Genomic DNA, 50,600 nt, shown 5'->3' on the forward strand with positions numbered 1-50,600 from the left:
CGGTGGAGGTGCGCAGCGACGCGTAGAAGTCGGCGCCCTGCTGCAGGTGCACGCGCCGGCGGATGCCGGCCGTGTCGACGAAGCGCCACACCTTCCCGCCGAGCTCGACCTGCTCGTCGACCGGGTCGCGGGTGGTGCCGGCGAGTTCGTTGACGACGACCCGCTCCTCCCCCGCGGCCTTGTTGAGCAGCGACGACTTGCCCACGTTCGGTCGTCCGACGATCGCCACCCGGCGCGGGCCGCCGACCTCCTGCTTCGCGACGGCCGAGACCTCCGGAAGCGCCTTCAGGATCTGGTCGAGGAGGTCGGCCACGCCGCGGCCGTGCAGCGCCGAGACCGGCCACGGCTCGCCCAGGCCCAGCGACCACAGTTCGGTGGCGTACGGCTCCTGGCGGGCGTCGTCCACCTTGTTGGCGGCCAGGAACACCGGCTTCTTCGTCTTGCGCAGCAGCCGCACGACGTGCTCGTCGGTGGAGGTCGCCCCCACCGTCGCGTCCACCACGAACAGCACGGCGTCGGCCAGGTCGATGGCGACTTCCGCCTGCGCGGCGACGGACGCGTCGATGCCGCGGGCGTCGGGCTCCCAGCCGCCGGTGTCCACCACGGTGAACCGGCGACCGTTCCACTCCGCCTGGTACGAGACGCGGTCGCGCGTCACCCCGGGGGTGTCCTCCACGACGGCTTCACGGCGGCCGAGGATGCGGTTGACCAGCGCCGACTTGCCCACGTTCGGGCGGCCGACGATGGCCAGCACCGGCAGGGCCGGCAGATAGGTGATCTCGTCCGGGTTCTCGGTGGCCGTGCCGAGGAGGTCGAGGTCGGTGTCGTCGAGCTCGTACTCCTCCAGGCCGCTGCGGAGCGCCGCGGCACGCTGCACCGCGAGGGTGTCGTCCAGTCCGGCGAGGCGCTCGACGAGGTCGTCGGCGCCGGTCGGCTCGTTGTCGATGTCAGACATGGGTCTCTTTCTGTACGACCGCGATGACCGCGTCGACGGTCTGGTCGAAGTCGAGGTCGGTGGAGTCGACGGTGGTCACGCCGTCAGCGGCGTTCATGAAGTCCACGACCCGGGAGTCGGCCGCGTCACGCCTGCGCAACGCCTCGCCGACGTGTGAGGCGGAATGGTCGGCGAGTTCCGCCGAACGCCTGGCTATTCTAACGTCCTCGTCGGCGGTGAGCAGGATCCGCACCGGCGCATCAGGGCAGACCACGGTGGTGATGTCGCGGCCCTCGACGACGATCCCGGGCTTCTGCGTGCGCGCAACGATCGACCGGAACAGGCCGGTGAGGAACGAGCGCACCTCCGGAACCCGTGCGATGGCGCTGACGACAGCGGTCACCTCGGGCTCGCGGATCGCATCGGTCACGTCGTGGTCGCCGACGTACACGTGATACGTGTCGGGGTCGGTGCCGATGCGGTAATCGAAGTCGGGCAGCGAGTCGATGACGGCCTCCGAGTCGGTCGCGTCGAGACGGCGCTGCACGACGTACCAGCTGAGCGCCCGGTAGGCGGCTCCGGTGTCCAGGTACGCCCAGCCGAGACGGCGGGCAGTCGCCTTCGACACCGACGACTTGCCGCTTCCGGCGGGGCCGTCGACGGCGACGACCACGGGGGCGCCTGCGTCGGTTCGGCCGTGCGGGTCGGTCGAGTGGGTCGGGTCGGTCATCCTGCGAGCCTCCAGCCGCGGTCGGTCAGGTCGGTCACGGTGCGCTGCCACACCTCGGGGAGCACGGCGATCTCGGCGAGGCCGAAGGGCGCTCCCGGCGAGTGCTCCAGGCGGAGGTCCTCCAGGTTGACGTCGAGTTCGCCGAGCTCGGCGAGCAGCCGGGCGAGTTCGCCCGGGCGGTCGTCGACCATGACGATCATGCTCCGGAAGCGCTTGTCCTGACCGTGCTTGCCCGGCAACCGAGCGACGCCGACGTTTCCGGCGGCGATCTCCTCGGCGATCGCCCGGCGGGAACCCGCCGCGTCGACGTCGTCGAGGGCGGCGAGCACCTGGTCGAGGTCGTCGCGGTACGCGTGGAGTATCCGTGTGATCGCCGGCGCGTTGGCGCCGAGGATCTGCACCCACAGCTCCGGCTCGCTCGCCGCGATACGGGTCACATCGCGCACGCCCTGGCCGGCGAGGCCCAGCGCGGCGTCGGTGGAGTCGGCGAGCCGCTTGGCCATCAGCGACGACACGATCTGGGGTGCGTGCGAGACCAGCGCCACGGCGGCGTCGTGGTCGGCGGCTGCCATCTCGATCGGCGTCGCGCCGAGGTCGAGGATGAGCGCCTCGACGAGGCTGACGGCCGCGCGCGGGTTCTCCGGGCGGGCGGAGACCACCCACGGACGCCCGATGAACAGGTCGGCTCGTGCCGCGCTCGGGCCGCCGCGCTCACGGCCGGCGAGCGGGTGCGAGCCCACGTAGCGGGAGAGGTCGAGGCCGGCCTCCTGCAGCTCGGCGAGCGGTGCACCCTTGACGCTGGCGACGTCGGTGACCACGGCGGCAGGATGCGCGGCGAGCTCCTCCGCGACGACTCGCGACACCAGGTCCGGCGGCACCGCGACCACGATCAGCGCAGGCTCCGCCGTACCGTCGTCGGCTCGCCCCGCGCCATAGTCGACGGCGAGCCGCAAGTGTGCGGGCGACGCGTCGGCGAGCAGCACGTCGACACCGCGGGCGCGCAGCCCGAGCCCGACGGATGCGCCGAGGAGCCCGGCGCCGACGACACGCACCGGTCCGGCGAGGCGCGAGGCGGAATCAGTCACGGATCCACCTTAGTCAGTGACCGCCTGCCCTCTCGGCGTCGCCCGCCCGAGTTCTCCTGCCGGACGCGGCCGCAGCTACTGCCGCGAGATCGTCAGCAGCGCGCCGAGTTCGTCCTTCGTCAGGTCGCGCATGGCGCCGACCTTGAGCGTGCCGAGGTGCAGCGGCCCGAACTGCCGCCGCACGAGCTCGATCACGGGATGCCCGACCTCCGCCATCATCCGGCGGACGATCCGGTTGCGGCCCGAGTGCAGCGTCAGTTCGACGAGGCTGTCACCGCCGCTCGACCGCGATTGCAGCAGCCGCGCCCGGTCGGCGGCGATCGGGCCGTCCTCCAGCTCGACGCCCTTCGTCAGCCGCCCGATGGTCTGCGGAGTCACGGTTCCGCGCACGCGCGCGATGTAGGTCTTGGTCACCCCGAAGCTGGGATGCGCGAGCACATGGGCCAGCTCCCCGTCGTTGGTGAGGATCAGCAGCCCGGAGGTCTCGGCGTCCAGGCGCCCGACGTTGAAGAGCCGCTCGGGATAGCCGGCTGTGAACCGCGAGAGGTCGGGCCGGCCCTGCTCGTCGCGCATCGAGCTCACGACCCCGACCGGCTTGTTCAGCATCACGTAGCGGCGAGAGGTGTCGAGCTGCACGGCGGTGCCGTCGACGGCGACCCGGTCCGTCGCCGGGTCGACCCGCCGGCCGAGCTCGGTGACCACCTGGCCGTTCACGGTCACGCGGCCGGCCACGATCATGTCCTCCGACACGCGCCGCGAGGCCACGCCGGCCGCCGCCATCACCTTCTGCAGGCGCTCGCCCTGTGCGGCGTCGCCTCCCGCGTTACCGGACATCGTCGAACCCGTCTGAGCCGTCGGCGAGCAGCGGGGAGATCTTCGGCAGCTCGTCGATCGAGTTGATGCCGAGCTGGGTGAGCAGCAGGTCGGTCGTCCCGTAGTTGATCGCGCCGGTCTCGCTGTCCGTGAAGAGCTCCGTGATCAGGCCGCGGCCGAGCAGCGTGCGCACCACCGAGTCCACGTTGACCGCGCGGATGGAGGCGATGGCGCCGCGGCTGATCGGCTGCTTGTACGCGATCACCGCGAGCGTCTCCAGGGCCGCCTGCGACAGCCGGGTCGGGTTCTGCTGCAGCACGTAGCCCGAGACGACCGCGTCGTACTCGGGACGCACGTAGATGCGCCAGCCTCCGCCGACCTCGCGCAGCTCGAAGCCGCGACGGACGCCCGGCCGACCCTCGGCGCCCGGTGCGCCGTCGTAGTCGGCGACGAGCGCGTCGATGGCGGCGCGGACGCGCTTGACAGGCGCGCCGACCGCTGTGGCCAGCGTCACGACGCTCATCGGTTCGTCGGCGACCATGAGGATGCCCTCGAGTGCGCGTTCGACGTGCGCGTCGTCCACGGCGACCTGCGCCGCCTCCGCCTCCGTCTCCGCCTCCAGCTCGGTTCCGTCAACCGTCATAGTCCGCTCCCAGGTTCGACAGGTTCTCCTCCGACCAGTGCTCCGCCGTCCAGCGCAGCGTCAACTCGCCGAGCGGCTCCAGCTGTTCGAACGCGATGGCCGCGTGCCGGTACAGCTCGAGCACCGCGAGGAATCGTGCGATCACGACGCCCTTCTGCTCGGCGCCCGCGACCAGCTGCCGGAATGACAGCTGGTCGCCGCTGCGGAGCATCCCCACCACCACGGCGGCCTGCTCCCGGATACTCACGAGAGGCGCGTGCAGGTGGTCGAGCCCCACGACGGGGATCTCGCGCGGCGCCATCGCCAGCGCGGCCAAGGCTGCGAAATCGTCCGCGGTGAGCGTCCAGACCAGTTCGGGCGTGCGCTGCCGGTACTTGTCCTCGAGCCGCACCGTGCGGGCATGTCGGGTGGCCTCGGTGTCGAGCTGCGCCGAGAACCAGGCCGACGCCTCCTTGAACGCGCGGTACTGCAGCAGGCGCGCGAACAGCAGGTCGCGGGCCTCCAGCAGGGCGACGTCCTCCGCGTCGACGAGCTCGCCCTGCGGCAGCAGCCCCGCGATCTTGAGGTCGAGGAGGGTCGCTGCAACCAGCAGGAACTCGCTGGCCTCGTCGAGGGTCTGGTCGGCGTCGAGCTGCCGGAGGTAGGCGATGAATTCGTCGGTGACGCGGCTCAGCGAGATCTCGGTGATGTCGAGCTCGTGCTTGGTGATCAGCGACAGCAGGAGGTCGAACGGCCCCTCGAACTGCCCCACAGCAACACGGAACCCGCGCTGATCCTCCCCCGACGCGCCTTCCTCCCCCGCGCCCTCCTCCTCCGAGAGCAGCTCCTGCCCCGCGAGGGGCACGCCGTTGTCGCTTTCGGCGCGCAAAGACGACAACGACGTGCCCTTCGGGGTCGCGACGCGTGCAGCGGAGGAGTCGTCAGGCGACGGCGCCACGGAAGATCAGTTCCCTCGCCAGCTGGCGGTACGCCTCCGCCGCCTGGTGCTCCGGTGCGAACTGCGTGATCGGGGTGGCGGCGACCGAGGCATCCGGGAATTTCACCGTGCGCGAGATCACCGTCTCGAGCACGCGGTCGCCGAACGCGTCGACCACGCGCTCCAGCACCTCGCGGGAGTGCAGCGTGCGCGAGTCGTACATCGTGGCCAGGATGCCGTCGAGCTCGATCGCCGGGTTGAGCCGCTCCCGCACCTTGTCGATGGTCTCGATCAGGAGCGCGACGCCGCGCAGCGCGAAGTACTCGCACTCCAGCGGGATGAGCACCCCGTGACTGGCCGTCAGCGCATTGACGGTCAGGATGCCGAGCGACGGCTGGCAGTCGATCAGGATGACGTCGTAGTCTCCGGAGACCTTGCGGAGCACCCCGGCGAGGATCTGCTCGCGGGCGACCTCGTTGACGAGGTGCACCTCCGCTGCGGAGAGGTCGATGTTGGCCGGGATGATGTCGAGCCCGGGCACGCCCGTCGACTGGATCGCCTCCTGCACGTCGGCGTGGCGGTTCAGCAGCAGGTCGTAGATCGTGGTGACGTCGTGGGTCTGCGCGCCGAGCCCGGCCGACAGGGCGCCCTGCGGGTCGAAGTCGATCGCGAGCACGCGTCGGCCGTACTCGGCCAGGGACGCGCCGAGGTTGATGGAGGTCGTGGTCTTGCCGACCCCGCCCTTCTGGTTGCAGAGCGCGACGATCTTGGCGGGCCCGTGCTGGCTCAGCTCGGCGGGAGCGGGGAACGTGCGCAGGGGCCGGCCGGTGGGTCCGAGCGGTGCGGCGAGGGCTGCGGCGTCCATGCCGGGAAGCTCCGTCCTGACCTCGTCGTTGCGCGTCACCTGGCTGTTCCTCGTCCTTGTCGATCGGCGGCCGTTCACGGCCTGTTCACGAGGTCCATCCTATCCGCGTGCTCAGGCCTGCGGCGGCGTGACGGCGGCGGGTCCCCAGCGAGCGAGCAGAGCGGCGTACGCTGAGCGCGTGCCGCCGATGCCACCCGAGATCACCACCGATCGCCTGCGCCTGCGACTCCGCGACGGCGGCGACGCCGAATGGAGCCTTCGGCTGATCGCGGAGGACCCGTCGCAGGAGGGGCGCCCGCTCGATGAGGAACGCGAACGCTTGGACGCCGAACGGCGCCGGGCCGACGAAACGGGATCGGGCATCTACGCGATCGAGCGGGCGGACACCGGAGAACCGATCGGCTATTGCGGCCTCGTCACCACGCGCGGGACGGCCGCCCAGCCCGAGCTCGTGTACGAACTGCTCCGTCGCCACGTCGGCGGCGGTTACGCGACCGAGGCCGCCGCCGCCGTGGCCGACGCCGCGTTCGAGAGCGGCATCCCGGTGCTGTGGGCGGCGGTCGAGCGCTGGAACGCGCCGTCGTTCCGCGTGCTCGAGAAGCTGGGCTTCACGCCCGCTCGCGTGACGGGCGAGGACGGGAAGGTGCTGGTCTGGCTGTACCGGAAGGCGCCGCGAGGCCGTCACCGCGCCCGCGGGTGAGCCGACACGTACACATCCCGCAACGCGTCGGCCGTGACGAGCGTATAGATCTGGGTGGTCGCCACCGACGAGTGGCCCAGCAGCTCCTGCACCACGCGCACGTCGGCGCCTCCCGCCAGCAGGTGGGTGGCGAACGAGTGGCGGAGGGTGTGCGGCGAGATCTCGACGCCCAGGTTCGAGCGTTCCGCGGCCGCCCGGATGATCAGCCACACGTTCTGGCGCGACAGCCGCGCGCCGCGCATCCCGAGGAACAGCGCGGGCGTCGCCCTGCCCCGTGATGAGAGCACCGGGCGGGCACGCACGAGGTAGGCGGAGACGGCGGCCTGGGCGAACGAGCCGAGCGGCACGATGCGCTGCTTGGCACCCTTGCCCGTGAGGCGAACGACATCGGTGTCGATCACGTCGTCCACGTTGAGGCCGACGGCCTCGCTCACGCGGGCACCGGTGGCGTACATCAGCTCCAGCAGCGCCTTGTCGCGGAGGTTGTCGAGCTCGTCGCCGTCGGTCGCCGCCAGCAGCGCGGCGACCTGTTCGACGCTGATCGCCTTCGGCAGGCTGCTCGGCAGCTTCGGCGGCCGCACGTCGCGGGCGGCGTCGACCTCCACCCGGCCCTCCTCGAGCAGGAAGCGGTGGAACCCCCGCACCGTCGACAGCATCCGGGCCAGGGAGGTCGGGGTCAGGGGCGATTCCTCGCGCGACCCGAGGTGCGCGAGGTAGCCCGACACGGTGGCGCCGGAGACCCCGCGCACATCGCGGATGCCCTGCTCGTCGAGCCACGCCGCGTACACCGCGAGGTCGCGGCGGTACGCCGCGACCGTGTTCGCCGAGAGGCCGCGCTCGATGGCGACGTGCCTCAGGTACGCGTCGACATCGGCCGCGAGGGTCATCCCTCTGCGCTCAGCGCGCTCAGCTTCGGGTTGCTCGGCCAGGGGGCGTCGGCGTCGCCGAGGGTCGCCCAGCCGCGCTCGCGGGCGGCCAGCGCTCCGAGCACGGCGATGCTGAGCGGCGCGTTGTGGGCACGTCGCTCGAGGACGGCGTCGACCGCCTCCTCCAGCGGAACCCACGCCACCTCGATATCGGCCTCCTCGGCCTCCCGCGCGAACGCCTCCCCGGTGGGGTGCACTTGCCTGGCGAGGTAGATGCGGATCGCCTCGTCGTTGCCGCCCGGGCTCGTGAAGACGTCGGCGAGCACATTCCACCGGTCGGCCCGCAGGTCGGCCTCCTCGGCGAGTTCCCGCTGAGCGGCGGCGAGCGGCGCCTCCCCGTGCATGTCGAGCAGCCCGGCCGGGATCTCCCAGTCACGGTGCCGCACCGGGTGCCGGTACTGCCGGATCAGCAGCACGCGGCCCTCGTCGTCGAGCGCCAGCACGGCGACGGCGCCGGTGTGGTCGACGTACTCACGCGTGATGTCCTCGCCGTTGTAGCGGAAGGTGTCCCGGCGCACGTCCCAGATCTTCCCGGCGAACACCTTCTCGGACGACAGGATCTCCGGGTGGAACGGCTCATCGCCGATCGCGCCCGCCTCCGTCGCCATCAGACCTCCGCCACCAGCTCGTCGGCGTCCTCCGCCGCGACCTCGAACAGGAGGCTGGCCTTCTGACGATCGAGCGCCGCTCCGACGAGGCCGGCGAACAGCGGGTGCGCACGGTTCGGCCGCGAGCGCAGCTCGGGGTGCGCCTGGGTGCCGACGTAGAACGGGTGCACGTCGCGCGGCAGCTCCACGTACTCGACCAGATGGCCGTCGGGCGACGTGCCCGAGAACCACAGGCCGGCGTCGGCGATCTGCTCGCGGTAGTTGTTGTTCACCTCGTAGCGGTGACGGTGGCGCTCGCTGGCCTCCGGTGCGCCGTACAGCTCGGAGACGAGGGATCCTTCGGCGAGCGTCGCCGGGTAGAGGCCGAGGCGCATGGTGCCGCCCAGGTCGCCGCCCGCGATGATCTCGACCTGCTCGGCCATCGTCGCGATCACCGGGAACTCCGTCTCCGGGTCGAACTCGGAGGACGACGCGCCCGCCAGGCCCGCCTCATGACGCGCGTACTCGATGACCATGCACTGCAGGCCCAGGCACAGGCCGAGCGCGGGGATGCCGTTCTCGCGGGCGAACTTCAGCGCTCCGACCTTGCCCTCGATGCCGCGCACGCCGAAACCGCCCGGCACACAGATGCCGTCGACGTCGCCGAGCTGCAGCGCCGCACCCTCGGGGGTCTGGCACTCGTCGGAGGGGATCCACTTGAGCGTGACCTTCGTGCGGTGGGCGAAGCCTCCCGCACGCAGCGCCTCGGTGACCGACAGGTAGGCGTCGGGGAGGTCGATGTACTTGCCGACCAGCCCGATCGTCACCTCGTGCTTGGGGTCGTGCACGGCCTCCAGGAGGCGCGCCCAGCCGTGCCAGTCGACGTCGGTGGCCTTGTCGAGCCCGAGCTGGTCGATGATGTAGGCGTCGAGACCCTGCTCGTGCAGCATCGTGGGGATGTCGTAGATGCTCGGCACGTCGACCGCGTTCACGACGGCCTGCTCGTCGACGTCGCACATCAGGGCGATCTTGCGCTTGTTCGACTCCGACACCGGGCGGTCGCTCCGGAGGACGAGCGCGTCGGGCTGGATGCCGATGGAGCGCAGCGCCGCGACCGAGTGCTGGGTGGGCTTGGTCTTCTGCTCGCCCGACGCGTTCATGAACGGCACCAGCGAGACGTGCACGAAGAAGCAGTTCTTGCGGCCGAGCTCGTGGCGCACCTGCCGGGCGGACTCGATGAACGGCTGCGACTCGATGTCGCCGACGGTGCCGCCGATCTCGGTGATGATGACGTCGGGGGCGGGCTCGCCGTCGGGCCCGGGCTGCGCCTGCAGCCGCATCCGGCGCTTGATCTCGTCCGTGATGTGCGGGATGACCTGCACGGTGTCGCCGAGGTACTCGCCGCGGCGCTCCTTCGCGATGACGTTCGAGTAGATCTGACCGGTGGTGACGTTCGCGGACTGGCCCAGGTTGATGTCGAGGAAGCGCTCGTAGTGGCCGATGTCGAGGTCGGTCTCCGCCCCGTCGTCGGTCACGAACACCTCCCCGTGCTGGAACGGGTTCATCGTTCCCGGGTCGACGTTGAGGTAGGGGTCGAGCTTTTGCATGACCACGCGCAGCCCGCGCGCCGTCAGGAGATTGCCCAGGGAAGCCGCCGTAAGGCCCTTCCCCAACGAAGAAACGACACCACCTGTCACGAAGATGTGCTTGGTAGTGCCGTTGGTTTTGCTGTTGTTCTGGCCCGCGTCTGAATAATCCACCACGGGCTTATAGCTTATCACCTGCCGGCGCCCCGGCCGCGCGCCACGACGTGGCGAGCGCCACGCACTCAGCGCGCCGCAGCAGCCATCTCGACGAGCTCGCGCGCATGGGCGAGCCCGCTCTCGGAGTCGGGCAGGCCCGAGAGCAGCCGAGCCATCTCGGCGATGCGTTCGTCGCCGTCGAGGCGCCGCACGCTCGACTCGGTGACCGCGCCGTCACTGCCTTTGACCACGGTGAGGTGGTTGGTGGCGAAGGCGGCCACCTGCGCGAGGTGGGTCACGACGATCACCTGGGAGTTCTCGGCCAGGCGGGCGAGCCGGCGGCCGATCTCGATCGCCGAAGCCCCGCCGACGCCGGAGTCGATCTCGTCGAAGATGAACGTGGGCACCGGGTCGGTACCGGCGATGACCACCTCGATGGCCAGCATCACGCGCGACAGCTCGCCTCCGGAGGCGCCCTTGCCGAGCGGGCGCGGTTCGGCGCCCGGATGCGGCCGCAGCAGGATGGCGACCTGGTCGCGCCCACTGGACGTGAACTCGTCGCGCTCGGCGACCTCCACGACGATCCGGGCATCGGGCATGGCGAGAGCGGCGAGTTCGTCGGAGACCGCTTCCGCCAGCCGCGCTGCGGCCTCACGACGGCGCGCGCCCAGGTCGGCGGCCAGTTCGGCGACGAGCGCTCCGTCGGCCTCGACCTCGCGCGCGAGCTCCTGGATGCGGTCGGCGTCGCCGTCGAGCTCGAGCAGGCGCAGACTCCCGGTCTCGAGCGTCGCGATGACGTCGTCGAGCGCCGGGCCGTACTTGCGGACGAGCGCGGCCAGCTCCGCGCGGCGCTCCTGAACGACCTCCAGCTCGCGGGCGCCGTCGGTGTCGAGCGTCGCGAGGTAGGTCGAAAGCTGCGCGGCGATGTCCGTGACGAGATAGGTGGCGTTGGCTACGGCCTCGGCGAGCGGTCTCAGCTCGGAGTCGTGCGGCGCCACACGCTCCAGCTGACGGCGGGCGTTGTCGAGCAGGCCGAGGGCGTCGGCGCCCTCCGACTCTTCGGCGGAGAGCAGTTCGCGCGCCCCGGCGGCAGCCAGACGCAGCTCTTCGAGGTTGGTCAGGCGCTCGGCGCGTTCGGCGAGCTCGTCGTCCTCGCCCGGTTGCGGGGCGACGGTCTCGATCTCGGCCATCGCCGCGCGCAGGTCGTCGGCCTCGCGGGCCCGGCGCTCCTGGTCGGCGACCAGCTCGTCGAGCTCGGCGCGGTTGTCGCGCCAGCGGTGGAAGACCTGGGCGTAGGTGTCGACGCGCTCGGCGAAGTCCGGGCCGGCGAACCGGTCGAGCGCCTCGCGCTGGGCGACGGCCGACCGCAGCCGGACCTGGTCGGACTGGCCGTGGACGACGACGAGCTGGCCGCCGAGCTCGGTCAGCACGCTGACGGGGGCACCGCGGCCGCCGACGACGGCGCGTGAGCGCCCTTCGGCCGACACGGATCGGCTGAGCACGAGCTCGGCCTCTCCGCCGCCGAGCTCGTCCACGTCGCCTCCGGCGTCACGGACGCGCTCGACCACATCGCCTGCGCCGGCGATGCGCCAGCGGCCCTCCACCCAGGCCTGCGGACTGCCGACGCGTACCGCCCCGGTGTCGGCCCGTTCGCCCAGCAGCAGGCCGAGCGCCGAGACCACCATGGTCTTGCCCGCGCCGGTCTCGCCCGTGATCGCGGTGAATCCCGCCCCCAACGGGAGGGATGCATCGGCGATGACGCCCAGATCGCGGATCGAGATCTCTTCGATGCCTCCACGCACGTCAGTCACGGCCGGCCGGCCCCCGCCACCCGGTCACGGGAAGGTCGAATTTGTGTACGAGCCGATCGGTGAACGGCCCCTGGTGCAGCCGGGCCAGCCGCACAGGGATCGGCGAGCGGCGAACCACGACGCGCGCGCCGCGCGGCAGATCGAACGCCCGCCTGCCGTCGCACCAGAGGATGCCCTCGCCGCCCGCGCGGTCGAGCAGTTCGACCGCGAGCGACGAGTCGGCGTCGACCACGAGCGGCCTCGAGAACAGGGCGTGCGGGCTGAGCGGCACCAGCAGGAGGGCGGCGACGCCCGGCCACACGACCGGACCTCCCGCCGAGAACGAGTACGCCGTGGAGCCGGTCGGCGTCGACATCACGACGCCGTCGCAGCCGAAGCTCGACATCGGCCGGCCGTCGACCTCGATGACCACCTCGAGCATGCGCTCGCGGCTGGCCTTCTCGACCGTGGCCTCGTTGAGGGCCCAGCTCTCGTAGACGACCTCTTTGCCGACCTTCACCCGGGCGGAGAGCGTCATGCGCTCCTCGACCTCGTAGTCTTTGGCCAGCCCGCGCGCGACCGCGATCTCGAGGTCGTCGCGCTCGCTCTCGGCGAGGAAGCCGACGTGCCCGAGGTTGACGCCCAGCAGCGGAGCCGTGCAGCCGCGGACCAGTTCGGCCGCTCGCAGGATGGTGCCGTCGCCTCCGAGAACGATCACGAGCTCGAGCTCGCTCGCGCTGACCTCGTCACCGAGCACGGCGACGGAGTCGAGGTCGGGCGCCGCGCGCAGCAGGTCGCGCCGCTCGTCCTCGCTCAGCACGGGCACGACGCCGGCGGAGACCAACTGGCGGCAGACCTGCACACCCGCGTCGAGGGAGTCCTGACGGCCGGTGTGCGCGACGACGAGGATGTATCGCTGCGCGTCACCCGATGCCGTCACGTCGCCTCCTCACGAGCTCGTCGATTCCTTTTGGCTGCGTCCCTCCATTCTGTCGGTTTTCGAGCGGCGAATGTGCCGGGGCGCCGGAATTGTGGAGAACGTTCATTCGGGCGCGGGTGTGGAGGCCTCCCGGATCCGCACGCTGCTGGTCCATCGGCCCGAGCGGATCAGCTCGCGCCGTCGGGCGCGGATCGCCCAGAGCTGCACGAGGATGACCGCGATCTCGGCGAGCAGCTGCCCCGCCAGCGCGCCTGTGCCCTCCCACAGAAACGCGCCGACGAAGATCGCCGGCAGACCGATGGCGGCCCCGACAGCCGCGGAGCGCGCGATCGCGCCTACGCGGCCCAGCGTGACGAGCAGGACGGCACCCGTGGCCATGCTCACGCAGACCACCGCCAGGTTCGCCCCCGCGATCGCGGCCGCGAGAGGAGGGATGGCGACCGTTCCCGAGAAGACGAAGCCCGCGGCGGCCGGGGCCGCGAAGCCGAAGGCGGCGCCGCAGAGCACGCCGACCACCGCCGTCACGAGCGTGGCCCTGATGGCACGAGCGACCCGCTGCGCCGGGTCGACCTCCCGTCCGACCCATCCTTTGAGCACATATTGCTGCGTCAGGACCACCTGCTGGACCATGCGCTTCAGCCGGTCGACGGATGCGTAGAGCAGAGTGGCGTTCACGGAGCCGAGGGTCGCGACGGTCGTGCCGAGTGAGAGGTAGATCGACGAGAAGACGTTCGTGCTCAAGGCGTGGCCCTGCATCCGGATGACGGCGGCGAGCCGCCGGGGTCCGAGCGCCCGCAGATCGGCCGGACGCGTGCCCAGTACGAGCGCAGCCGTCACGGGTGGCGAGAGGGAGGCGAGCAGGAGCGCCACCGGGTAGAGCACCAGCGGAAGACCGCTCGAGATCGCGAACGCGGACGCCGCCACCAAGACGGTCCGCGGCAGCACCTCGGTGACGAGGAACAGTCGGGGCCGCATCATCCCGACGAAGATCCAGCCTGCGCCGAGAGCCGCGAGCCCGCTCGCCAGAGCGATCAGCGCTGCGATCACGCCGAAGTCCGGCGTGAGCATGAACGCGGTCGGCACCGCCACGGCCAGTACCGGGACGGCGACGACGAGTTTCGTGACGAGGGAGATCGCGAAGACCCTCCCCCGGTTGCGCGCCGACATCCGCGCCACACGCTGGCTTCCGCTCAACCCCCAACCGAGCTCGATGATGACGCCGGCGGTGCCGCCGAGCGACTGTCCGATCGCGATCGCGGACCAAGCCGCTCCTCCGTGGGTCGCGGTGATGGCCGGAAGCGCGATGAGCGGCGACACTGCGTTGAGCACGGGCACCGCGAGGTAACCGACGAGAACGGAGAGCAGTGCGCGCACCCGGCCGAGGATAACTCCGGCCCGGGCCGCCGAGGTCGTCCAGGCCCCGAAGACGGCGAATGATCGCCCGCGGATTCACCGGGAGCGCCTCCGGATCGCCCTGTGGCACGCCCGGGCCGTCCCACCGCTATTCGGCGAGCGATCGCACCTGTTCCAACCATTCCGTCGGATTCACGCCGAGCTCCGTCAGGTGCACGAGGAACTCGCGGTTTCCGTGGGAGCCGGCGATCGGCGATGCGATGACGCCGGCAGTGCCGAGGCGGAGGTCCCAGGCACTCCAGAGCACGCCGCCGACCGCGTCGGCACGCAGTCCGGCATCGTGCACGATCCCCTCCCGGACGCCCGTGCGGCCGACCTCGAACTGCGGCTTGACCAGCAGCACGAAATCGGCGGAGGCCGCCGCGACATCCCGGAGCGCGGGGAGCACCTGCGTGAGCGAGATGAACGAGAGGTCCGCCACCACCAGCTCGGGCCGCTCCTCGTCGCCCACGAGCCGCGCGAACGACTCGTGCGTCAGCTCGCGGACGTTGACGCCCTCGTACGAGGCCAGACGCGGGTTCTCGGCGAGCTCCCGCGCGAGTTGCCCGTGCCCCACGTCGACTGCGACGACCCGCCGGGCACCGCGCTCGAGGAGCACTTGGCTGAACCCGCCCGTGGAGGCTCCGGCGTCCAGAGCGAGGCGACCGGCCGCCGCGACTCGGAACGCGTCGAGGGCGGCGATCAGTTTGTGCGCGCCGCGGCTGACGTAGTGGTCGGCGCCGGCGACGACGATCTCCTGGTCGTCGCCGACCTTCACGGACGACCGGACCGCGGGCCGGCCGTCGACCGTGACGAGGCCGTCGGCGATCAGCGTCGCCGCGTGCGTGCGCGACCGGGCGAGCCCGCGCGCGGCGAGTGCGACGTCGAGCCGCTCAGCCATACCGGGGCGCGTCGGCGCCTTCGAGCCGCGCCGACAGCTCCGCGTGCAGCTGCGTGTAGGCGGCGGCGCGTTCGCTCAACGGCTGCTCCTCGATCACGTCGAGCAGCGGCAGGAGGCCCTCGCCCGGCGCTTCGGCACCCGGGCGGTCCCCGCCGTCAGGCGCGTTCGACTCGGACTGCATGCCCGCCACCTTACCGGCTCGTCCGCTACTCGACGAAGACGCCGCTGAGGGTCTTCTTGCCGCGTCGCAGCACGACCATTCCGCCCGGGAGCAGATGATCGCCGACCGTCGACTCGGCGTCGTCGATCTTGGCGTTGTTGACGGAGACTCCGCCCTGGGCGACCGCCCGACGCGCCTCACCCAGGCTCTTCGTGAGCCCGGTGTCGACGAGCGCCTGCGCGATCGTCGTGGAGGCGGCAGTCGTCGTATTCGGCAGCTCGCGCAGTGCCGACTCCAACGTCTTGCTGTCCTGACCGGCCAGGTCGCCCTGGCCGAACAGCGCCTCCGATGCCGCGATGACCGCCTCCGTGGCCTCCGCACCGTGGATGAGCGAGGTCACCTCGTAGGCGAGGCGGCGCTGCGCCTCCCGGCGGAACGGCTCCTCCGCGACGGCGCGCTCCAGGCGCTCGATCTCGTCGCGGTGCAGGAACGTGAAGACCTTGAGCCGGTCGATGACATCCGCGTCGTCGGCGTTGAGCCAGAACTGGTAGATGCGGTAAGGGCTGGTGAGGGTGGCGTCGAGCCAGATCGCGTTGCCCTCGCTCTTGCCGAACTTGGTGCCGTCGCTGTTGGTGATGAGCGGCGTGCCGATGGCGTGGACGTGCGCGCCCTCGACCTTGCGGATGAGCTCGGTGCCGCTGGTGAGGTTGCCCCACTGGTCACTGCCGCCGGTCTGCAGCACGCAGCCGTACTGGCGGTAGAGCTCGAGGAAGTCCATCCCCTGCAGAATCTGGTAGCTGAACTCGGTGTACGAGATGCCCTCGTCGGAGTTGAGGCGCGCGGCGACGGCGTCCTTCTTGAGCATCGTGCCCACCCGGAAGTGCTTGCCGATCTCGCGCAGGAAGTCGATCGCGGACAGCGGGGCCGTCCAGTCGAGGTTGTTGACCAGGCGCACGGCGTTGTCGCCCTCGGAAGACAGGAAACGGGTGACCTGCTGCTGCAGGTATCCGACCCACTCCGAGACCGTCTCCTTGGTGTTGAGCGTGCGTTCGGCGGTGGGCCGCGGGTCGCCGATGAGGCCGGTGGAGCCGCCGACCAGGCCGAGCGGCTTGTGTCCGGCGAGCTGCAGGCGGCGCATGGTCAGGAGCTGCACGAGGTTGCCGAGGTGCAGACTCGGCGCCGTGGGGTCGAAGCCGCAGTAGTACGTGATCGGGTCGCCGGCGAGGAGCGTCTTGAGGGCGGCCTCGTCGGTCGAGACGTGGACGAGTCCGCGCCATTTCAGCTCGTCCCAGACGTCGTCGAACGTGGGGTCGTTGGTCTGCGCGCCGAGCGTGGACTCTGCGCTGCTCCGATCTGTGGCTGCGGCGGTTTCTGGCACCCACTCAGGCTAGCAGCGGGCGCCATCGAGCTTGGCTCGCGGATCAGGGCCTTCGGCCTGATCGCGATTGAATCAGGTCAATATCCCTGATATAGTCAGCATCAGGCTCTTTGACCTGACAGGAGGCGCCCATGTTCGTCATCACGGCCGACCAGGTCGACAGCAGGGGCCGACCCGACATCGTCGCTCCCGTGCTCGTCGAGCTCAACGAGCGTTGGGGCGAACGACTCCTCCTGCCCGTCGACCGCAACGCGGGAGACGAGCTGCAGGCGCTCACCGCCGATGCCGCCACCGCGCTCGACATCGTGACGACGCTCGCCCGGGGCCGCGCCTGGAGCGTCGGACTCGGTATCGGCGGAGTGCGCACGCCGCTCCCCGACCACACCAGAGAGGCCGCCGGTGACGCCTTCGTCGCCGCCCGCACGGCGGTGACACGGGCCAAGCGCGCACCCACGCGCTTCGCCGCCGAAGCGATCGTGGACCCGCAACCGGCCGAGGATGTCGAGGCGCTCGTCGACCTGCTCCTCACCCTGCGCGCCGGCCGCACTCAGGCAGGCTGGGAACTGTACGACCTCGTCTCGAGCGGGATGACCCAGGCGGAGGCGGGCGCCCGGCTCGGCATCACCCCGCAATCGGCCAGCGACCGCGCACGCGCCGCGGGGTTGCGTGCCGACCTGGCGGCGCAGCCGGCGCTGGTTAGGCTGTTCGAGAGCGCCGACGCCGCGCAAGGCCTCCCCGGCCCCTCCACCTCCGACAGAACCGCCCCCGACCGAACGTGAGCCGTATGACCGCCCTGCCTCTGCCCCAGTTCTTCGCGAGCGCGCTGCCGATCGCGCTGTGGGCGCTCGCGCTCACCGTCGCCATCGCGGCCGTCTGCTGCATGGTGGCCACGCTGCGGACGCCGCGGCGCCCGCTCGTGTACACGGCTGCCGGACTCCTCGCCCTCGCGTTCCTCCTGGTCGCCATCCCCCAGCAGGGTGCTCCCCTGATGTTCCGGGTGCTCATCGGCATCGTCGCGCTCGTGCTGAGCGTGATCGGCGGCGGCCCCGCCGCCCAGCTCGCGCTTGCCCTCGCCACCCGGAGCACCGCGGTTCCCGGACTGCACGGCGGCATCGTCGTCCATGACCGCGTGAGCGGGTTGGAGGAGACCAGGGAGGTCCTCCGCGGAGGCACGACCATCGGCTATCTGGAGCGCTTCGCGACCACGGGTGCGATCATGGCGGGCTTTCCCGAGGCGCTCGGCGTGCTGATCGCGATCAAGGGCGTCGGGCGCTTCACCGAGCTGGAGGCGCCCGAAGCACGTGAGCGTTTCATCATCGGCACCCTCGTCAGTCTCATCTGGGCCTGCGTGTGCGCCGGCCTCTTCCGCTTCGCGACCGCCTGACCCGCTCCCGTCGCCCGTCGCCCGTCGCCCGTCGCACGTGCCCCGAGGGGCGCGCAAACGCCCCTAAAACGGTGTTTTAGGGGCGTTTGGACGCCCCTCGGACGCCCCTCGGACGCCCCTCGGCGGCGGCTCGCCCGGGACGGGGTGACTCGGGGCGAGGCGCAGCTCAGTCGTGGGACTTCGGGTGGCGCTTGTACGGTGAGACGGTCGGGTCCCCGGGCAGCCAGTACCGCCACGGGTACGTCATGCTGCCTCCCGCCCCGGAGACGCCGGTTCGCGGCCCGGTCTCGTAGTCGGGCTGCACGCTCGGCAGGCGCAGGTCGAACGGAGGCGCGAACAGGTCGGCTCCGTCGTCCGACAGCCGGATCCCTGCAGCGACGACCAGTCGCGCCGGCCCCCGGGCGAGGTCGCGCGACGGGATGGCGCGACCGGACGGCCCCGACCGGCGCCGCAGTGCCAGCTCGGCGCCTTCGACGATCTCCCCCGCCCTCAGCAGCACGGCGGAGGCCTCCCCCTCGGGCGAGCACACGACGTTCGCGCACACGTGCATCCCGTACGTGAAGTAGGTGTAGAGACGGCCCGGCTCGCCGTACATCACGGCGTTGCGCTTGGTGCGGCCACGGAACGCGTGCGAACCGGGGTCGAGGCCGTCGCCGATATAGGCCTCCACCTCGGTGATGCGCACCGCGACCGCTCCCTCGTCCGTCTCGTGCCGGAGCACCGCTCCGAGGAGCTTCGGCGCGACCTCGAGCGACGACGCCAGCAAGGCGTCGCGACCGGGTCGGTAGAGCGTCACGTCAGAAGATGCGGCCGCCGGCCGCGACGGTCACGATGAGCCCCACCACGATCACCGCGGCCGCGACCACCACGATCAGCGGGATGAGCCACCCCGGTCGCTGCCGCCCCGTCTGCCCGGCCATCAGCCGAGGTCCCGTCGGGTCGCCGCGAGTGTCTGAGTCAGCGTGCGGACCCGCTCGGTGAGCGTGGCCAGCTGGTCGGCGATCCGGTCGGGGGCGGTGCCGCCGACGCCGGCGCGGCTGGCCACCGACCCTTCGACCGTCAGCACCGAGCGCACCTCGGGCGTGAGCAGCGGCGACACCGCGGCGAGCTGCTCATCCGTGACCTCGCTCAGCTCCAGTCCGTTGTCCTCCGCGAACTTGACGAGGCTCCCGGTGATCTCGTGGGCGCTGCGGAACGGGACGTGCTGCTTCACGAGCCATTCCGCCACGTCCGTCGCGAGTGAGAAGCCCTGCGGTGCGAGTTCCGCCATCCGGTCGGTGTGGAATCGCAGCGTGGCCACCATGCCGGTGAACGCCGGGAGCACGACCTCCAGGGTCTGCACCGAGTCGAAGACCGGCTCCTTGTCCTCTTGAAGGTCGCGGTTGTAGGCGAGCGGGAGACCCTTGAGCGTGGTCAGCAGACCGGTCAGATTGCCGATCAGGCGCCCCGCCTTGCCCCGCGCGAGCTCCGCGATGTCGGGATTCTTCTTCTGCGGCATGATCGACGAGCCCGTCGAGTACGCGTCGTCGAGCGTCACGAACCCGAACTCGCGCGTGTTCCAGAGGATGATCTCCTCGGCGAAGCGCGAGAGGTCGACCCCGATCTGGGCGGCGACGAAAGCGAACTCGGCCACGACGTCGCGGGCGGCGGTGCCGTCGATCGAGTTCTCGGAGCTGGAGGCGAAGCCGAGCTCGCGTGCCACCAGCTGCGGGTCGAGCCCGAGCGTCGAACCGGCCAGGGCGCCCGAGCCGTACGGCGAGACGTTCGCCCGGCGATCCCAGTCGGCGAGGCGCTCGAGATCGCGCACCAGCGGCCAGCAGTGCGCCAGCAGGTGGTGGGCGAGCAGCACCGGCTGCGCGTGCTGGAGGTGCGTGCGGCCCGGCATGATCGCCGCGGGATGCGCGTCGGCCTGCGCCGCGATGGCGTCGATCAGTGCGATCAGCCGCTCGGCTATCACGCCGGCGTGGTCGCGCAGGTAGAGCCGCACCAGCGTGGCGATCTGGTCGTTGCGGCTGCGCCCCGCCCGCAGCTTGCCACCGAGGTCGGGTCCCGCGCGCTCGATGAGACCGCGCTCGAGCGCGCCGTGGACGTCCTCGTCGCTCTCCGCCGCGACGAACGCGCCGGACGCGACGTCGGCATCGAGGGAGTCGAGCGCGGCGATCATGCCGGCAAGCTCGTCGTCGGTCAGGTAACCGGCCGCGGCCAGGGCACGCGCGTGGGCTCGGGAGCCGGCGATGTCGTAGGCCGCGAGCTCCCAGTCGAAGTGGGTCGACTTGCTGAGCGCTGCGAGCTCGGCCGACGGGCCGCCGGCGAAGCGTGCGCCCCAGAGCTTGCCCTCGTCGGTCGTTCCCACTCCGTGGTCGCTCATGAAGCGCCCTCCTCGTTCTTCTCCAACAGCCAGGTCAGCAGAGCCTTCTGGGCGTGGAGGCGGTTCTCGGCCTCGTCCCAGATCACCGACTGCGGCCCGTCGATCACGTCGGCGGCGACCTCCAGGCCGCGGTAGGCCGGGAGGCAGTGCAGGAACACGGCGTCCTCCGCTGCCAGCGCCATGAGGGCGGCGTCGACCGTGTAGTCGCCGAAGACGGCGATGCGCTCGGCCTTCTCGTCCTCCTTGCCCATCGACACCCAGGTGTCGGTGATGACGACGTCGGCCCCGGCAGCGGCCTCCCGCGGGTCGGTGAGCACCGCCACCGAACCGCCGGCGCGCTCCGCGATCGCCCGCGCGTCGGCGACGACGTCCTCACTGGGCGCGTACGCAGCCGGTGCGGCGATGCGCACGTGCATGCCGGCGGTCGCGCCGCCGAGCAGGTAGGAGTGCGCCATGTTGCTCGCTCCGTCGCCGAAGAACGCGAGCGTGAGCCCGGCGGTGGCGCCCTTGTGCTCGCGCACCGTCTGCAGGTCGGCGAGGATCTGGCAGGGGTGGAAGTCGTCCGAGAGGGCGTTGACCACGGGAACCCGGGTGCCCTCGGCCATCTCCTCGAGACCGGATTGCGCGTACGTGCGCCACACGATGGCGGACACCATGCGCTCGAGCACGCGGGCGGTGTCGGCGAGCGACTCCTTGCCGCCGAGCTGGCTCTCGCCGCTCTGGATGATGAGCGGGCTTCCGCCGAGATCGGCGATGCCGACCGCGAACGAGACGCGGGTGCGGGTGGACGTCTTGTCGAAGATGACGGCGACGGTCTGGGGGCCGGCGAGCGGCTTCGCTGAGAAGCGGTCGGCCTTCAGGCGCGCGGCCAGCTCGAGCACCTCGAGCTGTTCGGCGGGGCTCAGGTCATCGTCGCGGAGGAAGTGACGGGTCATCGTGATCCTTGGTCTGCGCCGGTGCGGCGCGTACGGGTGGGAGGTCAGAGGGCAGCGAGGGCGCGGCCGAACTTCTCGCGGAACTCCGCGAGCTCGGCGTCGCCGACGATCAGCGGAGGTGCGAGGCGGATGCTCGACTCGTTCGGCGCGTTGATGATGAGCCCCTCGGTGAGCGCCGCATCGGAGAGCCGGTGCGCTTCACCGTCGGTGAGCCCGACTCCGATGAGGAGGCCGGCGCCGCGCACGTCGCCGATCAGCGGCGAGTCGTATGAGCGCAGGAGGGCGCGCAGCTCCTCGCCCCGTCGCCGCGCGTTGCCGATCAGGTCGGCGCGCTCGATCTCGCCGATGACGGCGTTGCCCGCCGCGGTCGCCAGCGGGTTGCCGCCGAAGGTCGAGCCGTGCTGACCCTGCGTGAACAGTTCCGAGGCGCGACCGAAGGTGATCAGCGCGCCGATCGGCACACCGCCGGCGATGCCCTTCGCGACCGTGATGGCGTCGGGAAGGATGTCGGCGTGCTGGTAGGCGAACCAGCGCCCGGTGCGACCGATGCCCGTCTGTATCTCGTCGATGATGAGGAGGGCGCCGTGCTGCTCGGTGAGCTCGCGCGCCCGTTGGAGGAAGCCGTCCGGGAGATCGAGCACGCCCGCCTCCCCCTTGATCGGCTCCACGAAGAGCGCTGCGACCCGGTCGTCGATCGCGGCCTCGAGGGCGTGGATGGTCGAGTCGATGTGCTCGACGCCGCCAGGCAGCGGCTCGAACGCCTCGCGCATCGGCGGCTTGCCGGTGAGGGCGAGCGAGCCCATCGTGCGGCCGTGGAACGCGTTGTTCAGAGCGAGAACTCGTGTTCGCTTGCCGTGCGGCCCCTTGTTGAGCCTGGCCAGCTTGAATGCCGCCTCGTTCGCCTCCGCGCCGGAGTTGCCGAACAGGATGCGGCCCTGCTCGCCCGCGCCTGTGATCGTCCGGAGACGCTCGGCCAGCTCGAGCTGCGGCGGTGTGGAGAAGTAGTTGGACACGTGCGCAAGGGTCGACACCTGGCTGCTCACGGCCTCCACCAGCACGGGGTGGGCGTGGCCGAGCGAGTTGACCGCGATGCCGGCGAGGAAGTCGAGGTACTCGTTGCCGTCGACGTCCCAGACCCGGCAGCCCTCGCCGCGCGCCAGCATCAGCTTGGGCGTGGCGAGCGTGCGCATCATGGCGTCGCCGAAGCGCGGCCTCCAGCGCCCCTCGGTGACCGTTCCCGTGTCGTGCGCGAGCTGTGCGCTCATGCCGGCACCACCTCCGTTCCGATTCCGGACTGCGTGAACACTTCGAGCAGGATCGAATGGGCCACGCGACCGTCGATGATCGCGGCCTTCGGCACGCCGCCGTCGACGGCGTCGAGACAGGCGGACATCTTGGGGATCATGCCCGATTCCAGCGACGGAAGCAGCTCGCGCAGCTCGGCCGCCGCGATCTTGGACAGCAGCGAGTCCCGGTTCGGCCAGTCGCTGTAGAGCCCGGCGACGTCGGTCAGGATGACCAGCTTGGCTGCGCCGAGAGCGACGGCGAGCGCGGCGGCGGCCGCGTCGGCATTGACGTTGAGCGATTGTCCCGGGTCGTCGATGTCCGGAGCGATCGAGGAGACGACCGGGATGCGGCCGGCGTCGAGCTGGGCGAGCACGCCCTCCGGGTTCACGCCGATGACGTCGCCGACGAGACCGAGGTCGACCTCCTCGCCGTCGACGACGGCGCCGCGCTTGCGGCCCTGGAAGAGCCCCGCGTCCTCGCCGGAGAGACCCGCGGCGAGCGGGCCGTGCTTGTTGATGTTGCTCACGATGTCACGGTTGATCTGACCGGTCAGGACCATGCGGACGACGTCCATGGCCTCCGGTGTCGTGACCCGGTAGCCGCCGCGGAACTCGCTGTCGATGCCCAGCCGGTCGAGCATCGACGAGATCTGCGGCCCGCCGCCGTGCACGACGACGGGACGCAGCCCCGCGTAGCGCAGATAGACGATGTCTTCGGCGAACGTGCGCTGCAGCTCCTCGCTCACCATGGCGTTGCCGCCGAACTTCACGACGATGATGCGGTCGTGGAAGGTCTTCAGCCACGGCAGCGACTCGATGAGGGTGGCGGCCTTGGCTGCTGCGGAGGCCCGCTCCGCCGCTTCTGCGGTGTCTTCTGTCGTCGTCATGTCAGCTGGAGTAGGCACTGTTCTCGTGCACGTAGTCGTGGGTCAGGTCGTTGGTGAGGATGGCGGCGCTCGCGTCGCCGGCGTGCAGGTCGATGAGCACGTGCACGGCCCGCGGGGTCAGGTCGACCAGGTCGCGCGGCTGATCCGGCTCCCCCGCCGTGCACACCTGAACGCCGTTGATCGCGACGTCGATGCCGTACGGGTCGAACTCGGCGTCGGTCGTTCCCACGGCGGCCAGCACCCGGCCCCAGTTGGGGTCGTTTCCGAAGATCGCCGCCTTGAAGAGGTTCGAACGCGAGACGGCGCGTCCGACGGTCAAGGCGTCGTCCTCGCTGTGCGCGTTCACGACCTCGATCGTGATGTCGTGGGAGGCGCCCTCGGCGTCCTCCTGCAGCTGCTTCGCGAGGCTCCGGCACACCTCGGTGAGCGCGAGCGTGAACTCGGCGAGGTCGGGCGCGACACCGCTCGCCCCGGAGCCCAGGAGCGCGACGGTGTCGTTGGTCGACATGCAGCCGTCGGAGTCGAGACGGTCGAAGGTGACGCGGGTGGCGGCGCGCAGCGCGCCGTCGAGCTGATCGGAGTCGAGCACGGCATCGGTCGTGATGACGACGAGCATCGTCGCGAGCCCGGGAGCGAGCATGCCGGCTCCCTTGGCCATCCCGCCGACCGCCCAGCCCGCGGTCGAGCGGTGCTCCGCCTGCTTGGGACGGGTGTCGGTGGTCATGATCGCCTCGGCGGCGCCCAGGCCCGAGTCGCCGGCGAGCGCCGTCGCGGCCTGTGCCACGCCGGCCGTCAGCTTGGCGGCGTCGAGCTGCTCGCCGATCAGGCCGGTCGAGCACACCAGCACGTCGCCGGCGGAGATGCCGAGCGCCTCGCCGACGGCCTCCGCCGTGGCGTGGGTGGTCTGAAAGCCGCGTGACCCCGTGTAGCAGTTCGCACCGCCGGAGTTGAGCACGATCGCGGAGACCACGCCGTCGGCGATGACCTGCTTGCTCCAGATCACCGGGTTCGCCTGGCAGCGGTTCGTGGTGAACACGGCGGCCGCCGCGGTGAGCGGCCCGCGATTCTGAACGAGCGCGAGGTCGCGTTTGCCGCTCGACTTGAGCCCGGCGACGACACCGGCGGCCGCGAACCCTTTGGCTGTGGTGACGCTCATGGTGCGACTCCGTTCACGCTCAGACCGGTCGTCTCGGCGAGGCCGAGAGCGATGTTCGCGGACTGGATCGCCGCTCCGGCCGTTCCCTTGTACAGATTGTCGATCGCGAGGACTGTAACGACGCGGCCGGCCGCCTCGTCGAGGGCGACGCCGATCAGGACGGTGTTGGCGCCCAGCACATCCGCGGTGCGCGGCACAGTGCCGGCGGGCAGCACGTGAACGAACGGCTCGTCGGCGTAGGCCGCCTCCCAGGCCTCCTGCACCTGGGCCGCCGTCACCCCCGGCTTCACCCGTGCTGTCGAGGTGGCGAGGATGCCGCGCGACATCGGCACGAGCACCGGCGTGAACGACAGCGTGGGCGCCGTCGCGCCCGCCTTGCGCAGGTTCTGCTGGATCTCCGGGATGTGCCGGTGGCTGCCGCCGACCGCGTAGGGGTTGGCGGAGCCGAGGATCTCGCTCGCGAGGTACATCGTCTTGAGCGACTTGCCCGCGCCGGACGGGCCGACCGCGAGGACGCTCACGATGTCCCGCTCGTCGATGACGCCGGCGTGCAGACCGGGGGCGAGCGCGAGCGACACTGCGCTGGCGTTGCACCCGGGCGCCGCGATCCGGGTCGCCCCGGCGAGACTCGAGCGCTGCTTGGTGCCGTCGGCGCCGATGATCAACTCGGGCACGCCGTAGGCCCAGGAGCCGTGGTGCTCGCCTCCGTAGAAGGCGGCCCAGTCGGCCGGGTCCTCCAGCCGGTGGTCGGCACCGCAGTCGACGACGAGCGTGTCCGACGGCAGCTGCGCGGCGATCTCGCCCGACTTGCCGTGCGGCAGGGCCAGGAAGACGACGTCGTGACCGGAGAGGTTCTCCGCCGTGCTTTCGGTGAGCGTGAGATGGGCGAGCGAACGCAAGTGTGGCTGGTGCGCGACCAGCGGATGCCCGGCGTTCTGGTGGGCGGTGACGGTGCGGACCTCGAAATCGGGATGATCGGCGAGGATGCGCAGCAGCTCGCCGCCCGCGTACCCGGAGGCACCGGCGACGGCAACCGAGAAAGTCATGCTTGTTCCTTGATGAGTGGACGACAGGGGGCCGAGACTCCGGCGGCGCCCACGTCCGACCCGCGAAGGGTCGCCCGAACGCCGCCTAGATTCGGCGGTCGCGCAGGCGTCGGCGCAAGGAGGGGGCACCGACGTTAAGCATGGTGCAACCCTACCGCCCTGGCCCCGCCGGTCGCCAAATCGGTGACTGTCACGCGGATTTGCGGCACGTGTGGCACTACGCGCCGCCCCGTATCGCCACATGTGCCGCACATCTCGTTATGCCGGGCGGCGCCTATTCCCGGATATGCGCTCCGTACAACTCTTCGGCGCGGGCGGCGCCCGCGAGCTTCGCCTCGCTCGCCTCAGCCGCGGTGAGTGTGCGGTCGTCGGCGCGGAAGCGGAGCGCGAAAGTCAGGCTCTTGTGGGCGACCGGCAGCCCGGTTCCGCGGTAGTCGTCGACCAGCCGGATGTCCTCCAGCAGTTCGCCCGCGCCCGCCCGCACGGCGGTCAGCACGTCGCCGGCTGGCACCTCGTCGCGGACCACCAGCGAGAGATCCTGGGTCGCGGCGGGGAAACCGGCGATGACCCTCGCGACGATGTCGGCGGGTGCGACCGCGACCAGCGCGTCGAGGTCGAGCTCGTACAGCGCGACCACGCGCGGGAGGTCGAGTTCCGCCGCGAGCGCCGGCAGCAGCTCGCCGGCGTAGCCGACGACGATCCGCGAGCCGTCCGCGGCGTGCGCCACCAGCTGCGCGGTGCGACCGGGGTGCAGCGCCTGGTGCCGACTCTGCACGGGCTCGACGGCCACTCCGACGGCCGCGGCCGTCTGCTGCACGGCGGCGAGCGCGTCGGCGAGCCCTGCGGCGACCGGCGCCTGGCCCGGCTGCTTCTCCACGGTGTTGCCGACGATCAGGCCGGCGAGATGCCGCGGCTGTGCGGGGATCCCCGCGTTGAGGCCGGCGAGCACGTCATCGGCCGGCAGAGCAGCCCCCGGAGGCAGGTCGGCGCTGCCGAGCTGCTCACCGATCGGCAGGAACACCGTGCCGAGTTCGTACACCCGCACGTCGACCAGGCCGCGCGCCAGGTTGCGCTTGGCGACCTCGAGGAGCCCGGGGATCAGCGAGGTGCGCAGATACGGGGCGGTGGCGTCGAGCGCATTGGCCAACCGCACGGCCGGCACCGGGCCGGCCTCCGGTGAACCGAACAGATCGTTCTGGGCCTCGGAGACGAACGGGAAGGATAGCACCTCGGTCGCGCCGTTGTCGGCGAGCATCTGCGCCACAGCGCGCCGCAGCTTCTGCGCGCGCGACAGGCCGCGCCCGGGAGGCGCGACGGGCAACACCGACGGGATGCGGTCGAAGCCCACGATGCGGGCGACCTCCTCAGCCAGGTCGGACTTGTCGCGCAGGTCCGGGCGCCAGCTCGGCGGCACGACGAGCAGGGCGTCGCCGTCGCTGCTCACCGCTCCGCCGATCTCGGCGAGCGCGCCGCGCACCTCGTCGTCTGTGAAGTCGACCCCGATCAGGTTCGGGATGTAGTCGTTCGGCAGGCGGATCGGCTCGGCGTCCTGCGCCGTGTCCAGCAGCGAGCCGAGCTCGTCGGCGCGACCGCCCGCGAGCTGCTCCAGCAGCTGCACGACGCGAGCGGCGGCCGCCACGGCGACCCGCGGGTCGACTCCCCGCTCGAAGCGCTTCGAGGCCTCGCTCGGCAGCTTGTGCCGGCGCGCGGTGCGGGCGATCGACACCGGGTCGAAGTTGGCGGCCTCCACGAGCACGTTGGTCGTGCCGGCGCCGATCTCGGTTGAGGCTCCGCCCATCACGCCGGCAAGGCCGATCGCGCCGGACCCGTCGGTGATGAGGAGGTCCTCGACGTCGAGTGTGCGCGTCTGATCATCGAGCGTCACGAGGGTCTCGGCCGGGTGGGCGCGTCGCACGACGATGCCGCCGGAGAGCTTGTCGAGGTCGTAGCCGTGGATCGGCTGGCCGAGCTCGAGCATCACGTAGTTGGTGATGTCGACGATGAGCGAGATCGACCGGATGCCGGCGAGCTTCAGGCGCGCGATCATCCACGGCGGGGTGGGGCGCGAGCCGTCGACGTCGCGCACGACGCGGGTCACGAACACGGTCGCTCCCACGCGCCCGCGAATGGGTTCGCGATCGTCGATCGTCACGCTGAACCCGTGCGCGTGCGCGCCCGTCGACTGCACGTGGACAGCCTCCGCCGGGTCGCGGAAGGCCGCGCCGGTCGCGTGCGAGTACTCGCGGGCGATGCCGCGGATCGAGAAGGCGTACCCGCGGTCAGGGGTGACATTGACCTCCACCGCGGTGTCGTCGAGCCCGAGCAGCGAGATCGCGTCGGTGCCGACCTCCGGGTCGAGGCCGAGCGTCGACAGCCGCAGGATGCCGTCATGGTCGTCGCCGAGGCCCAGCTCGCGCGCGGAGGCGATCATGCCGTCGGACACGTGACCGTAAGTCTTGCGCGCGGCGATCGGGAACGGCCCGGGCAGCACCGAGCCCGGCAGCGTCACCACCACCTTGTCGCCGACGAAGAAGTTGCGCGCGCCGCAGACGATGCCGCGGACGTCAGCGCCGCCGTCGGCCGCCTTCTGCCCCTCGGGCGCCACCCGCACCTGGCACCAGCGGATGGTCTTGCCGTTGCTCTGCGGCTCTTCCGCGAACTCCAGCACCTGGCCGACGACCACGGGGCCGCTGATCTCGAAGGTGTGGACGTCCTCCTCTTCGAGACCGACCGACACGAGGGCGGCGTGAACCTCCTCGGCCGTCGTTCCCGGCTCGAGGTCGACGTACTCGCCGAGCCAACTCAGGGGGACGCGCATCAGACCACCATTCCGAACTGCTGGGAGAACCGGACATCGCCCTCGGCCATGTCACGCATGTCTTTGACGTCGTTGCGGAACATCAGTGCCCGCTCCACGCCCATCCCGAACGCGAACCCGGAGTAGACCTCCGGGTCGATGCCCGCAGAGCGCAGCACGTTCGGGTTCACCATGCCGCAGCCGCCCCACTCGATCCAGCGGGCGCCGCCCGTGAAGGTGGGGTGCCAGAGGTCGAGCTCGGCGCTCGGCTCGGTGAACGGGAAGTAGTTGGGGCGCAGCCGCACGCGCGCCTCGTCGCCGAACAGCGCTTTGACGAAATGGTCGAGCGTTCCGCGCAGGTGCGCCATCGTCAGGCCCTTGTCGACGGCGATGCCCTCGACCTGGGTGAACACCGGGAGGTGCGTCGCGTCGAACTCGTCGGTGCGGAACACGCGACCGGGAGCGATGCGGTACACCGGCGGCTCGTCGCCGAGCAGCGCACGCAACTGCACCGGCGAGGTGTGCGTGCGCAGCACCAGGTGCGAATCGGTCGGCTCGACGAAGAAGGTGTCCTGCATCGCCCGCGCGGGGTGGTCGGCGTCGAAGTTGAGCGCGTCGAAGTTGTACCACTCGCTCTCGAGCTCCGGCCCCTCCGCGACCTGCCAGCCCATCCCGACGAAGACGTCGGCGATGCGCTCCTGCAGGAGGCTCAGCGGGTGCCGCGCGCCCGGCGTCCACCGGGTCGGCAGTGCGGTGACGTCGACGGCTTCCGCCGCCAGCCGGGCGGCGTCCTCCGCCGCGGCGATCTCGGTCTCCTTGGCTGCGAACGCCTGGTTGACCCGCCCGCGGGCGCCGCCGACGAGCTTGCCCGCCGCGGCCTTCCGGTCGCCGGGCAGCGAACGGATCGCGGCATTCAACCGGGCGAGCGGCGAACCCTCCGCGGTGTGGTCGTGGCGGACGGCCTTCAGCGCGTCCGAGGTGTCCGCGGCGTCGATCGCGGCGAGCGCCGCAGCGACGGCCGTCTCGACGGACTCCTCGGTGATTTCGGTGGATTCAGACACGGTTCCCCAGTCTAGTCGGCGGACGCGGAGGTCTCATCGGCCTCCGCGGCGGCGGGCGCGTTCAGTGCGGTCGGGGAGGTCACTCCCCCGCGTACACGAGGTACGCGGCCTCCCACAGCCGGTCGGGAGCCGGGACGGTCAGCCCCGCGAGCAGCAGGGTCAGCTGGTCGATCAGCGTGTGCCAGCCCGCCGCGAAGTCGGGCGCCGAGCGCAGCCGCCCGGCGCCGAAGGCATCCTTCACTCCGTCTTGCACGAGCGAGAGCAGCGTGCCGTCGCCGGCCTCTTCCAGGCGGAGGCTCACCGCGGCGTCGCCCCAGCTGAACCGCAGGTGCGCGCGATCCTGGAGGTCGAGGACCTCCAACTCCTGCACGCCGCCCTCGATGTTCTCGTCACCGAGTCGCATGACGTCGCCGGCCCGCAGACGACGCTCGCGCGCGGGATCGTCGGGCCACTCCACCACCGGCCACAACCAGCGACCCACGCGGTCGGGAAGCGTCAGAGCGTCCCAGACCTCGTCGACGGACGCTTCCAGCACCCGTTCGAGAGCGACGGCCGAGCGATCCCCGGTGCGGTCGATCGTCGCGGCGACCAGGCCGGCCTCCTGCCGGCGGTAGTCGTCGAGCGCGGCGTCGAACGCGGCGGGGTCCGCCGCATCGCCGAGGTAGCCGTCATGCTCCTGCGGCGTCGCCTCCCCGCCGAGCGCGCGGGCGAGGTGTGTGAGGACGTCCTGCCAGCCCGCTCCGTAGACGGACGCGGTGACGGCCTGCACGCGACGGTGGGACAGCGTCAGCAGCACTCGGTCGGCGGAGGTGGCCGTGATGGTCGCCTCCAGCTCGGTCGCGGCCTCCGCCTCGCCCGCGCCGCTGAACCGCCAGGTCACCAGGAGGCGCCGCTCGGGCTCGCAGGCGAGCACGCGGCCGTCGACCACCGCGTCGGTCTCCGGTCCCCCCATCTCCAGCCGGAAGCCTTCGGCAGTCGGCTCGAAGCGTCCGATCCACCGCGCCAGCCTCTCCGGCTCGGTGAGCGCGGCCCAGAGTTCCGCGGTCGTCGCCGGGTATTCGCGCTGGACGGTCACCGACCTGCGAGCGCCGTCGAGCGCGATCTCGCCCCACAGGGTCATGATGCCTTCCGCGCGGTCTGAGCCGGGGCGTGTCGCGTCCTTCGTCCGCGCGCGAGCTCCGTGCCGAGGGCGTCGAGCCTCTGCTCCCAGAAGGCGGCGAGTTGGTCGAACCACGCCGCAGCCTCCTGGAGGCCGGCAGGCTCCAGCGCATACACGCGCCGCTGCCCGTCGACCTGGGAGGCCACGACCCCGGCCTCACGCAGCACGCGCAGGTGTCGCGACGCCGCCGGCTGGGTGATGCCGAACTCGTCCGCTGCGAGCGCAGCGAGCTCGCCCGCCGTGCGCTCGCCGCGCGCTAGCAACTCGACGAACCGGCGCCGCACCGGGTCGCCGACCGCCTCCAGACCATCCATGGCAGGAATCTATCAAACCTGCGTTATATAACGCAACCTTTATCGATCAGACCGAGCGCTGGGCGAACGCCGACTCGTACAAGCACACCGACGCGGCCGTGGCGAGGTTCATCGACTCTGCGCGACCGTAGATCGGCACCGTGACCACGCGGTCGACCAGACCGAGCAGTGCGTCATCGAGGCCATGCGCCTCATTGCCGAACACCCAGGCGGTCGGCCGCGCGAGCTGCCCCTCCTGGCGCGCGGCGAGGAGGTCCTCCCCCTTGATGTCGGCAGCCAGCACCTGCAGGCCGGCGGCGTGCGCGCGGTCTACCACGTCGGCGAGGTCGGCGCCCACGGCGACCGGCACGTGGAACAGCGAGCCCGTCGTCGACCGCACCACCTTGGGATTGTAGAGGTCGACGGTGCGGCCGGTGAGCACGACCGCGTCGGCCCCCGCCGAGTCGGCCGCGCGGATGATCGTGCCGGCATTGCCCGGGTCGCGCACCTCCTCCAGCACGGCGACCAGTTGCGGCCCGTCGGCGAAGATGTCACGCACGGAGGTCGGGAATTGCCGGCAGACGGCGACGAAGCCCTGCGGAGTGACGGTATCGGCCATCGTGTCGAGCACATGCTCGGTGACGAACTCGACATCGACTCCGGCCTCCACCGCTGTCTGGGCGATGTCCTGGTAGCGCTCCAGAGCGGTCGGCGTCGCGTACAGTTCGACGACGAGCTCCGGACGGAACGTCAGCGCCTCGGAGACCGCCTGCGGCCCCTCCAGCAGGAAGAGCCCGGTCTCGGCGCGCGCGGGACGTTTGGCCAGCTTCGCAACGGCGCGGACGCGCGGAGAGCGCGGGTTGTCAAGCATGCGCACAGCATATCGGCGCGCGCGCTGCGGAACTCGGTGATCCTTTTGCGCCGCTGTCTCGTGTCATCTCTCAGAACGTCACGACCAGACCTCGGAACCAGACCGAAGGAGACGGACCGATGAGAACACCCATCCGAGCCGCACTGATCGCGGGAGGCGCTGCCATCGCGCTCGCCCTCGGAACGGGCGGCGCCCTGGCGGCGACCGGTGGCGACGACCCCGCGCGGGTGTCCCAGGACGACGGCGTCCGCACGACGACACCGCGTCCGGTGCCGGCGAGCGCCCCGCCCGCGGTTGCGGTCGACGGCCGCAGCGCCGACGACGCCGCCACCCACGACGTCGGCGACGACCACGGCGTGGATGACCCGGCCGCCCACGACGTCGGCGACGACCACGGTGTGGATGACCCGGCCGCCCACGACGTCGGCGACGACCACGGCGTGGATGACCCGGCCGCCCACGAAGTCGGCGACGACCACGGGGGTCACGGCGGCGGGCACGGCTCCCACGACTGATCCCGCGCCCGGGCTTCCGCAACTCCGGAGATCGGCCGCTGAGTTCGTCGGGACTCCGGACTTACGGAACAGGGGGGCGGGAACTCCGGAGGTCGCGGACCGATCCGGCGAGATCTCCGGATCTCCGGACGGACCACCCCCGAAACGACGGACGGCCCGGTCGACGTGAGTCGACCGGGGCCGTCCGGGTGGCGCTGGTTACGCGGCGGCCTTCGGGGCCGAGGTGTCGGCCGGCAGGGCCTTCTTCGCCGTCTCGACGAGCGCGGCGAACGTCGCGGGCTCGTTCACGGCCAGCTCGGCGAGGATGCGGCGGTCCACCTCGACGCCCGCCAGGCCGAGGCCCTGGATGAAGCGGTTGTAGGTGAGGCCGTTGGCGCGGCTCGCAGCGTTGATCCGCTGGATCCAGAGGCGGCGGAAGTCGCCCTTCTTCTGGCGACGGTCGCGGTACGCGTAGACGAGAGAGTGGGTGACCTGCTCCTTCGCCTTGCGGTAGAGGCGCGACCGCTGACCGCGGTAGCCCTCGGCGCGCTCGAGGATGACCCGACGCTTCTTGTGGGCGTTGACAGCCCTCTTCACTCTTGCCATTAGTCGTTATTCCTTACGTGCGTGTCGGGGAGGAGCTCTACTTGCCGATCATCCGGCGGATGACCTTGGCGTCCACCTCGGGGACGACCTGGTCCTGGTTCAGACGGCGGGTGCGGCGGCTGGACTTGAGCTCCAGGTTGTGGCGCATACCGGCCTGCTGCTTCATGACCTTGCCGGTACCGGTGACCTTGAAGCGCTTCTTGGCGCCGGAGTGGGACTTCTGCTTGGGCATTACTTCTCCTCGTTCGTCGCCGGGGCGGGCGAACTCTCGTCGGACTGAGCAGCTTCGGCTGTCTCAGCAACCGCGTCCTGGTCGCGCCCCTGGGCGCGCGCCTTGGAAGCGGCACGTTGTGCGTTGGCCTCGGCCTTGGCCTCGGACTTGTTCTTGAGCGGGCTGATGATCATCACCATGTTGCGACCGTCGATGGTGGGGTTGGACTCCACCTGGCCGAACTCGGCGACGTCCTCCGCGAAGCGCTGCAGCAGGCGCACGCCCTGTTCCGGACGCGACTGCTCGCGGCCCCGGAAGAGGATCATGGCCTTCACCTTGTCACCGGACTTCAGGAAGCCTTCGGCGCGCTTGCGCTTGGTCTCGTAGTCGTGCTTGTCGATCTTGAGGCGGAACCGGACCTCTTTGAGGATGGTGTTCGCCTGGTTGCGCCGGGCCTCTTTGGCCTTCTGCGCAGCCTCGTACTTGAACTTGCCGTAGTCCATGATCTTCGCGACCGGCGGCTTGGAATTGGGCGCGACTTCGACCAGGTCGAGGTCCGCCTCCTGCGCGAGTCGGATGGCGACCTCGATCTTGACGACGCCGACCTGCTCTCCGCTGGGGCCGACGAGTCGAACTTCGGGGACGCGGATACGGTCATTCGTACGGGGTTCGCTGATGTCAGTCTCCTCTGATGAGCGATTCTTCGAGTGCTCGCACCGTCGCGAGACGGTTCGGAGAAAATGTGGATTCCACGCACCAGCGCAGCCCCGCGACCTGATTTTCCCGAAGGATTCAGCTCGTAGGGCTGGTGCAGCACCCTGGCTACCGCCGTGCTGACGCACGTCGGCGGAGTGCAACGACCCGGTAACCTGTAAAACGGTCAAGCGCGGGTGGGAGGAATCTCCACTTTCGTCCCGAGGCAGATGCCCCGGAGCCCGAACGATTCTAGCAGAGGAAAGCAGTGAGCGACACATCCCCCACCCCCGACAGCTTCTCGTACGACGAGGAGGCGATCGCCGACGTCACACGCGACATCGCGGAGGTGCCGGCAGTGGAGGTCATCACCACCACCGCGGTGCACCTGATGAGCGCGGCGGCGGTCAAGGTGGGTCTCGCCGACGACCCGCAGCAGCAGACCGACCTCGACGAGGCCCGCAAGCTGATCGACGCCCTGGCCGGCCTGGTCACGGCGAGCGCACAGCACCTCGGCGACCAGCACGCGCGCAGCCTGCGCGACGGGCTCCGCTCCCTGCAGCTGGCGTTCCGGGAGGCGTCGCCGTTCCCGGACGAGATCGGCAAGGGCCCCGGCGAGAAGTACACCGGACCGGTCAGCTGAGCCGATGGACGCCGCGGCCGTGCGCAGCATCGCTCTCGGGCTCCCCGAGGTCGAGGAGTACGACCACGGCGGCCTCCCCGCGTTCCGGGTGCGCGGCACCCGGTTCGCGACGATGCTCGACCCGGAGTCGTCGACGGTCAACCTGATGCTCGGCGAGGCCGGTACCGCCGCCAACGGAGGAGTTCTGCTCGCGCGACCCGGATATGGCGGCGAACGGAGGACTTCTGCGCCGTGATGGGCGAGCACGCCTCCGTTGCCTGCGGCTGATGGGGAGCGACAGCGGTGAGTCCTCCGTTGCCGACGGGTCAGGCCGCGCGCGTCGCCGCCCGCGCCCGATGCCCGGTGTGGCCCAGCGAGGCCACCACGACGGTGATGGCCGCCGACACCAGTACACCGAGCGAGACGTGCACGAGCAATGCGAGCGCACCGGCTGCGGCTCCCGCCGAGATCAGCGCCACGGCGAGCGCGCGCCGCACCCACAGCGCGCCCGTCCCTCCGGCGAGCCTGCTGTCGGCCGCGAGCCCGGCGAGGGTGGAGGTCACCACCACTGTCGTCACGTCGGCGACTTTGACACGGCGGGCGAGCGCGGCCTGCATACCCATGGCGAAGCCCAGCGCCGAGGTGGCGATCGTGCCGAACACCTCGGGATCGAGGTGGAGGGCGAACGCGAGCACGGCGGCGATCGCCGTGAGGAGGCCCGCGATGAGCCACAGCGTCACCGTCACCCTCCCGGACCAGCCGTCGTCGCGCTTGACGATGCGCGAGCTCGCGACTGCGCCCACCAGGAAGAAGCCGAGCGCGAGCAGCGGCCGCAGGATCGGGAGGGTGGTCGTTCCTGTCAGTGCCATGCCGAGCAGCACCACGTTTCCCGTCATGTTGCCGGTGAAGACGCGGTCGAGACCGAGGTAGCCGACGGCGTCGACGACCCCGGTCGAGAAGGTGAGGGCGAGCATGAGGGCCACGTGCAGCCGATCGGCGTCGGTGCGGCTCAATCGGTGGGAGACGGACATCGAGCACCACCCTATGCGCTGCGGTGCAGACTGGTGCGCATGACGTTCACTCCCCCTCCCGCCGTGACCACCCGCCCGACGTTGTCCGGGACGTTCGGGATGTCGACCTCCACGCACTGGCTGGCGACGGCGAGCGCGCAGGCGGTGCTCGAGCGCGGGGGCAACGCGTTCGACGCCGCGGTGGCGGGCGCTTTCGTGCTGCACGTGGTCGAACCGCACCTGAACGGTCCAGGCGGCGATCTGGTCGCCCTGTTCGCCACGGCGGACGACCCGATGCCGGTCGTGCTCGCCGGCCAAGGACCGGCCCCTGCGGGCGCGACCCGCGAGCACTACCTCGCCGAGGGACTGGAGCTGGTTCCCGGGGCGGGCGCTCTCGCAGCCGCCGTGCCGGGCGCGGTCGACGCGTGGCTCCTGCTCCTGAAGGATCACGGCACCTGGGAGCTCGCCGACGTCCTGGCGTTCGCGATCGGCTATGCGGAGGACGGCCATCCGGTGCTGGAGCGGGTGTGTACGACGATCCGCACCGTGTCCGGGCTGTTCACCGAGCACTGGCCCTCATCGGCGGAGCGCTGGATGCCGGGCGGGCGCGTCCCCAAGCCCGGCGAGCTGATCCGGAACCCGGCGTACGCGCGGGTGCTCCGCGGACTGATCGCGGCGGGCGACGCCTCGTCCTCCCGCGAGGAGCGGGTGGAGGCCGCCCGCACCGAGTGGGCGACCGGCCTGGTCGCGCGGGAGGCGTCCGCGTTCGCGCGCATCCCCCACCGGCACTCCCCCGGCACCGACCACGCCGGGGTGATCGCGGAGGCCGACTTCGCCGCGTTCCGCGCCGGCTACGAGCCGGCGACGACGCTGGAGTTCCGCGGGTTCACGATCGCCAAGACCGGAGCATGGGGCCAGGGGCCCGCTCTGCTGGAGACGCTGGCCATCCTCGACGGCTTCGACGACGACCGCCTCGATCCGTCGTCGGAGCTGGGCGCGCACACGATCCTGGAGGCCCAGAAGCTCGCCTACGCCGATCGCGACGCCTACTTCGGCGACGCCGGCCAGGACGACGACGTACCGGTGTCCGAGCTGCTGTCGCCGTCCTACATCGCCGAACGGCGCGCGCTGATCGGCGAGCGCGCCTCCGCCGAGTTCCGGCCGGGACGGGTCGCCGGCGCCGAGCCATTCATCCCCCCGCTTCGCGTGGAGTACACCCCGCCCGGGTCGGCGGCGATCGCGGGGGCCGGTGAGCCGACCGTGACGCGCACGGGTGTGACGCGCGGCGACACCTGCCACCTCGACGTCGTCGACCGGTGGGGCAACATCGTCTCGGCGACGCCGTCGGGAGGCTGGCTGCAGTCGTCCCCGACCATCCCCGCACTCGGTTTCTGCCTCGGGACGCGCCTGCAGATGACCTGGCTGGAGGAGGGCTCGGCGTCGACCCTCCGGCCCGGGAGGCGACCGCGCACGACGCTCACCCCGACCCTGGTGCTGCGCGACGGAGTGCCCGTGACGGCGCTCGGCTCGCCGGGCGGCGACCAGCAGGACCAGTGGCAGCTGCTGTACCTGCTGCGGACGATCGTCGGCGGCTACACGCCGCAGCAGGCGATCGATGCCCCGGCGCTGCACACCACTTCCATCGCGGAATCGTTCTGGCCGCGCACGTGGGTACCCGGCGGAGCGGTGGTGGAGGCGCGGCTCGGCGACGAGGTGATCGCCGGGCTGGAGGCGCGTGGCCATGTGGTGACGCGCGCCGGCGGCTGGACGCTGGGCCGGCTCTCGTCGGTCGGCCGCGACCCCGAGACCGGCGTGCTGTCGGCTGCGGCGAACCCGCGCGGAATGCAGGGGTACGCAGCGGGGCGTTGACGAGGGGTCGGGCCACGCACCGTCACCAGACCGGCGGCCGGCGCCTCTCCCAGTGCAGCCGGCGCTCCAACTGCGCGGCCAGCGAGAGCAGCGTACGCTCCCCTCCCGGCCTGCCGATGAGTTGCACGCCCATCGGCAGGCCCTCGTCCGTCTGGAGCACCGGCACGACGATCCCGGGCAGTCCGGTGACGTTCAGCATCGAGGTGAACGGGGTGTAGAGCACCTGCTGCTCGAAATTGCGCTCGCCGTCCTCCTGGTCGTACCAGCCGATCGGCCGCGGGGTGAGGGCGAGGGCCGGCGTGAGGACGGCGTCGAAGGACGCGAGCTGCCGGATGAACGAGCGCTCGTAGGCTGTCAGCGCGCTGAGCGCCTCGCTCAGCTCGCGGGCGCGGAGGGACCGGCCGCGCTGCACGAGCCAGGCCGTCAGCGGCTCCAGGAGGTCGAGGGTCTCGCCTTCGGCTGGGATGCGGGCCGCGCCCGCCTGCCAGATCGTGCGGAACGCCGGGGCGTACGTCGGGTCCGGCTCGAGGGCGGTCTCCTCGATGCCGTGTCCCAGCGACGCGAAGGCGTCGACCGCGGCGTCCATCGCGGCCCGCGCCTCCAGTGCGATGACCACGTCGTAGGCGTCGTCCCACGCCGACGTGGTCATGACGCCGAGCTGGAAGCGTCCCTCCCCGCGCACGGCCGTGCCGAGGAAGGGGCCGTCGTCGTCGTAGGGCGCGCGCAGCGTGTAGTGATGGTCGATCCGGCCGCCCACTCGCGCGATCATCCCGTCCAGGAGGAGGGCGGCGTCCGCTGTCGTGCGCGCGAGCGGGCCGGCGACGACGAGGCCGGCGAGGGAGTCGATCCCGCTTCCGGCCGGCACCAGCCCGCGCGACGGCTTGAGCCCGACGAGGCCGCACGCGGCGGCCGGGATCCGCACGGATCCGCCGCCGTCGGAGCCCGGGGCGAACGGCAGCATCCCGCTCGCGACCGCGACCGCGGCGCCGCCGCTGGAGCCTCCCGATCCGAGCTCCGGGTTCCACGGATTGCGGGCGGGGGGCGCGGCGAGCGACTCGGTGTAGGCGGGGAGGCCGAACTCCGGCGCGTTCGTCTTGCCGAGGCTCACCGCCCCCGCGGCGTCCAGGGTCTCCACGAGCTCGTCGGAGGTGTCGGGCACGAAGCCGGCCATCACCCGCGAGCCGAATCCGGCGGGGACTCCGGCGCGCAGCCACAGGTCCTTGTCGCCGGAGGGCAGCCCCCACAGCGGCGCGGTCCTGGGGACGCGCGCGGCCACCTCGTCCGCCCGGGCGAGCGCCTGATCGCGCGTGACGGTCACGAAAGCGCCGAGCTGCGGGTTCAGCCGCTCGATGCGTTCCAGGTAGTGGGAGGCCAGCTCCCGGGGCGAGACGCGTCCCGCCTGCAGCTCCTGCCACAACTCCAGCGCCGTCAGCTCATGCAGTTCCGCCATCCCCCCACGCTAGGCCGAGATGTGCGGCACATGTCGCGATCGAGGGCCTCAGAGACGACATTTGCCGCAAATCCCCTTGACAAGCGCGCCGACTGGTTACATGGTTAGTTACATGACTAATGAACCCATGAGGTTCGGATGATCGAAGAAGGCAAGCCGATCTTCGTCCAGATCGCCGAGCAGATCGAGAACGACATCATCGACGGCGTCTACCCGCCCGAGACACAGGTGCCGTCCACGAACGAGTTCGCGGCCTTCTACCGGATCAACCCGGCCACGGCCGGCAAAGGCGTCAATCTTCTCGTCGACGACGGGATCCTCTACAAGAAACGAGGCATCGGCATGTTCGTCTCCGACGGCGCGCGCGAACGGCTCGTCGCCAAACGGCGCGAGGCGTTCCGCGACGAATACCTCCGGCCCCTGCTCGCCGAAGCGGCGAAGCTCGGGATCGGACCCGACCAGATCAGCCAGATGATCCAGAACGAAGGAGTCAGCGCATGAGCCCGGCCCCGGTACCGACCTCCATCGTCCCCGCGGTGCAGGTGTCCGACGTGACCAAGAGGTTCGGATCGTTCACGGCGATCGACGACGTCTCGGTCACCATCACACCGAACCGCATCCACGGACTGCTCGGTCGCAACGGCGCGGGCAAGACGACCCTGATGCAGCTCATCACCGGCCAGGACTTCGTCAGCGCCGGCGACATCCAGGTCTTCGGCCGGAAACCCACCGAGAACGCACGCGTGCTGCAGAACATCTGCTTCATCAAAGAGAGCCAGCGCTATCCGGAGGACTTCCAGCCGCGTCACGTGTTCCGCAGCGCGCCGTGGTTCTTCGAGAACTGGGACGCCGACCTGGCCGACCGGCTCATCGAGGACTTCCGCGTTCCCCTGACCCGACGGATGAAGAAGCTCTCCCGCGGCCAGCTCTCGGCGGTCGGCGTGATCGTCGGCCTCGCCTCCCGGGCGCCGCTGACATTCTTCGACGAGCCCTATCTCGGGCTCGACGCCGTCGCCCGGCAGCTGTTCTACGACCGGCTCCTCGAAGACTTCGCGGAGCACCCGCGCACCGTCGTGCTGTCCACGCACCTGATCGACGAGGTCGCGAACCTCCTCGAGCACGTCATCGTCATCGATCAGGGCCGCATCCTGATGGACGACGACGCGGAGGCGCTGCGTGCATCAGCCACGACGGTCGTCGGGCCGCGCGGAGCGGTCGACGCCTTCGTCAGCACCCGCGAAGTGCTGCACCGGGAGGGCATCGGGGGCCTTGCGTCCGTGACCGTGGCGGGCCTCGGCGCCGCCGAGCGAGCGGAGGCGACCACGGCCGGCCTCGAACTCGCGCCGGTGTCCCTCCAGCAACTCATCGTCCGCAAGACCAACGTCCGTGAGACAGAATTCGAGCAGAGCGCATGACCGCCATCAGCCACGACTCCGGCGCCCCGGCGCAGCAGGCCGCGCCCGGATCGGGGACGCGCATCTGGCGCGTCGTCCGGCTCAACCTGGTGAACAAGTGGACCACGATCTGGGTGCCGGTGATGATCATGTTCTTCATCTGGCTGGTCAACTGGCTGATCTGGTGGATCATCTGGGGCGCGACCGAACCGGCCGGCCGCGCGAGGGCCATGGACGGGACGCAGTGGAGCGGCGGAGGCTTCTACATCTTCGTCTACATGCTCGTCGTGGGCATCCAGGTGATCTCGGCGACGTTCCCCTTCGCCCTCGGCTACAGCGTCACCCGGCGCGACTTCTCGCTCGGCTCCGGCCTGACGTTCCTCCTCCTCTCGGCCGGCTACGCGATCGGGTTCACCGTGCTGTCGTACGTCGAGGAGTGGACGAACGGCTGGGGCCTGGGCGGCCACCTGTTCACCTCGGTGTACTTCGCGGGCGAGTCCTTCGCCGGGAGGCTGTTCATCGTCTTCAGCGGCATGCTGTTCTTCTTCGCCGTCGGGGCGTTCTCGGCCGCGCTGTTCATGCGCTGGCGGATGTACGGCGTCCTCGCCATCCTGGCGCTCCTCGTGCTCCTCATGGTCGGCGCCGCCGCCTTGATTACTTTCACCGGCAGCTGGCAGGCGGTCGGCGACTGGTTCGTCGCCAGCGGCCCGGTCGGAGTCACCGCGTGGCTGCTGGTGCCGACCGTGCTCGCGGCCCTGGCAGGGTTCGCGGTGCTCGGGAGGGCGACGCCGCGCAGCTGACCGCCCGCGCGATCACCGGGCAGACATGGACGTGGCCGGGAGCGTTGCGCTCCCGGCCACGGTTTCGGCCATCTCGACTTGCAGTCCGGGGAAGCGACCGCGGACGAGCTCACCCTGACGCTCGTGCTGCGCGACGGCGTGCACGGGCAGGGCTGCCCTGCCGCGCCGACGTGGACAACAGAGGAGAACGGGTGCGACGCGCGGCTGTGGAACAGTCAGCAGCGCCGTCACCTCACGGAGTTCCACGGGGCCGCGCTGCCTCCACGATTTGACCCCCGACATCGGCCGCCGATATCGTAATCCGAATGCGACATCTGTAGTATCTCTAGATAACATCTGTCGCGTAAACCAAACTATTTCCGTGTCCACTAGGGGGCTTCATTTGGGTCAGATCAGCGTCACACCGGAAGAACTGAAGCAGCAGGCTCAGGTCTACACGCGCTCGAAGGAAGAGATCGAGCAGGCGATCCAGAAGGTCAACCAGATGAACTCGACCATCGCCGAGCAGTGGAAGGGCCAGGCGTTCCAGGCGTATCTGGAGCAGTACAACCAGCTGCACGAGAGCGTGAAGAAGTTCGAGGAGCTGCTGGTGAACATCAACGAGCAACTGAACAAGTACGCCGACACCATCGCCGAGCGTGACGCGCAGGATGCGCAGAGCTTCGGCTTCTAGTCCCCTCCCCCGCGAAACCGATGCCGTGCGACCGCGGTCGCGTCTCCCTCTGCTCGTCGCCTGCGCTCTCGCTGTCGGGTTGACGGTGGGCGTCGCCGCGGCCTCGCACGCCGTCGGCAAGACCGACGACGATGCCGGGCAATTGGAGCTGAATGCCGATGTCCTGGTCAACGAGTCGGTCAGCGCAGGCACCTCCGGCGACTTCGCCATTCGCGGCAGGCTCTTCTCCGAGGAGCTTTCAGCTCGCGCCCAGGAGCGACGCGAGGCGCTCGTCGGACGGTTGGATGTCCTCGACCGACTGACTTTCGAGCCGACCGCGGTCGTCGCCGACGAATACCAACCGGTGAGAGCCGCGCTGTTCGAGGGCTACTCCTCCGAAATGCTCTCGCAGACCCGCGAGGCAGAGGAGGACTCTCAGGTCCTCGCGGTCCTGGCCTTGACAGCCGGCCTGCCACTCGTGGTGATAGCCGGCGTATCGCTCGGGAGACTCCGGGCGAAACGAAAGGGAGCGTCCCCGTGATCGAGATCACCCTGGTCTTCGAGGGCAAGCAGATCGACCTCCTCGTACCCGGCGAGGTCACCTTCGACCGGCTGCGGCGACTGATCGGGGAGGCGTTCGCCGAGCGAGGCCTCGTGCTTCCGGAGGGGTACTCCCTCGCACTCGACGGCAAAGACCTCGCCGTGAGCCGTTACGACGTCATCGCGTCGTTCGGTGTCGGCAACGGCGATCGCCTGCAGATTACGACGGAGAGTTGAGCAATGCGCATTGAGAGAGACGGCATCGTCCTCGAACTGAACGCCGGTAGCGGCGCTCTCCGTGTCGACGTGTCCAAGAACGGTTACGACGGGGAGAGCCTCGACGTCATCCGCCGGTACGTCGACGCAGAGGAGACCGACACGGGCCTCACGTTCGGGTACGCGCTCGGCGACGGCGAAGTCAGCTTCGGCGAGGCCGTCAGCCGGGCGACGACCCGGCTCGACCGGCTGTCCCTGGCGCAGAAGCTGGTCGCCTGCGTCGGCTACCGCGGCGGTTTCCGGGTGCCCGTGATCCACCCGGACAATGTCTACCTCAACGGCGACCTGCTGCGGGTGGTGCACTGCGGACTCCAGGGCATGCTCGTCCCGATGGCGTTCGATGAGGATGTGTTCCTCCGATCGCTGCAAGCGATGGTGTTGCACGTCTTCCGTCCGAAGCTGGCCTTCGAACAGCTCCTCGACGGGGCGAAGGCCCTCCGGGACCAGTTCTCGACCTCCGTCTGCCGGACGACCACGACCGACGAGCTCTTCGCGCTCATCGACGCACAGCTCACCGCCGAGAAGGCGCGCGTCGCGTCGACCACGGTGAGCGTGCCGAAGCGGCGGTATTCCTGGTATCGCATCGCCGGAGTCACGGGCGTCACCGCCGGTCTGCTCGCCGGCGGGTTCGCGTGGCAGGCCGAGGGCCGCAATCGCCTGCAGACTGCCGTCGTCGCGGCGCAGGCGCGGTTCCTCGCGACCGACTACGCCGGAACCCTCGGTGCGTTGGAGGGCTACGCCTCGGCGTCGCTGCCGATATCCGCCAAGTACGTGCTGGCCGTGTCGAGCATCAACCTGAACGATCTCACGGCGACGCAGAAGCAGGCGATCCTGAATACGATCTCCGAGAAGTCCGACGAGGTCACCCTGAACTACTGGATCGCGATCGGCCGCGGGGAGTTCGAGCAGGCGCTCGATCTCGCGCAGAACCTCGGCGACGACCAGCTCACGCTGCTGGCCTACACCGACCTCTATCAGGCGACCAAACTCAACACCCAGATGGCGGGAGGCAAGAAGCAGGAGCTCCTCGACTCGTATGCGAAGGCCATCGAGGAGCTGACGGCGAAGCTTGCGGGCACAGACGGCGGGGCCGTGCAGAAATGAGCGTATTCGAGACGGAGCAGCCCGGACCAGCTCGCCAGGTCGCCCTCGACTCCCGGCTCGACGCGAGCGAGTTGCGTTACCTCGTGTACGTGCTCGACGGCCGGCGCGCGACCCGGATCTCCCTCACCGACGCTCAACCGTTCGTCGATCATGGCGGCCACAAGCTCAGCGTGATCAACGATGCGCTGTACGCCGACGGTGACCGGCTCGGCGACGGTTTGCACACCGTCGGCGAGCTCACCTGCCTGGTGATCTCCGCGTCCCAAGCCCGCACCGAGTACTTCACCGTCGACGAGGGCGCGGAGTTCGTCATCGGGGATGTGCCCTACGCGGCGATCAGGGCGGACGGCTCGCCGCTTCTGATCGTGCGTGACGGAAGGTTGATCGTCGACGCCCGCGACCGACTCGCGTACGTGAACGACGCGGCGGTGGTCGGCAGACAACTCTTCGAACTCACCGATGGGACGGTGGTGCTGACCGAAGGGTTCCTGCTCGAGAAGCGCCCGACCCGATTCAAGGTCACGCGCCTTCGCTCCCCCCTCGCGTTCGACCACACGAAGGTGCTGACCCAGCGCCCGGTGAGCGAGTTCCCGCCGGATTTCCCGGACTATCGGCGTTCCCCGAAGATGAATTTCGACGTCGAGGCCGCCGAGTTCACCCTTCGCGCCCCCGACAAACCGGCCGCCATACCGAAGAACCGCATCGTGCGGATGCTGGTGCCGCCGGTCGCGATGGTCGCGGCGATGGGCGTGACCACGATGATCATGGGCAACAACCCGCTGATGCTGATCGGGATGGGGCTCGCGAGCGTGCTGACGGCGTCGTTCACGGTGTCGCAGTACGTCTCGGAGAAGAGGTCTGCCGCGGCCTCGGCGTCGCAGGCCGAGGAGGACTACGCCCGGTACCTGGTGCGAACGGTGGCCGAGGTCTCCCGCGCGTACGACGACGAACGCCGGGTGCTGCTGTACCAGCAGCCGGACCCCCAGCAGCTCGCCGAGATGGTCGAACGATACGACTCCAGAATCTACGAGCGTCAGCGCTTCAACAGAGACTTCCTGAGCGTCTCGCTCGGACTGTCCGACCGTCCTTCCGCTCTGAAGGTCTCCTCGGACGTGAACGAGAAGGACGCCACCGCGCAGGGCAGGCATGTCACAGACCTCGCGGCCGGCTTCCAGACGCAACGGGACGTGCCGACCCCGATCAGCGTCTCGGGGCAGACGCTCGGGCTGGTCGGCCCGCCTGAGGTCGTCACCGACTACCTGCAGTCCCTGCTCTTCCAGACCGCCTTCTTCCATTCGTATCGCGATGTGAACTTCGTGAGCCTGCTCTCCCGCGACGCGTACGCGAACACGTGGAACGCGTGGAGGCTGCTGCCGCACTTCAAGCTGCACGAGCTCAACATGCGTGGTCTGATCCACACCGAGAAGCTGCGCGACGTGGTGCTGAACAGCTTCTACCAGCTCCTCCAGAAGCGCCGCCAGCTCCTGAAGGACGCGGGGACGCAGAAGCCGCAGTTCGCGCCGCACTACGTGTTCACGATCTCCGACGATCGCTTCCTGGCCGGCCACGGGATCAACGAGCTCCTCGCCGAAGACATGAGTGCGCTCGGGGTCACCGTGATCTGGTGCACAGAAGACGCGAAGCTCCTGCCCGAGACTGTGACGGCATTGATCCACGCGCCACACCCGGTGCGGGGAGAGCTGGTCACGAACAATGACGTTTACGTCGCGACGCCGTTCGCGCCGCATCCTCTGCCGGACGATCTGGAGCGTTCGCTTCGCAAACTGTCGAACCTGAACCACCTCGAGGTCGAGAAGAACGCGGTCCCGGAGGCGTTGAGCCTGCTCGAGCAGTACGAGGTGACGACCGTCGACGACCTCCGGATCGCCGAGCGCTGGAGTCGGGCGGAGCCGAACAAGTCCATCGCCTCTCTGATCGGGTGGCGCGGCAAGGCCGACCACGTGCATTGGGATCTGCATGAACGCGCGCACGGCCCGCACGCCCTCGTCGGCGGCACGACGGGTTCGGGGAAGTCGGAGTTCCTGACCACCTACCTCATCGGTCTCGCGATCAACTTCTCCCCCGAGGACGTGGGACTCCTCATCATCGACTGGAAGGGCGGCGGGATCGCCAACACGCTCGAGGGGCTGCCGCACTTCATGGGCGCGATCACGAACCTCGACGGCGCCGGCACGGCCCGCGCGCTCGCCAGCATCACGGCGGAGCTCACCAAGCGTCAGCGCGAGTTCGCCGTCCACGGCGTGAACAGCATCAACGCGTATATGAGCCTGTACAAGCAGCGCCATGACCCGAAGCCCGGGATCACTTACCCGACGAAGCCGCTGCCCCACCTGATCCTCGTCTCCGACGAGTTCGCGGAGCTCAAAGCGAATGTGCCGGAGTTCCTGGACGAGCTCACGTCGGTGGCGCGGATCGGCCGAAGCCTCGGCGTGCACCTGATCCTCGCGACGCAGAAGCCGAGCGGCGTGGTCAACGACCAGATCGAGGCGAACTCGACGTCGAAGATCGCGTTGAAGATGGCCGGCGAGCAGGACTCGAACGAGCTGCTGAAGACAACCGACGCCGCGCACATCACCAACCCGGGTCGCGGCTATCTGAAGGTCGGCCAGAACGAGGTCTACGAACTCTTCCAGAGCGGCTACGCCGGTGTGCCGTACGACCCCGACGCGGTCGTGTCGGAGCGGGTCGACGAGCGCATCTACGCGATCAACGACGTCGGCCAGTACGAGCTGTTCTACGATCCCGACGAAGAGGTCGAGCAGGGCAAAGACACCAGCGACCTCCCCTCGCAGCTCGAAGCGATCATCGAGGCCATCGTGGACACCTTCGAGGGCGACGACGCGCTGACGAGCCCGAACAGACCGTGGCTTCCGAACCTGCCGGAACGCATCCACACGCCCGAGCCGGCCGATGGCGACGGCGTGAGCGTCCCCCTGGGCATGCTCGATATCCCGGCGCGGCAGGCGCAGGAACACTTCGAGTTCGATTTCGCGCGGGCCGGGCACACCGCCCTGTTCGGCAGCCCCGGCTATGGCAAGTCGACGGTGCTGCAGACGCTCGTCGTGAACCTCGCGAAGACCAGCACGCCCGAGCAGGCGCACGTGCACCTTCTCGATTTCGGTAACAACGGCCTCCTGCCGCTCGCGGCGCTGCCTCACGTCGCGGACATCGTCACGCTCGAAGAAGCCGAGAAGCTCGGCAAGATGCTCGAGTCGATCGGCGACGTCCTCGCGGACCGCAAGCAACTCTTCAAGGAGGCCGGCGTCGCGAACCTGGAGCAATTCCGCGCGAAGACCGGGCGCGACCTGCCGATCGTCGTGAACGTGCTCGACGGCTACGACAATCTCACCTCGAACGACCGGCGGAAGGACGCGATCGACGCCCTGCTGCTGCAGGTGCTCCGCGAAGGTTCTGCGCTCGGCGTCACCCTCGTGCTGAGCGCGAGCCGCGTCGGCGGAGTCCGCGTGAACATGCTGAGCAACATCTCGACCAAGCTGTGCCTCTACCTCAACGACGAGAGCGAGCTCGCCCAGCTCATGGGGCGTGAACGCCTGCTCCAGCCAGACATCCCCGGCCGCGGTCAGGTCCTCCTCGACGGGCCGACCGCGATCCAGTTCTACCTCCCCGCCCCCGGCCGGGACGGCTCCGAGACCCTCACGGCGCTCGAACGGCAGATCGCCGCGCTGGACGAGGAATGGACGGGGGCCAGGCCGGAGGCCATCCCGATGGTGCCGCAGGAGCTCACGGCGCGAATGTTCGAGAGCGACCTCTCCCCAGGGGCATCGCCCGGAACGGTGTTCCTCGGTCTGAACAAGAGCAGCGCCATCCCCGAGGCGTTCGACCTCTTCCAGGCGAAGACTCTGGGGATCTTCCCGGAAACCGGCAGGCAGGCCGCCTCGTTGTATCCGTTCCTGGTCGGCAACGTCGTGGACGCGCTGGCGGCCGACGACCTCGTCGTGATCGACGCTCACGACACACTGAAGCCGCTTCTTGGAACCGCGGCGTCGCTCTACATCGGCAAGACGGTGTTCAAGAGTCATGCCGAGGCGGTGAAGTTGGCGTTCACGAATGTCATCGAGCGGGGCTCCCCAACCCGGCAGTGCATCCTGATCAACGGCATGACGGACGTGTTCGAGCGGCTCACGCTCCCCGCCGATCGCATCGCGGAACTCCTCAGCGCCAGTAGCCGGACCACCCAGGTGATCGTTCTGGATCACCTGTCGAAGGTGAACGGCGGCTTCGGAATGGTCGGCCCGCTGAGGGAGAACGTTGAGCAACTCCTCTTCGGCGGCGATTTGGGCAACCAACGTTTCGTCGACAATCTGCCGCTCGCCGTGCGGAACGAGGCGCACGGCAAAAACATCCTGCACTCCCTCACGGATGACGAGCTCTCCCAGGTCGTCGTCCCCATCGTGACCGAGAGCGAGGCGTGACGATGACGCTGGAACTGGCCGGCACACTGCTGGGCTTAGGGTCCGTCGTCCGGCTGGACAGCGAGCAGCATTCCGGTCTGTTCGTCGTTCTCGCGCGTGGGGCATTCCGTCCGGACAACGAGTCGAGCGAGGTTGTTCCTCGCTATCTGGTCGGGCCGCACCCTTACGGCGAAGCACCCGATCAGGAGACCTTCCCGATTCTGGCGGGTGAGGTTCACGAGGTCGTGCACGAGGGCTACACCGATGACGCCGACGACACGTTTCTCACGGAGCTTCTCGACCAGATGGAAAACGGGCGTCGATCACCGACGTGTGCGCAACAGTTCACCGGATCGCTCACGGCCATCCCGGAAGGGCACGCGGTGGCAGCCGAGAGCAATCCCGCACAGGTCGGCGGAGACCCGTTCGCTGAGCTTCGCCGAATTGTCGACCAGGACTATCAGAGGAGTGAGTCATGAAGCTGTCGTCAGATTTCGGCGCCGCGCAGAGGGCCGTGGCGGGGTTCACCGCGATCGACCCCCGCCGCACTGCCGATCACGTGACCCTCAAGGCAACCAACATCTCGAGCACCATAGATGGGACCGCCATCGCGAACAAGCTCGTGAGCTGCCTCACCGAGCTGACGACAGGCGTGAAACGCCAGGCCGGGAACGTCACCGCTCTTGCGACGGAGCTCGAGGAACGCGACAACCTCGACGCCGGGATGTGGGGCGGCACGTCGTGAACAGCTCCGCTCCGAGTCCGCACACCGAGGTGGATGGGAAGATCAACGATCTGGAAGTCCGCGCCGGCGAAGACCTCACGACGATCCGCCGGCTCGGGCAGCACTGGGCAGAGTATCGGCAGGTGATGCGGGAGCACACCGCCCGGTTCGAGCAGGCCGGCGCCAGCATGGGCGCGGATAACTACGTCGTGCAGAAGGGGTTGGCCGCCCGCAGAGAGGTCGACAGCTACGCGAGACGACTCGTCGATGAGAACGAAGAGCTGATGGACGAATCAGCGCGACAGATCCGGTCATCGTCTGAGGCAGAACTTGACCGGCTGCGGCGCGAGAAGTCGGGGGTGTCATGGGCCTGATCTACGACGCGAGCGACTCGTCCGCGATGATGAGCGCGCTTTCTGCAAATCTGTCGGCCGGGTCGGCTGCGATCGAGCAGACACAGCGTGCGTGCACCGCGTTGGTGGACGAACTCGATGGAGGAGACCTCTCCGGTGAAGGGTACGCCGCGATCGGGACACTGTTCTCGGACGTGATCCTTCGGTGCGTCACGGATGCGCGGAAGGAGCTCGATGCCATTCAGGCCGATCTCGACACATACACGTACCAAGACTCGAAGCTGAGTCCGTTCGGTGTGCTGAAAGAGGACGAGCTGGTCCAACAGCTCGAGGCGACGAAGGCGCAGCGGGACGCGACAAAACGTTTGATCGACGCCAACAACGACGCCGCGGCCGCCGTGTCGACCGTCCCCGGCCTGGCTGAATCCCTGCACGCGACGAACGGCCGCCTGGAACTGATCCTGAACCAACTCGAGAAGGATGTCCGCGACCTCGAAGACCGACTGCGAGCGCTGCGCGAGTTCAACGCGTTCACGAAATCGCTGTTCCAGGGCAGCCTCGCCGTCTTGGCCTCCGCCGGCGGCACGATGTCGCTGCTGAACAAGGTCATCTCCCCCCGAGGTGTCGACATCGTCAAGCTAGTTAGAGGCGGACTCACCTACACGGATCAGAAACTGTTCCTCGGCGGGGAGAAGCTCCGGGTCGATTCGCGAGGACGCGTCCGCTGGGGCAGCCGGAAATACGTCTACGACCGATTCGGCAGTCCCATGTCTCCCGGCGGGAAAGCGAACCACCTCTACAAGAACGGCAGCCGCTTCGGCGCCCGCACCGGAGCCCGAATCGACACCTACATGCAGCCCATCAAAGCCGGTGCGACGGGCACGCTCAGAGCCCACGTGGACGACTTCACCGGCTGGAAAGACGCCTCCAAACTCAACAAAGTAGGAAAAGGCGCCGGACTCGCAGGAATCGCCCTCACCGTCGGAAGCAACGCAAACCAGTACTTCCACGACGGCATCCAGGAAGACGATGTCCGCGACTTCGCCATCGATACCGGCGTCGACCTCGCAGCCGCCGCAGCTGCAGCAGGCACCGGAGCCGCAGTAGGGTCACTCGTCCTTCCACCCCTAGGAACCGTCGTCGGAGCACTCGCGGGAGTCCTCGCCAGCCTGGCCCTCAATGGACTTGACCTCGGTGATGGCAAGTCGGCGGTCGATTTGGCCAAAGACGGCATCAAGGACGCCTGGGACTCTCTTGCAGCGAAGTTCTGGTGATGCGGTGAGCGACAAAACGGCGAAGCGCGAGACCAAGCGTGCGCGCGACAAGGCGAACGTGAACTATTTCATCACGCTCGCCAACACGAGAGGCTCACTCGAAAACTTGCCAATCATGGCGTTGCTCAGCGTCATCTTCCTGAGCCTGGACACTCTCGCGGTGTTTACAACGGCGATCGTTGAGGGTCACCGAGAGTTGATGCCGTTGTTCTCCACGCAACTCGCACTCATCGGATTCAGTGCTCTGATGTTGGTGGTAGCGCCGATCAAAGCGCTGGTATTCAGATTTCAGACGTTGGGACTGGTGCAGCGATGGGTGACAGTTTCGGTTTAGGCCGCGAGGGCCAGGT

At 69.8% G+C, this 50,600-nt stretch carries 54 protein-coding genes; 20 read left to right on the forward strand and 34 right to left on the reverse strand.

Annotation, left to right across the window (positions count from 1 at the left end; all coding sequences use genetic code 11):
• The 7 genes from der to Q0Q23_RS12910 all read right to left on the reverse strand — a co-directional run.
• Positions 1–955: ribosome biogenesis GTPase Der (der, locus tag Q0Q23_RS12880; protein ID WP_295124353.1), on the reverse strand; the 955-nt coding region annotated here is incomplete at its 3' end.
• Positions 948–1,664, reverse strand: a complete 717-nt coding sequence (cmk, locus tag Q0Q23_RS12885) for a (d)CMP kinase (RefSeq protein WP_295124356.1) — start codon at positions 1,662–1,664, stop codon at positions 948–950. The genes cmk and der, both read right to left, overlap by 8 nt.
• A complete protein-coding gene (locus tag Q0Q23_RS12890) occupies positions 1,661–2,749 on the reverse strand; it encodes a prephenate dehydrogenase (RefSeq protein ID WP_295124359.1) in 1,089 nt (362 codons plus the stop codon). The genes cmk and Q0Q23_RS12890 overlap by 4 nt, the downstream gene beginning before the upstream one ends.
• 75 nt (positions 2,750–2,824) lie before the next feature.
• On the reverse strand, positions 2,825–3,583 hold the full coding sequence (locus Q0Q23_RS12895; RefSeq protein WP_295124362.1) for a pseudouridine synthase: 759 nt from the start codon (positions 3,581–3,583) through the stop codon (positions 2,825–2,827).
• Complete coding sequence (locus Q0Q23_RS12900) at positions 3,573–4,205, reverse strand: SMC-Scp complex subunit ScpB (protein WP_295124365.1); 633 nt, start codon at positions 4,203–4,205, stop codon at positions 3,573–3,575. Before Q0Q23_RS12900 ends, Q0Q23_RS12895 begins: the two co-directional genes overlap by 11 nt.
• Complete coding sequence (locus tag Q0Q23_RS12905) at positions 4,195–5,028, reverse strand: ScpA family protein (RefSeq protein WP_295124500.1); 834 nt, start codon at positions 5,026–5,028, stop codon at positions 4,195–4,197. Before Q0Q23_RS12905 ends, Q0Q23_RS12900 begins: the two co-directional genes overlap by 11 nt.
• A 97-nt stretch (positions 5,029–5,125) precedes the next feature.
• Positions 5,126–6,025 (reverse strand): ParA family protein, encoded by a 900-nt coding sequence (locus tag Q0Q23_RS12910; protein ID WP_295124368.1) that lies wholly within the window; start codon positions 6,023–6,025, stop codon positions 5,126–5,128.
• Positions 6,026–6,173: 148 nt separating this feature from the next.
• On the opposite strand from Q0Q23_RS12910, the gene Q0Q23_RS12915 reads away from it, so the two are divergent.
• Positions 6,174–6,686, forward strand: coding sequence for a GNAT family N-acetyltransferase (locus tag Q0Q23_RS12915; RefSeq protein ID WP_295124503.1), 513 nt, complete (start codon positions 6,174–6,176; stop codon positions 6,684–6,686).
• Here the strand turns inward: Q0Q23_RS12915 and xerD are convergent.
• From xerD to tyrS, 9 genes are all read right to left on the reverse strand, one after another.
• Positions 6,668–7,573, reverse strand: a complete 906-nt coding sequence (gene xerD / locus Q0Q23_RS12920) for a site-specific tyrosine recombinase XerD (RefSeq protein ID WP_295124372.1) — start codon at positions 7,571–7,573, stop codon at positions 6,668–6,670. The two genes, Q0Q23_RS12915 and xerD, sit on opposite strands and share 19 nt — an antisense overlap.
• The gene (locus tag Q0Q23_RS12925; protein WP_295124375.1) at positions 7,570–8,220 is read right to left on the reverse strand and encodes an NUDIX hydrolase; all 651 of its coding nucleotides are present in this window, start codon (positions 8,218–8,220) and stop codon (positions 7,570–7,572) included. The genes xerD and Q0Q23_RS12925 overlap by 4 nt, the downstream gene beginning before the upstream one ends.
• On the reverse strand, positions 8,220–9,959 hold the full coding sequence (locus tag Q0Q23_RS12930; RefSeq protein WP_295124506.1) for a CTP synthase: 1,740 nt from the start codon (positions 9,957–9,959) through the stop codon (positions 8,220–8,222). Before Q0Q23_RS12930 ends, Q0Q23_RS12925 begins: the two co-directional genes overlap by 1 nt.
• Before the next feature lie 68 nt (positions 9,960–10,027).
• A complete protein-coding gene (recN, locus tag Q0Q23_RS12935; protein ID WP_295124378.1) occupies positions 10,028–11,752 on the reverse strand; it encodes a DNA repair protein RecN in 1,725 nt (574 codons plus the stop codon).
• A complete protein-coding gene (locus Q0Q23_RS12940; protein WP_295124381.1) occupies positions 11,745–12,671 on the reverse strand; it encodes an NAD kinase in 927 nt (308 codons plus the stop codon). Before Q0Q23_RS12940 ends, recN begins: the two co-directional genes overlap by 8 nt.
• A 102-nt stretch (positions 12,672–12,773) precedes the next feature.
• Positions 12,774–14,045: a hypothetical protein gene (locus tag Q0Q23_RS12945; protein ID WP_295124383.1), complete on the reverse strand. Its 1,272-nt coding sequence runs from the start codon at positions 14,043–14,045 to the stop codon at positions 12,774–12,776.
• Positions 14,046–14,172: 127 nt separating this feature from the next.
• Positions 14,173–14,964 (reverse strand): TlyA family RNA methyltransferase, encoded by a 792-nt coding sequence (locus Q0Q23_RS12950; RefSeq protein ID WP_295124385.1) that lies wholly within the window; start codon positions 14,962–14,964, stop codon positions 14,173–14,175.
• Complete coding sequence (locus Q0Q23_RS12955) at positions 14,957–15,145, reverse strand: hypothetical protein (RefSeq protein ID WP_295124387.1); 189 nt, start codon at positions 15,143–15,145, stop codon at positions 14,957–14,959. The genes Q0Q23_RS12950 and Q0Q23_RS12955 overlap by 8 nt, the downstream gene beginning before the upstream one ends.
• A gap of 25 nt (positions 15,146–15,170) precedes the next feature.
• Positions 15,171–16,502, reverse strand: coding sequence for a tyrosine--tRNA ligase (gene tyrS / locus Q0Q23_RS12960; protein ID WP_295124390.1), 1,332 nt, complete (start codon positions 16,500–16,502; stop codon positions 15,171–15,173).
• Positions 16,503–16,633: 131 nt separating this feature from the next.
• On the opposite strand from tyrS, the gene Q0Q23_RS12965 reads away from it, so the two are divergent.
• The gene (locus Q0Q23_RS12965) at positions 16,634–17,281 is read left to right on the forward strand and encodes a DNA-binding protein (RefSeq protein ID WP_295124393.1); all 648 of its coding nucleotides are present in this window, start codon (positions 16,634–16,636) and stop codon (positions 17,279–17,281) included.
• Between the two features lie 5 nt (positions 17,282–17,286).
• Positions 17,287–17,886: a hypothetical protein gene (locus Q0Q23_RS12970; protein WP_295124396.1), complete on the forward strand. Its 600-nt coding sequence runs from the start codon at positions 17,287–17,289 to the stop codon at positions 17,884–17,886.
• A 166-nt stretch (positions 17,887–18,052) separates the two neighbouring features.
• Here Q0Q23_RS12970 and Q0Q23_RS12975 read toward each other — a convergent pair whose 3' ends face one another.
• The 13 genes from Q0Q23_RS12975 to Q0Q23_RS13035 form a co-directional block, all read right to left on the reverse strand.
• Entirely contained in the window at positions 18,053–18,682 is a 630-nt protein-coding gene (locus Q0Q23_RS12975) for a DNA-3-methyladenine glycosylase (protein WP_295124399.1), read from the reverse strand.
• 1 nt (position 18,683) lies between these two features.
• On the reverse strand, positions 18,684–18,806 hold the full coding sequence (locus tag Q0Q23_RS12980; RefSeq protein WP_295124402.1) for a hypothetical protein: 123 nt from the start codon (positions 18,804–18,806) through the stop codon (positions 18,684–18,686).
• Entirely contained in the window at positions 18,806–20,254 is a 1,449-nt protein-coding gene (gene argH, locus Q0Q23_RS12985; protein WP_295124405.1) for an argininosuccinate lyase, read from the reverse strand. Before argH ends, Q0Q23_RS12980 begins: the two co-directional genes overlap by 1 nt.
• Positions 20,251–21,189, reverse strand: coding sequence for an ornithine carbamoyltransferase (gene argF, locus Q0Q23_RS12990; RefSeq protein WP_295124410.1), 939 nt, complete (start codon positions 21,187–21,189; stop codon positions 20,251–20,253). Before argF ends, argH begins: the two co-directional genes overlap by 4 nt.
• A 44-nt stretch (positions 21,190–21,233) precedes the next feature.
• Positions 21,234–22,454: an acetylornithine transaminase gene (locus Q0Q23_RS12995; RefSeq protein WP_295124413.1), complete on the reverse strand. Its 1,221-nt coding sequence runs from the start codon at positions 22,452–22,454 to the stop codon at positions 21,234–21,236.
• A complete protein-coding gene (gene argB, locus Q0Q23_RS13000) occupies positions 22,451–23,362 on the reverse strand; it encodes an acetylglutamate kinase (RefSeq protein ID WP_295124416.1) in 912 nt (303 codons plus the stop codon). Before argB ends, Q0Q23_RS12995 begins: the two co-directional genes overlap by 4 nt.
• A 1-nt stretch (position 23,363) precedes the next feature.
• Positions 23,364–24,518: a bifunctional glutamate N-acetyltransferase/amino-acid acetyltransferase ArgJ gene (argJ, locus tag Q0Q23_RS13005; protein ID WP_295124419.1), complete on the reverse strand. Its 1,155-nt coding sequence runs from the start codon at positions 24,516–24,518 to the stop codon at positions 23,364–23,366.
• Positions 24,515–25,564, reverse strand: coding sequence for an N-acetyl-gamma-glutamyl-phosphate reductase (gene argC, locus Q0Q23_RS13010; RefSeq protein ID WP_295124422.1), 1,050 nt, complete (start codon positions 25,562–25,564; stop codon positions 24,515–24,517). The genes argJ and argC overlap by 4 nt, the downstream gene beginning before the upstream one ends.
• A gap of 274 nt (positions 25,565–25,838) precedes the next feature.
• Complete coding sequence (pheT, locus tag Q0Q23_RS13015) at positions 25,839–28,382, reverse strand: phenylalanine--tRNA ligase subunit beta (RefSeq protein ID WP_295124426.1); 2,544 nt, start codon at positions 28,380–28,382, stop codon at positions 25,839–25,841.
• Positions 28,382–29,422, reverse strand: coding sequence for a phenylalanine--tRNA ligase subunit alpha (gene pheS, locus Q0Q23_RS13020; protein WP_295124430.1), 1,041 nt, complete (start codon positions 29,420–29,422; stop codon positions 28,382–28,384). Before pheS ends, pheT begins: the two co-directional genes overlap by 1 nt.
• Before the next feature lie 79 nt (positions 29,423–29,501).
• Entirely contained in the window at positions 29,502–30,542 is a 1,041-nt protein-coding gene (locus tag Q0Q23_RS13025; RefSeq protein WP_295124433.1) for an SRPBCC domain-containing protein, read from the reverse strand.
• Positions 30,539–30,895, reverse strand: coding sequence for a helix-turn-helix transcriptional regulator (locus Q0Q23_RS13030; protein ID WP_295124436.1), 357 nt, complete (start codon positions 30,893–30,895; stop codon positions 30,539–30,541). The genes Q0Q23_RS13025 and Q0Q23_RS13030 overlap by 4 nt, the downstream gene beginning before the upstream one ends.
• 46 nt (positions 30,896–30,941) lie before the next feature.
• Complete coding sequence (locus tag Q0Q23_RS13035) at positions 30,942–31,745, reverse strand: RNA methyltransferase (protein WP_295124439.1); 804 nt, start codon at positions 31,743–31,745, stop codon at positions 30,942–30,944.
• Positions 31,746–31,864: 119 nt separating this feature from the next.
• On the opposite strand from Q0Q23_RS13035, the gene Q0Q23_RS13040 reads away from it, so the two are divergent.
• Entirely contained in the window at positions 31,865–32,260 is a 396-nt protein-coding gene (locus tag Q0Q23_RS13040; RefSeq protein WP_295124442.1) for a hypothetical protein, read from the forward strand.
• Between the two features lie 198 nt (positions 32,261–32,458).
• Here Q0Q23_RS13040 and rplT read toward each other — a convergent pair whose 3' ends face one another.
• Genes rplT through infC form a run of 3 tightly spaced genes read right to left on the reverse strand, consistent with a single transcriptional unit; the run spans position 32,459 to position 33,733 of the window.
• A complete protein-coding gene (gene rplT, locus Q0Q23_RS13045) occupies positions 32,459–32,845 on the reverse strand; it encodes a 50S ribosomal protein L20 (protein WP_179607448.1) in 387 nt (128 codons plus the stop codon).
• A gap of 37 nt (positions 32,846–32,882) precedes the next feature.
• Positions 32,883–33,077, reverse strand: coding sequence for a 50S ribosomal protein L35 (gene rpmI / locus Q0Q23_RS13050; RefSeq protein ID WP_295124448.1), 195 nt, complete (start codon positions 33,075–33,077; stop codon positions 32,883–32,885).
• A complete protein-coding gene (gene infC / locus Q0Q23_RS13055) occupies positions 33,077–33,733 on the reverse strand; it encodes a translation initiation factor IF-3 (protein WP_295124509.1) in 657 nt (218 codons plus the stop codon). Before infC ends, rpmI begins: the two co-directional genes overlap by 1 nt.
• Positions 33,734–34,068: 335 nt before the next feature.
• On the opposite strand from infC, the gene Q0Q23_RS13060 reads away from it, so the two are divergent.
• Together Q0Q23_RS13060 and Q0Q23_RS13065 are read left to right on the forward strand one after the other, a co-directional pair.
• Positions 34,069–34,392 carry a DUF1844 domain-containing protein gene (locus Q0Q23_RS13060; RefSeq protein WP_295124512.1) on the forward strand — a complete coding sequence of 108 codons (324 nt, stop codon included), beginning with the start codon at positions 34,069–34,071 and terminating at the stop codon, positions 34,390–34,392.
• A 4-nt stretch (positions 34,393–34,396) separates the two neighbouring features.
• Complete coding sequence (locus Q0Q23_RS13065; protein WP_295124451.1) at positions 34,397–34,627, forward strand: MmcQ/YjbR family DNA-binding protein; 231 nt, start codon at positions 34,397–34,399, stop codon at positions 34,625–34,627.
• Positions 34,628–34,697: 70 nt separating this feature from the next.
• Here Q0Q23_RS13065 and Q0Q23_RS13070 read toward each other — a convergent pair whose 3' ends face one another.
• On the reverse strand, positions 34,698–35,402 hold the full coding sequence (locus tag Q0Q23_RS13070) for a YoaK family protein (protein WP_295124455.1): 705 nt from the start codon (positions 35,400–35,402) through the stop codon (positions 34,698–34,700).
• Between the two features lie 39 nt (positions 35,403–35,441).
• Here Q0Q23_RS13070 and Q0Q23_RS13075 point away from each other — a divergent pair, with 39 nt between their 5' ends.
• Positions 35,442–37,250 (forward strand): gamma-glutamyltransferase family protein, encoded by a 1,809-nt coding sequence (locus tag Q0Q23_RS13075; RefSeq protein WP_295124458.1) that lies wholly within the window; start codon positions 35,442–35,444, stop codon positions 37,248–37,250.
• A gap of 22 nt (positions 37,251–37,272) precedes the next feature.
• Here Q0Q23_RS13075 and Q0Q23_RS13080 read toward each other — a convergent pair whose 3' ends face one another.
• A complete protein-coding gene (locus Q0Q23_RS13080; protein ID WP_295124461.1) occupies positions 37,273–38,700 on the reverse strand; it encodes an amidase in 1,428 nt (475 codons plus the stop codon).
• Between the two features lie 138 nt (positions 38,701–38,838).
• Between Q0Q23_RS13080 and Q0Q23_RS13085 the strand changes: the two genes are divergently transcribed.
• From Q0Q23_RS13085 to Q0Q23_RS13145, 13 genes are all read left to right on the forward strand, one after another.
• Entirely contained in the window at positions 38,839–39,201 is a 363-nt protein-coding gene (locus Q0Q23_RS13085; protein ID WP_295124464.1) for a GntR family transcriptional regulator, read from the forward strand.
• The gene (locus Q0Q23_RS13090) at positions 39,198–40,115 is read left to right on the forward strand and encodes an ABC transporter ATP-binding protein (protein WP_295124467.1); all 918 of its coding nucleotides are present in this window, start codon (positions 39,198–39,200) and stop codon (positions 40,113–40,115) included. The genes Q0Q23_RS13085 and Q0Q23_RS13090 overlap by 4 nt, the downstream gene beginning before the upstream one ends.
• Positions 40,112–40,894 carry a hypothetical protein gene (locus Q0Q23_RS13095; RefSeq protein WP_295124470.1) on the forward strand — a complete coding sequence of 261 codons (783 nt, stop codon included), beginning with the start codon at positions 40,112–40,114 and terminating at the stop codon, positions 40,892–40,894. The genes Q0Q23_RS13090 and Q0Q23_RS13095 overlap by 4 nt, the downstream gene beginning before the upstream one ends.
• Before the next feature lie 382 nt (positions 40,895–41,276).
• On the forward strand, positions 41,277–41,567 hold the full coding sequence (locus Q0Q23_RS13100; RefSeq protein ID WP_179605143.1) for a WXG100 family type VII secretion target: 291 nt from the start codon (positions 41,277–41,279) through the stop codon (positions 41,565–41,567).
• Between the two features lie 79 nt (positions 41,568–41,646).
• On the forward strand, positions 41,647–42,087 hold the full coding sequence (locus Q0Q23_RS13105; protein ID WP_295124473.1) for a hypothetical protein: 441 nt from the start codon (positions 41,647–41,649) through the stop codon (positions 42,085–42,087).
• Positions 42,084–42,323: an EsaB/YukD family protein gene (locus Q0Q23_RS13110; RefSeq protein ID WP_295124476.1), complete on the forward strand. Its 240-nt coding sequence runs from the start codon at positions 42,084–42,086 to the stop codon at positions 42,321–42,323. The genes Q0Q23_RS13105 and Q0Q23_RS13110 overlap by 4 nt, the downstream gene beginning before the upstream one ends.
• 3 nt (positions 42,324–42,326) lie before the next feature.
• On the forward strand, positions 42,327–43,466 hold the full coding sequence (gene essB / locus Q0Q23_RS13115; protein WP_295124479.1) for a type VII secretion protein EssB: 1,140 nt from the start codon (positions 42,327–42,329) through the stop codon (positions 43,464–43,466).
• Complete coding sequence (essC, locus tag Q0Q23_RS13120) at positions 43,463–47,920, forward strand: type VII secretion protein EssC (protein ID WP_295124482.1); 4,458 nt, start codon at positions 43,463–43,465, stop codon at positions 47,918–47,920. Before essB ends, essC begins: the two co-directional genes overlap by 4 nt.
• Before the next feature lie 2 nt (positions 47,921–47,922).
• A complete protein-coding gene (locus Q0Q23_RS13125) occupies positions 47,923–48,378 on the forward strand; it encodes a DUF4176 domain-containing protein (RefSeq protein WP_295124485.1) in 456 nt (151 codons plus the stop codon).
• On the forward strand, positions 48,375–48,644 hold the full coding sequence (locus Q0Q23_RS13130; RefSeq protein WP_295124488.1) for a hypothetical protein: 270 nt from the start codon (positions 48,375–48,377) through the stop codon (positions 48,642–48,644). Before Q0Q23_RS13125 ends, Q0Q23_RS13130 begins: the two co-directional genes overlap by 4 nt.
• A 29-nt stretch (positions 48,645–48,673) precedes the next feature.
• The gene (locus Q0Q23_RS13135; protein ID WP_295124491.1) at positions 48,674–48,997 is read left to right on the forward strand and encodes a hypothetical protein; all 324 of its coding nucleotides are present in this window, start codon (positions 48,674–48,676) and stop codon (positions 48,995–48,997) included.
• Positions 48,988–50,250 carry a hypothetical protein gene (locus tag Q0Q23_RS13140; RefSeq protein ID WP_295124494.1) on the forward strand — a complete coding sequence of 421 codons (1,263 nt, stop codon included), beginning with the start codon at positions 48,988–48,990 and terminating at the stop codon, positions 50,248–50,250. The genes Q0Q23_RS13135 and Q0Q23_RS13140 overlap by 10 nt, the downstream gene beginning before the upstream one ends.
• Before the next feature lie 4 nt (positions 50,251–50,254).
• Entirely contained in the window at positions 50,255–50,584 is a 330-nt protein-coding gene (locus Q0Q23_RS13145; protein WP_295124497.1) for a hypothetical protein, read from the forward strand.
• Positions 50,585–50,600 lie beyond the last annotated feature (16 nt).

Source organism: uncultured Leifsonia sp. (assembly GCF_945957465.1).
Taxonomy (GTDB): Bacteria; Actinomycetota; Actinomycetes; order Actinomycetales; family Microbacteriaceae; genus Leifsonia.

Bases quoted from the DNA above. Each gene is read 5' to 3' on its own strand.
- Q0Q23_RS13035 (WP_295124439.1), bottom strand. From the start codon at position 31,745: ATGCTTGACAACCCGCGCTCTCCGCGCGTCCGCGCCGTTGCGAAGCTG.
- Q0Q23_RS13090 (WP_295124467.1), top strand. From the start codon at position 39,198: ATGAGCCCGGCCCCGGTACCGACCTCCATCGTCCCCGCGGTGCAGGTG.
- Q0Q23_RS12995 (WP_295124413.1), bottom strand. From the start codon at position 22,454: ATGAGCGCACAGCTCGCGCACGACACGGGAACGGTCACCGAGGGGCGC.
- Q0Q23_RS13030 (WP_295124436.1), bottom strand. From the start codon at position 30,895: ATGGATGGTCTGGAGGCGGTCGGCGACCCGGTGCGGCGCCGGTTCGTC.
- essB (WP_295124479.1), top strand. From the start codon at position 42,327: ATGCGCATTGAGAGAGACGGCATCGTCCTCGAACTGAACGCCGGTAGC.
- Q0Q23_RS13140 (WP_295124494.1), top strand. From the start codon at position 48,988: ATGGGCCTGATCTACGACGCGAGCGACTCGTCCGCGATGATGAGCGCG.
- Q0Q23_RS12915 (WP_295124503.1), top strand. From the start codon at position 6,174: ATGCCACCCGAGATCACCACCGATCGCCTGCGCCTGCGACTCCGCGAC.
- Q0Q23_RS12955 (WP_295124387.1), bottom strand. From the start codon at position 15,145: ATGCAGTCCGAGTCGAACGCGCCTGACGGCGGGGACCGCCCGGGTGCC.
- Q0Q23_RS13130 (WP_295124488.1), top strand. From the start codon at position 48,375: ATGAAGCTGTCGTCAGATTTCGGCGCCGCGCAGAGGGCCGTGGCGGGG.
- argC (WP_295124422.1), bottom strand. From the start codon at position 25,564: ATGACTTTCTCGGTTGCCGTCGCCGGTGCCTCCGGGTACGCGGGCGGC.
- Q0Q23_RS13025 (WP_295124433.1), bottom strand. From the start codon at position 30,542: ATGACCCTGTGGGGCGAGATCGCGCTCGACGGCGCTCGCAGGTCGGTG.
- Q0Q23_RS13125 (WP_295124485.1), top strand. From the start codon at position 47,923: ATGACGCTGGAACTGGCCGGCACACTGCTGGGCTTAGGGTCCGTCGTC.
- xerD (WP_295124372.1), bottom strand. From the start codon at position 7,573: ATGACCCTCGCGGCCGATGTCGACGCGTACCTGAGGCACGTCGCCATC.
- Q0Q23_RS13085 (WP_295124464.1), top strand. From the start codon at position 38,839: ATGATCGAAGAAGGCAAGCCGATCTTCGTCCAGATCGCCGAGCAGATC.
- argF (WP_295124410.1), bottom strand. From the start codon at position 21,189: ATGACCCGTCACTTCCTCCGCGACGATGACCTGAGCCCCGCCGAACAG.
- argB (WP_295124416.1), bottom strand. From the start codon at position 23,362: ATGACGACGACAGAAGACACCGCAGAAGCGGCGGAGCGGGCCTCCGCA.
- Q0Q23_RS13080 (WP_295124461.1), bottom strand. From the start codon at position 38,700: ATGGCGGAACTGCATGAGCTGACGGCGCTGGAGTTGTGGCAGGAGCTG.
- pheT (WP_295124426.1), bottom strand. From the start codon at position 28,382: ATGCGCGTCCCCCTGAGTTGGCTCGGCGAGTACGTCGACCTCGAGCCG.
- Q0Q23_RS12895 (WP_295124362.1), bottom strand. From the start codon at position 3,583: ATGTCCGGTAACGCGGGAGGCGACGCCGCACAGGGCGAGCGCCTGCAG.
- argJ (WP_295124419.1), bottom strand. From the start codon at position 24,518: ATGAGCGTCACCACAGCCAAAGGGTTCGCGGCCGCCGGTGTCGTCGCC.
- Q0Q23_RS12925 (WP_295124375.1), bottom strand. From the start codon at position 8,220: ATGGCGACGGAGGCGGGCGCGATCGGCGATGAGCCGTTCCACCCGGAG.
- Q0Q23_RS12900 (WP_295124365.1), bottom strand. From the start codon at position 4,205: ATGACGGTTGACGGAACCGAGCTGGAGGCGGAGACGGAGGCGGAGGCG.
- Q0Q23_RS13040 (WP_295124442.1), top strand. From the start codon at position 31,865: ATGAGAACACCCATCCGAGCCGCACTGATCGCGGGAGGCGCTGCCATC.
- essC (WP_295124482.1), top strand. From the start codon at position 43,463: ATGAGCGTATTCGAGACGGAGCAGCCCGGACCAGCTCGCCAGGTCGCC.
- rplT (WP_179607448.1), bottom strand. From the start codon at position 32,845: ATGGCAAGAGTGAAGAGGGCTGTCAACGCCCACAAGAAGCGTCGGGTC.
- Q0Q23_RS13065 (WP_295124451.1), top strand. From the start codon at position 34,397: ATGGACGCCGCGGCCGTGCGCAGCATCGCTCTCGGGCTCCCCGAGGTC.
- cmk (WP_295124356.1), bottom strand. From the start codon at position 1,664: ATGACCGACCCGACCCACTCGACCGACCCGCACGGCCGAACCGACGCA.
- Q0Q23_RS13075 (WP_295124458.1), top strand. From the start codon at position 35,442: ATGACGTTCACTCCCCCTCCCGCCGTGACCACCCGCCCGACGTTGTCC.
- Q0Q23_RS12970 (WP_295124396.1), top strand. From the start codon at position 17,287: ATGACCGCCCTGCCTCTGCCCCAGTTCTTCGCGAGCGCGCTGCCGATC.
- argH (WP_295124405.1), bottom strand. From the start codon at position 20,254: ATGAGCGACCACGGAGTGGGAACGACCGACGAGGGCAAGCTCTGGGGC.
- Q0Q23_RS12965 (WP_295124393.1), top strand. From the start codon at position 16,634: ATGTTCGTCATCACGGCCGACCAGGTCGACAGCAGGGGCCGACCCGAC.
- Q0Q23_RS12950 (WP_295124385.1), bottom strand. From the start codon at position 14,964: ATGGCTGAGCGGCTCGACGTCGCACTCGCCGCGCGCGGGCTCGCCCGG.
- Q0Q23_RS12980 (WP_295124402.1), bottom strand. From the start codon at position 18,806: ATGGCCGGGCAGACGGGGCGGCAGCGACCGGGGTGGCTCATCCCGCTG.
- Q0Q23_RS13070 (WP_295124455.1), bottom strand. From the start codon at position 35,402: ATGTCCGTCTCCCACCGATTGAGCCGCACCGACGCCGATCGGCTGCAC.
- Q0Q23_RS13095 (WP_295124470.1), top strand. From the start codon at position 40,112: ATGACCGCCATCAGCCACGACTCCGGCGCCCCGGCGCAGCAGGCCGCG.
- rpmI (WP_295124448.1), bottom strand. From the start codon at position 33,077: ATGCCCAAGCAGAAGTCCCACTCCGGCGCCAAGAAGCGCTTCAAGGTC.